Source organism: Pseudarthrobacter sp. 902506025 (assembly GCF_040702325.1).
GTDB lineage: Bacteria > Actinomycetota > Actinomycetes > Actinomycetales > Micrococcaceae > Arthrobacter.
Map to the genome: position 1 here is coordinate 1 of NZ_JBFBKW010000001.1, position 57,671 is coordinate 57,671.

The 57,671-nt window shown below is 67.6% G+C and carries 45 protein-coding genes (1 of these 45 running past the window's edge); 27 read left to right on the forward strand and 18 right to left on the reverse strand.

The window, feature by feature from the left end:
* Positions 1–587: lipoyl synthase (locus AB0280_RS00005; RefSeq protein WP_366365963.1), on the reverse strand; the 587-nt coding region annotated here is incomplete at its 3' end.
* Positions 584–1,261: a lipoyl(octanoyl) transferase LipB gene (lipB, locus tag AB0280_RS00010; RefSeq protein WP_366366231.1), complete on the reverse strand. Its 678-nt coding sequence runs from the start codon at positions 1,259–1,261 to the stop codon at positions 584–586. The genes lipB and AB0280_RS00005, both read right to left, overlap by 4 nt.
* Before the next feature lie 127 nt (positions 1,262–1,388).
* Between lipB and AB0280_RS00015 the strand changes: the two genes are divergently transcribed.
* On the forward strand, positions 1,389–3,026 hold the full coding sequence (locus tag AB0280_RS00015) for a serine/threonine-protein kinase (RefSeq protein WP_366365964.1): 1,638 nt from the start codon (positions 1,389–1,391) through the stop codon (positions 3,024–3,026).
* A gap of 32 nt (positions 3,027–3,058) precedes the next feature.
* On the opposite strand, the gene AB0280_RS00020 is transcribed toward AB0280_RS00015, so the two are convergent.
* Positions 3,059–3,961 (reverse strand): TIGR01777 family oxidoreductase, encoded by a 903-nt coding sequence (locus AB0280_RS00020; RefSeq protein WP_366365965.1) that lies wholly within the window; start codon positions 3,959–3,961, stop codon positions 3,059–3,061.
* Between the two features lie 73 nt (positions 3,962–4,034).
* On the opposite strand from AB0280_RS00020, the gene AB0280_RS00025 reads away from it, so the two are divergent.
* On the forward strand, positions 4,035–7,556 hold the full coding sequence (locus AB0280_RS00025) for a S41 family peptidase (protein ID WP_366365966.1): 3,522 nt from the start codon (positions 4,035–4,037) through the stop codon (positions 7,554–7,556).
* Positions 7,557–7,637: 81 nt separating this feature from the next.
* On the opposite strand, the gene AB0280_RS00030 is transcribed toward AB0280_RS00025, so the two are convergent.
* The 5 genes from AB0280_RS00030 to AB0280_RS00050 all read right to left on the reverse strand — a co-directional run bounded on the left by AB0280_RS00030 (position 7,638) and on the right by AB0280_RS00050 (position 13,748).
* Entirely contained in the window at positions 7,638–8,066 is a 429-nt protein-coding gene (locus AB0280_RS00030; protein ID WP_018761077.1) for an OsmC family protein, read from the reverse strand.
* A 137-nt stretch (positions 8,067–8,203) separates the two neighbouring features.
* On the reverse strand, positions 8,204–8,557 hold the full coding sequence (locus tag AB0280_RS00035) for a hypothetical protein (protein ID WP_224025693.1): 354 nt from the start codon (positions 8,555–8,557) through the stop codon (positions 8,204–8,206).
* 147 nt (positions 8,558–8,704) lie between these two features.
* Positions 8,705–10,474, reverse strand: coding sequence for a 2-oxoglutarate dehydrogenase, E2 component, dihydrolipoamide succinyltransferase (gene sucB / locus AB0280_RS00040; protein WP_366365967.1), 1,770 nt, complete (start codon positions 10,472–10,474; stop codon positions 8,705–8,707).
* 114 nt (positions 10,475–10,588) lie between these two features.
* Positions 10,589–11,971 carry a dihydrolipoyl dehydrogenase gene (gene lpdA / locus AB0280_RS00045; RefSeq protein WP_159632198.1) on the reverse strand — a complete coding sequence of 461 codons (1,383 nt, stop codon included), beginning with the start codon at positions 11,969–11,971 and terminating at the stop codon, positions 10,589–10,591.
* A 253-nt stretch (positions 11,972–12,224) separates the two neighbouring features.
* On the reverse strand, positions 12,225–13,748 hold the full coding sequence (locus tag AB0280_RS00050) for a leucyl aminopeptidase (RefSeq protein ID WP_366365968.1): 1,524 nt from the start codon (positions 13,746–13,748) through the stop codon (positions 12,225–12,227).
* A 256-nt stretch (positions 13,749–14,004) separates the two neighbouring features.
* On the opposite strand from AB0280_RS00050, the gene AB0280_RS00055 reads away from it, so the two are divergent.
* The 4 genes from AB0280_RS00055 (at position 14,005) to AB0280_RS00070 (ending at position 19,425) form a co-directional block, all read left to right on the forward strand.
* A complete protein-coding gene (locus AB0280_RS00055) occupies positions 14,005–14,943 on the forward strand; it encodes a proteasome assembly chaperone family protein (protein ID WP_224025697.1) in 939 nt (312 codons plus the stop codon).
* A gap of 51 nt (positions 14,944–14,994) precedes the next feature.
* The gene (locus tag AB0280_RS00060) at positions 14,995–16,341 is read left to right on the forward strand and encodes an MFS transporter (RefSeq protein ID WP_159632195.1); all 1,347 of its coding nucleotides are present in this window, start codon (positions 14,995–14,997) and stop codon (positions 16,339–16,341) included.
* Positions 16,342–16,444: 103 nt separating this feature from the next.
* Positions 16,445–17,788, forward strand: coding sequence for a DUF4192 domain-containing protein (locus tag AB0280_RS00065; RefSeq protein WP_366365969.1), 1,344 nt, complete (start codon positions 16,445–16,447; stop codon positions 17,786–17,788).
* 326 nt (positions 17,789–18,114) lie between these two features.
* A complete protein-coding gene (locus AB0280_RS00070) occupies positions 18,115–19,425 on the forward strand; it encodes an RNA polymerase sigma factor (protein WP_159632193.1) in 1,311 nt (436 codons plus the stop codon).
* 211 nt (positions 19,426–19,636) lie between these two features.
* Here the strand turns inward: AB0280_RS00070 and AB0280_RS00075 are convergent, their stop codons facing one another.
* Positions 19,637–19,858 carry a DUF7455 domain-containing protein gene (locus AB0280_RS00075; protein ID WP_013600696.1) on the reverse strand — a complete coding sequence of 74 codons (222 nt, stop codon included), beginning with the start codon at positions 19,856–19,858 and terminating at the stop codon, positions 19,637–19,639.
* A 256-nt stretch (positions 19,859–20,114) separates the two neighbouring features.
* On the opposite strand from AB0280_RS00075, the gene AB0280_RS00080 reads away from it, so the two are divergent.
* A complete protein-coding gene (locus AB0280_RS00080; RefSeq protein ID WP_159632192.1) occupies positions 20,115–22,223 on the forward strand; it encodes a DNA gyrase/topoisomerase IV subunit B in 2,109 nt (702 codons plus the stop codon).
* Between the two features lie 47 nt (positions 22,224–22,270).
* On the opposite strand, the gene AB0280_RS00085 is transcribed toward AB0280_RS00080, so the two are convergent.
* Both AB0280_RS00085 and AB0280_RS00090 read right to left on the reverse strand, forming a co-directional pair.
* Entirely contained in the window at positions 22,271–23,263 is a 993-nt protein-coding gene (locus AB0280_RS00085) for a M56 family metallopeptidase (protein WP_366365970.1), read from the reverse strand.
* A 6-nt stretch (positions 23,264–23,269) separates the two neighbouring features.
* Entirely contained in the window at positions 23,270–23,653 is a 384-nt protein-coding gene (locus tag AB0280_RS00090) for a BlaI/MecI/CopY family transcriptional regulator (protein ID WP_018769682.1), read from the reverse strand.
* 261 nt (positions 23,654–23,914) lie between these two features.
* Between AB0280_RS00090 and AB0280_RS00095 the strand changes: the two genes are divergently transcribed.
* Genes AB0280_RS00095 through cydD form a run of 3 tightly spaced genes read left to right on the forward strand, consistent with a single transcriptional unit; the run spans position 23,915 to position 30,072 of the window.
* The gene (locus tag AB0280_RS00095; protein ID WP_366365971.1) at positions 23,915–25,519 is read left to right on the forward strand and encodes a cytochrome ubiquinol oxidase subunit I; all 1,605 of its coding nucleotides are present in this window, start codon (positions 23,915–23,917) and stop codon (positions 25,517–25,519) included.
* A gap of 37 nt (positions 25,520–25,556) precedes the next feature.
* Entirely contained in the window at positions 25,557–26,606 is a 1,050-nt protein-coding gene (gene cydB / locus AB0280_RS00100; RefSeq protein WP_366365972.1) for a cytochrome d ubiquinol oxidase subunit II, read from the forward strand.
* Position 26,607: 1 nt separating this feature from the next.
* Positions 26,608–30,072, forward strand: a complete 3,465-nt coding sequence (cydD, locus tag AB0280_RS00105) for a thiol reductant ABC exporter subunit CydD (RefSeq protein WP_366365973.1) — start codon at positions 26,608–26,610, stop codon at positions 30,070–30,072.
* Positions 30,073–30,127: 55 nt separating this feature from the next.
* On the opposite strand, the gene AB0280_RS00110 is transcribed toward cydD, so the two are convergent.
* Positions 30,128–30,646, reverse strand: coding sequence for a DinB family protein (locus AB0280_RS00110; RefSeq protein ID WP_366365974.1), 519 nt, complete (start codon positions 30,644–30,646; stop codon positions 30,128–30,130).
* 69 nt (positions 30,647–30,715) lie between these two features.
* Here AB0280_RS00110 and AB0280_RS00115 point away from each other — a divergent pair, with 69 nt between their 5' ends.
* The gene (locus AB0280_RS00115) at positions 30,716–30,994 is read left to right on the forward strand and encodes an ATP-binding cassette domain-containing protein (RefSeq protein WP_366365975.1); all 279 of its coding nucleotides are present in this window, start codon (positions 30,716–30,718) and stop codon (positions 30,992–30,994) included.
* Positions 30,995–31,030: 36 nt separating this feature from the next.
* Here the strand turns inward: AB0280_RS00115 and AB0280_RS00120 are convergent, their stop codons facing one another.
* Positions 31,031–33,553 (reverse strand): DNA gyrase/topoisomerase IV subunit A, encoded by a 2,523-nt coding sequence (locus AB0280_RS00120; RefSeq protein ID WP_366365976.1) that lies wholly within the window; start codon positions 33,551–33,553, stop codon positions 31,031–31,033.
* Positions 33,554–33,629: 76 nt separating this feature from the next.
* Between AB0280_RS00120 and AB0280_RS00125 the strand changes: the two genes are divergently transcribed.
* From AB0280_RS00125 to AB0280_RS00145, 5 genes are all read left to right on the forward strand, one after another.
* Positions 33,630–36,314, forward strand: a complete 2,685-nt coding sequence (locus tag AB0280_RS00125; RefSeq protein ID WP_366365977.1) for a GNAT family N-acetyltransferase — start codon at positions 33,630–33,632, stop codon at positions 36,312–36,314.
* A 41-nt stretch (positions 36,315–36,355) separates the two neighbouring features.
* A complete protein-coding gene (locus AB0280_RS00130; RefSeq protein ID WP_366365978.1) occupies positions 36,356–37,099 on the forward strand; it encodes a DUF5998 family protein in 744 nt (247 codons plus the stop codon).
* Positions 37,099–38,325: an alkaline phosphatase family protein gene (locus tag AB0280_RS00135; RefSeq protein ID WP_366365979.1), complete on the forward strand. Its 1,227-nt coding sequence runs from the start codon at positions 37,099–37,101 to the stop codon at positions 38,323–38,325. The genes AB0280_RS00130 and AB0280_RS00135 overlap by 1 nt, the downstream gene beginning before the upstream one ends.
* On the forward strand, positions 38,318–39,058 hold the full coding sequence (locus tag AB0280_RS00140; RefSeq protein ID WP_224025707.1) for a thymidine kinase: 741 nt from the start codon (positions 38,318–38,320) through the stop codon (positions 39,056–39,058). Before AB0280_RS00135 ends, AB0280_RS00140 begins: the two co-directional genes overlap by 8 nt.
* Positions 39,059–39,170: 112 nt before the next feature.
* Positions 39,171–40,691, forward strand: a complete 1,521-nt coding sequence (locus AB0280_RS00145; RefSeq protein WP_366365980.1) for an HNH endonuclease signature motif containing protein — start codon at positions 39,171–39,173, stop codon at positions 40,689–40,691.
* 13 nt (positions 40,692–40,704) lie between these two features.
* Here the strand turns inward: AB0280_RS00145 and AB0280_RS00150 are convergent, their stop codons facing one another.
* The 3 genes from AB0280_RS00150 to AB0280_RS00160 all read right to left on the reverse strand — a co-directional run bounded on the left by AB0280_RS00150 (position 40,705) and on the right by AB0280_RS00160 (position 43,366).
* Positions 40,705–41,292, reverse strand: a complete 588-nt coding sequence (locus AB0280_RS00150; protein WP_201302429.1) for a dihydrofolate reductase family protein — start codon at positions 41,290–41,292, stop codon at positions 40,705–40,707.
* Positions 41,293–41,416: 124 nt separating this feature from the next.
* Entirely contained in the window at positions 41,417–42,748 is a 1,332-nt protein-coding gene (sepH, locus tag AB0280_RS00155) for a septation protein SepH (protein ID WP_366365981.1), read from the reverse strand.
* 129 nt (positions 42,749–42,877) lie between these two features.
* On the reverse strand, positions 42,878–43,366 hold the full coding sequence (locus tag AB0280_RS00160) for a DUF3093 domain-containing protein (RefSeq protein ID WP_159632178.1): 489 nt from the start codon (positions 43,364–43,366) through the stop codon (positions 42,878–42,880).
* 116 nt (positions 43,367–43,482) lie between these two features.
* Between AB0280_RS00160 and dut the strand changes: the two genes are divergently transcribed.
* The 4 genes from dut (at position 43,483) to AB0280_RS00180 (ending at position 45,944) form a co-directional block, all read left to right on the forward strand.
* Positions 43,483–44,001 (forward strand): dUTP diphosphatase, encoded by a 519-nt coding sequence (gene dut / locus AB0280_RS00165; protein ID WP_224025712.1) that lies wholly within the window; start codon positions 43,483–43,485, stop codon positions 43,999–44,001.
* 107 nt (positions 44,002–44,108) lie between these two features.
* Positions 44,109–44,822 carry a DUF3710 domain-containing protein gene (locus tag AB0280_RS00170; RefSeq protein ID WP_224025713.1) on the forward strand — a complete coding sequence of 238 codons (714 nt, stop codon included), beginning with the start codon at positions 44,109–44,111 and terminating at the stop codon, positions 44,820–44,822.
* Between the two features lie 100 nt (positions 44,823–44,922).
* Positions 44,923–45,174 carry a hypothetical protein gene (locus tag AB0280_RS00175; RefSeq protein ID WP_307489592.1) on the forward strand — a complete coding sequence of 84 codons (252 nt, stop codon included), beginning with the start codon at positions 44,923–44,925 and terminating at the stop codon, positions 45,172–45,174.
* Positions 45,171–45,944, forward strand: a complete 774-nt coding sequence (locus tag AB0280_RS00180; RefSeq protein ID WP_366365982.1) for a DUF3159 domain-containing protein — start codon at positions 45,171–45,173, stop codon at positions 45,942–45,944. Before AB0280_RS00175 ends, AB0280_RS00180 begins: the two co-directional genes overlap by 4 nt.
* A gap of 24 nt (positions 45,945–45,968) precedes the next feature.
* Here AB0280_RS00180 and AB0280_RS00185 read toward each other — a convergent pair whose 3' ends face one another.
* Both AB0280_RS00185 and AB0280_RS00190 read right to left on the reverse strand, forming a co-directional pair.
* Positions 45,969–46,727, reverse strand: a complete 759-nt coding sequence (locus tag AB0280_RS00185) for a potassium channel family protein (protein ID WP_224025715.1) — start codon at positions 46,725–46,727, stop codon at positions 45,969–45,971.
* Entirely contained in the window at positions 46,724–47,398 is a 675-nt protein-coding gene (locus AB0280_RS00190) for a potassium channel family protein (RefSeq protein WP_159632173.1), read from the reverse strand. The genes AB0280_RS00185 and AB0280_RS00190 overlap by 4 nt, the downstream gene beginning before the upstream one ends.
* 118 nt (positions 47,399–47,516) lie before the next feature.
* On the opposite strand from AB0280_RS00190, the gene AB0280_RS00195 reads away from it, so the two are divergent.
* The 7 genes from AB0280_RS00195 to AB0280_RS00225 form a co-directional block, all read left to right on the forward strand.
* Entirely contained in the window at positions 47,517–49,493 is a 1,977-nt protein-coding gene (locus tag AB0280_RS00195) for an APC family permease (RefSeq protein WP_159632172.1), read from the forward strand.
* A 41-nt stretch (positions 49,494–49,534) separates the two neighbouring features.
* On the forward strand, positions 49,535–50,896 hold the full coding sequence (locus AB0280_RS00200) for a class I SAM-dependent RNA methyltransferase (RefSeq protein WP_366366233.1): 1,362 nt from the start codon (positions 49,535–49,537) through the stop codon (positions 50,894–50,896).
* Positions 50,897–51,062: 166 nt separating this feature from the next.
* Complete coding sequence (locus AB0280_RS00205) at positions 51,063–53,888, forward strand: aconitate hydratase (RefSeq protein ID WP_159632171.1); 2,826 nt, start codon at positions 51,063–51,065, stop codon at positions 53,886–53,888.
* 130 nt (positions 53,889–54,018) lie between these two features.
* Complete coding sequence (gene dxs, locus AB0280_RS00210) at positions 54,019–55,992, forward strand: 1-deoxy-D-xylulose-5-phosphate synthase (RefSeq protein WP_159632170.1); 1,974 nt, start codon at positions 54,019–54,021, stop codon at positions 55,990–55,992.
* Entirely contained in the window at positions 55,989–56,609 is a 621-nt protein-coding gene (locus AB0280_RS00215) for a DUF402 domain-containing protein (RefSeq protein ID WP_275181061.1), read from the forward strand. The genes dxs and AB0280_RS00215 overlap by 4 nt, the downstream gene beginning before the upstream one ends.
* Positions 56,606–57,166 carry a hypothetical protein gene (locus AB0280_RS00220; protein WP_275181063.1) on the forward strand — a complete coding sequence of 187 codons (561 nt, stop codon included), beginning with the start codon at positions 56,606–56,608 and terminating at the stop codon, positions 57,164–57,166. The genes AB0280_RS00215 and AB0280_RS00220 overlap by 4 nt, the downstream gene beginning before the upstream one ends.
* Before the next feature lie 9 nt (positions 57,167–57,175).
* Positions 57,176–57,671, forward strand: partial view of an aldo/keto reductase gene (locus AB0280_RS00225; protein WP_307489581.1) — the 5' portion only. The gene runs 482 nt beyond the window's last position; only the first 496 of its 978 coding nucleotides appear in the window; its start codon is at positions 57,176–57,178; its stop codon lies off the right edge, out of view.

A 57,671-nucleotide genomic window follows, 5' to 3' on the forward strand; every position in this document is an offset into this window, starting at 1 on the left:
CGGAACGCGGGGCGGATCCTTTTGAAGATCCGGGGCACGGTTTCGACGTTGTGCGCGAAGACTTCGGGGGCGGAGTCGCAGATCGCCTTGATGTGGTCGGGGTTGCCGGAGAAGTCGGGGATGAGCAGTTCCACGCCGGTGCCGGGGTTCAGTTCGTGGATTTTGCGGACGGTTTCGGCGTAGAGCCAGACGCCTTCGTCTTCGAGGTCGTCGCGGGCCACGCCGGTGACGGTGGCGTAGCGCAGCTGCATGGACTGTACGGAGCGGGCCACCTTGGTGGGTTCGAACATGTCCACGGGGGAGGGTTTGCCGGTGTCGATCTGGCAGAAGTCGCAGCGGCGGGTGCATTCGGAGCCGCCGATCAGGAAGGTGGCTTCCTTGTCTTCCCAGCATTCGAAGATGTTGGGGCAGCCGGCTTCTTCGCAGACGGTGTGCAGGCCTTCTTTTTTGACCAGGTTCTTCAGCCCGACGAACTCCGGGCCCATCTGGACCTTGGCCTTGATCCACTCCGGCTTGCGCTCCACCGGGACCGCAGCGTTGCGCTGCTCGATCCGCAGCATCTTCCGGCCTTCAGGTGCCAATGTCACAGTAGAGCTCCTTCAGGGCTCGAAACCAATGCTTCTTCGTGCTTGCGGAATTCCTCCACGAACCGCTCCGCGATGTCCGCGGGATGGATCTCCCTGCCCGTTTCAAGGGACATGGTGGTGACTCCGGCGTCAGTGATGCCGCAGGCGATGATCTGGCCGTAGGGCGCCAGGTCATTGCTGCAGTTGATGGCGACGCCGTGCATGGCGACGCCGTTCAGGACGCGGATGCCGATAGCCGCGATCTTGCGGTCGGGGCCCTTGGAATCGGCCTTGATCCATACGCCGGCGCGGCCTTTGATGCGTTCAGCCCTGATGCCGTAGTCCGCCATGACGGTGATCATGATTTCTTCCAGCCGCTCCACATAGTCCCTGATCCCTGAGCGGTTCTTCAGCTTCAGGATGGGGTAGGCAACCAGCTGGCCGGGGCCGTGCCAGGTCAGTTTGCCGCCGCGGTCCACTGCGACGACCGGCGTACCGTCAAAGGGCCGCTCGTGGTCCTCGGTAAGCTTGCCGGCCGTATATACAGCGGCGTGCTCCAAAAGAAGGACTGTGCTGGGCGCACTTCCGGCGACAACTTTGTCATGGAGTTCGCGCTGGGCATCCCAGCCTTCCATGTAATCAACGAAGTCGGGGGCAAGACCCAGCTGTGAAAACTCAAGAGTCATGGCATCCAGCTTAGACCCCGCAGCCGCGCCGGCCCGGTTTAGTGTCCAAGCTCACCGGCCCTGCTCTTTGTGACTGCAACCGCGAGGGCTGTGGATAACTTCTGCAGGCCGGACGGAACTCGGCTAGACATGGACCATGGACGATGCACAGGCACCCGACGTACCCGGCTACGACGTCGGCAGGCTGCTGGGCCGCGGCGGCAGCGCGGACGTGTGGCTGGCCAGGGAACAACGGACGGGACAGGAATACGCCCTCAAGTGCTTCCGGGCCGCCGGGAGCGGGACGCGCAGCAGCCCGGGCATCACCGAGGAGGAGGTGCGGCGGGAGATCCGCATCCTGTCAGTCCTGGACCACCAGCACCTGATCCGGGCCCACGACGCGGTCCAGGGGACGGAACCGGGCAGTGGTACGTCACTGACCATGGATTATGCTGCCGGCGGTTCCCTGGCCCAGTTGGTGTCCGCCCGCGGCAGGCTCAGCGTGGGGGAGACTGTCACGGTATTGACGCCGATCGCCCAGGCCTTGGCGTACCTGCACGGCAAAGGCTTCACGCATTCCGACGTCTCGCCCGGAAACGTGCTCTTCACCGGGCAGGGAAAACCGATGCTGTCCGATCTCGGCGTCGCCCGGAGGCTCGGGGACCCGGGCGGCGCCGGCACCGCGGGAACGGGCGGATTCCTTGATCCCGCCCCGGTGGACGCGGTCCGTGCCGGCCTGCAGCCCGAACGCGATGTGTACTCGGTGGCTGCCCTTGGGTGGTACTGCCTCACAGGTGAAGCGCCGGGACGCACGGCCGACCGTCCGCCGTTGTCCCTGGTGGTTCCCGGGGTTCCCAAAGACCTCGCGGCCGCCCTGGAAGCAGGCCTGAACGATGAGCGGCGCCTGCGCCCGGACGCGCTGGCGCTGGCCACGGCCGTCTACCGCAGCGCCGAACCGCAGCCCGTGGATCTTTCCGACGCGGTCCACCCCACTGTCCTGCCTGAGCTGTTGACGCGACGGCACGTTCCCGCCGGGTCAAAGCGCAGCGCACTGCGAACGAAAGCCCAGGGCCTGCGACGCCGGGCGGCCACATCCCGCTGGTCCGCACGGCCGGGAGCGGCAACAACGACAACCGCGCCGGCCAGGGGAAAGCACGTGGACGGGCCCGTTGGTGGGCAGAGGCGGCGGGTGCTGCTGCGCTCCGCCATGCCGCTGATTGCCGCAGTGGCGGCAGTGGCGTGGTGGCTGTCGGCGACCGCAGGGGATGGCACGTGGCTTCAAGGTGCCGCCCAGGGGCTGCCGTCAACATCTGCGCCGTCAGCAAGTGCAGGTGCGGGTGCGGAGGCCGATTCAGGCGGCGGTAATGGGCTTCCCGTGCCCGTGGACGCCGCACGGCGGCGGGCCGCAGCAGCTGATCCGGTGGAAGCCGTGCAGGGGCTGGCGGCGCTTCGCGACTATGCCTTCAGCAGCGGGGGCGTGGAACTGCTGGCCGAGGTGAATGCCCCCGGGTCGGCCGCCGCCGCGGCTGACCAGCGCGTCGCCGGCCAGTTTGCCGGATCCGGCCAGCGCCTCACCGGGTTCACCACCACGCTTTCCGAGATCGCCGCCGAAGATGGGGGCACCGAAGCCCATGCCGTGGTGCGGGCTGTATCCGCTGCCTCCGGGTACCGGATGGTGGACGCCGGAGACGCAGTAGTCGCCACTGGGGCACCCACCAGGCCGCAGCTGCTTCGGCTGGTGCTGATCTCCGTGGAAGGCCGGTGGCTGGTAGCCGACATCCTTCCGGGCCCATGAACCGGCACTCCGGGCCGGAGTCCCCGGCAGGGCTAGCCGGCGCTGGTCCCTCCAGCCACCCAGCGGGCAGCATCTGCCAGGTGCCCGTGCTGCCACGTGAACCCAGCGGCGGTCAGGACCGCCGGCTCCATCCGCTGGCTGTACAGCAGCAGTTCTTCGCCCAGGCCGGGCATCACGGTGCGCAGCACGGGGGCAGGTACCCGCAGGACGGCGGGGCGGTGCAGCGCGTGGGCCAGCGCTGCCACGATGGTATTGACGTCCGCCTGTTCAGGGGCGGCCAGGTTGACCGGGCCGGAGACCGGGGAGCCCAGGAGGAACAGGAAAGCGGCCGAGACATCGGGCAGTGTCACCCAGGGCCAGAACTGCCGGCCGTTTCCAAACGGTCCGCCCACGCCCAGGCGCAGCAGCGGAAGCAGCTTGCCCAATGCGCCGCCTGAGCGGCTGAACACCACCCCGGTCCGGGGCGTCACCACCCGCACTCCCGGCGGCGCCATCAGGGCGGCCTGCTCCCACTCAATGCAGATTTGCGGGAGTGTCCCCTCACCTGCCGCCGCATCTTCCCGCAGCACCGTATTGCCCGCATCGCCGTAATAGCCCGAACCGGACTGGCTGATGAAGGTGGCCGGTGGCGTATCAGCCCGTGCCATGGCCTGCACCAGGGTCCTGGTTGGTCCCAGGCGGGAACTGAAAAGTTCCTCCACCCGCCTGCGCGTCCATGGCCTGTCGCCGATTCCCGCTCCAGAGAGGTTGACGACGGCGTCAGCACCCGAGAGTGCGCCCGGATCCAGGACGCCGGCCGCAGGGTCCCAGCGGACTTCGGCGGCGCTGGCAGGGGGCCGGCGGACCAGCGTCACCACCGAATGGCCGGCATTGCGGAATGCCGCGGACATGGAAGTGCCGATTAGCCCCGAGGCGCCGGCCATGACGATGTGCATGGTCCATCTCACCACGGCGGCGCGGGTTGTGTATCTCCCGCGGGGCGGGTGGGGGGTTGACTATGATCGAACGATGACCTCTTCGAGCTACTTCCGTTTCCCGCATTTGCACGGCGATCTGGTCACTTTCGTGGCCGAGGATGACGTGTGGATCGCGCCCCTGGACGGCGGCCGTGCCTGGCGTGTTTCCTCGCTCCAGCTTCCGGCCCGCAACCCGCGTTTCACCCCGGACGGCAAGCGCCTGGTGTGGACCGTGGTCCAGGGAACGGCGCCGGAGGTTGTGTCCGCACAGGTGGACGGCGGCGGGTACCGGCAGCTCACCTACTTTGGCCACAGCACCACCAAGGTCAAGGGATTCACCACCGGTGGTTCCGTGGTGGTCACCAGTGCCTTCCGCCAGGCTGAAAGCCGGCACACCCACGCCTACAGCGTTCCGCTCGAGGGCGGCTGGGCCCAGGAGCTCCCGTACGGGCCTGTGGAGTCGGTTGCCTTCGGTCCCGAGGTAGGCGACGAACGCCCTGTGGTGCTGGCCAGCGTGCTCTCCCGTGAGCCGGCGTGGTGGAAGCGCTACCGCGGCGGAACGGCCGGAAAGTTGTGGATCGACCGCGACGGCAACGGCGAGTTCGAACGCCTGCTGCCGGACCTCGACGGCAACCTCACTGATCCGTTGTGGGTGGAGGGCCGGATCGCCTTCCTGTCAGACCACGAGGGCTACGGCAACCTGTATTCGGTGCTTCCCAGCGGCAAGGACCTGCGCCGGCACACCGACCACCAGGACTTCTATGTCCGGCATGCAGCCACGGACGGCAAGCGGGTGATCTTCGAATCCGCAGGCGAACTCTGGGTCCTCCACGACCTTGCCGCAGACGCGGTCAAGCTCGACATCACCCTCGGCTCCGCCTCACAGACCCGCCGCCCCGCATTGCTCGACGCCGTCAAGCACCTGGGCGCGGTGGCACCGGACATTGCGGGTGCCGCCAGTGCGGTGGAGTCCCACGGCACCATCCACTGGCTGCGGCACAAGGACGGTCCGTCCCGCATCATCGAGGCCACCCCGGGCGTCCGGGGCCGGCTGCCCAGGCCGCTGGGGGACGGCCGCATTGCCTACATCGCCGACCACGACGGTGTGGAAGCACTGCAGATCAAGGACATCGCCGCACCCGTCCCGCACACTGCCGGGAAGGGGGACGCGCAGAACAACACCCCGACTGCTGCGGCCAACGCTTCCCCGGAGGCGGCAGCAACCGGCGGGGAGGACGCGGAAGCGGTCAGCCTTCCCCAGCCTGTTCCGGCGTCCGGCGCCAAGGCGCCGACGGCCGCCACGGTCCACGTTCCCTCCGACGACGAGCAGCAGGCGGACGTGGCTCCACAGGCCGCAGCACCCGTGGCTGACGCCCAGGCAACCACGGCGGAGCCAGGCATCACCGTCCCGACGCCGTCCCGGGCCAGTTCCCTGGAGGCAAGCCCCAACGGCCACTGGGTTGCCCTCGGGACCTCCTTTGGTGACGTGTTCGTCGTGGACACCCGCAGCGGAGACCTCACACAGGTCGCCAGCATCGGGGAAGGCAGTATCTCGGAACTGGCCTGGTCCGCCGATTCCCGCTGGCTGGCATGGTCGGAGCCTGTCACCTCTTTCGGTTCGCGCAGCCGGCTGCGACTGGCCACCGTGGACCGGCTCGACGCCGAACCCGTGGATGTCACCGACGGCCGCTTCCGCGACGCCTCCCCGGCCTTCACGCCGGACGGCAAATTCCTTGCCTTCCTGTCCAACCGCAGCTTCGACCCCGTGTACGACGGGCATTCGTTCGACCTTTCCTTCCCCAGCCCCATCAAGCCGTACCTGGTGGCACTGACGGCTGAGACGCCGTCGCCCTTTGGCCCTTCGGTTGATCCCGCGGGCGGGGAACCGGACGCCGGCGCGGACGCAAAATCCACGGACGCAGACGAGGCCGGGGACAATGCCGTGCCTGCCGTCGTGGTGGACGCGGAGGGCCTGGCCCACCGCGTGATCGGCGTTCCCGTGCCGCAGGGCAACTACAGCTCGCTGAAGGCCGTTGACGGTGCACTCCTCTGGCTCGACTCCGTCCTGGCGGGCGTCACCGGCGACGGAAAGGCCAGCCAGGAGGACAAGGACGCCCGTCCCAGCCTTGTCCGGTACGACATCGCCCGGCGCAAGCAGGCAACCCTGGTGGACTCCGTGGACAGCTACCGCCTCTCCGGCGACCGCAGCAAAGTGGTGATCGTTGCCGACAAGCAGGTGACCGTGGTTCCGTCGGATGCCAAGGCGGATGAGGAATCCGGCAAGGTGGTCAAGGTGGACCTGGGCCGGATCCGTGTCCTGATGGATCCGCTGAGCGTCTGGGGACAGGCGTTCGACGAGGCCTGGCGCCTGCAGCGCGACTTCTTCTGGACCGAGGACATGGCCGGCCAGGACTGGGAGTCCATCCACACCCGGTACCGGCCCCTGGTGGAACGGCTGGGGTCCCACGACGACCTGGTGGACCTGCTGTGGGAACTGCACGGCGAACTGGGAACCTCCCACGCCTACGTGCGCCCCGCCGCCGTCACCGAACGCGGCAGCCGCGGACAAGGCAGGCTCGGCGCCGACCTCACGCACACCGCCCGCGGCTGGGAGATCACCCGCATCCTGGCGGGCGAGTCCTCTGACCCGCTGGCCACCTCCCCGCTTACCAGGCCGGGCGTCGGCGCCAAGGCGGGGGACATCCTGCTGGCCGTCGACGGCGTCCCGCTGTCCGAAAACGTCACACCCGCCATGCAGCTGGTCGGGGCTGCCGGCCGCGCCGTGGAGCTTACCCTCCTCAACGGGCCCGGGCATGGCGGTGCTGAAGGCACCCAGCGCCGGGTCGCCGTCGTGCCTGTCAAGGATGAGGAGCGCCTGCGGTACCAGGAATGGGTGGCGGGCAACCGGCGGACCGTCCGGGAGGCGTCGAACGGAACCTTCGGCTACCTGCACATTCCGGACATGATGGCCAACGGCTGGGCCCAGCTGCACCGGGACCTGGACACGGAAACCGCGTTCGATGGCCTGATCGTCGACGTGCGCCGCAACCGTGGGGGACACACCTCGCAGCTTGTCGCTGAACTCATCGGCCGCAAGGTGACGGGATGGAGCATGCCGCGCGGGGAGAAGCCACGCACCTACCCGCACCACGCGCCGAGGGGGCCTGTGATCATCCTTGCGGACGAATTTGCCGGGTCCGACGGCGACATCATCACCCAGGTCTCGAAACTGCGCGGCATCGGCCCGGTGATCGGAACGCGCACCTGGGGCGGTGTTGTTGGAATCGACAACCGCTTCACGCTGGCGGACGGCACTGGCGTCACCCAGCCCCGCTACGCAAACTGGTTCAGCGGCGGCGTGGGCTGGAGTGTGGAAAACTACGGCGTTGATCCGGACATCGAGGTGACCTACCCGCCGCACGCCTACGCTGCCGGACGGGATCCCCAGCTGGAGTACGGCATCGGCGCGCTGAAGGAAATGATCCAGGAACTGCCCACTGACCGGCCTCCGGCCCGCTCGGGCTACCGGAAACTGTTGCCTGCTCCGCTGCCGGCCCGCCGGCACGACGGCTGACCTCACCGGCAACAACAAAGGCCCTGCCCTTCCGGAATCCCGGAAGGGCAGGGCCTTTGGCGTTGTGCGGGGCCGTGCGGCCTAGGCCTGCAGCGTGGCGTCGAGGGTGATTTCGATGCCGGCCAGGGCCTGGGACACCGGGCAGCCCTTCTTGGCGGCCTCGGCAATGCGCTGGAAGTCTTCTTCCGAGATGCCGGGGATACGGGCGTTGAGGGTCAGGTGGCTGCCGGTGATGCCGGTTCCGGGCTGGAAGCCAACTTCCGACTTGGTGTTGACCTCTTCCGGCGTGAAGCCCGCCTGGCTGAGTTCGTGGCTGAAGGCCATGGAGAAGCAAGCCGAGTGGGCGGCTGCGATCAGCTCTTCCGGGCTGGTCTTTCCGCCGGCAGCCTCCGTGCGCGCCTTCCAGGTGACATCGAAGGTCCCCAGGCCGGAGCTGTCCAGGGTGGTGTTCCCCGAGCCCTCGGTCAGGCTTCCGGTCCATACGGTGTGGGCGTTGCGTGTTGTAGCCATGTCTCTCCTCAACGTCGATTCGGTCCGGGTCCGGCAGCATGGCCGGGCCCACCGTTTCCCATCCTAGGGATCCGGCACGTGCCATGCACGGATAATCCGCTCTCAGAGGATTATGACCGGCGGTCCGGACGGGGCGGTTACTGCCAGATCGTGGCGATGGCGATGTTGACCAGGGCCAGGCCGCCGACGCCGTGCGCGAGTCCGGTGGAGACCGGCTCACCCTTCTTGACCTTGCGGGATCCAATCACAGCCAGGACGGCAACCACAATGGCGATAACGAACTTGATGCCCAGCTTGGCGTAGTTGGGGTCCTTGTCCGGCAGGAACGGAAGGATGCCCATCATGGCGATGCCGGTGAGCAGCTGCAGGAAAGCGCCATCACGCTGGCGCGGGTGCACGGTGGGGGTCCGCATCGTGGCGATCCAGTAGCCCACGATCATGGCCGCGCCCACCACATGGAGGAAAACCAGGATGTTAAAGAGGATAGTCATGGCTCCAGCTTAGCCAGTCAGTTCTACAGCCCGTAGCAAAGCCACGCTGTCCACCCGTGCCGGGTGCCGGTTAAACAACGACGGCGGCGCGCACCGCCGGTGGTTATTCCACCGATGGCACCCGCCGCCGTCGTTCGTGGCTGGCTGTTACAGCCCCAGGTCCGCTTCGAAGGCGCCTTCTTCGAGGCGTGCCTTCAGGGTCTGGAGGAACCGGCCCGCGTCCGCGCCGTCCACCAGGCGGTGGTCGTACGTCAGCGACAGGTACATCATGGAGCGGATGGCGATCGAGTCATCACCGTTTTCGTCGGCAACCACAACGGGGCGCTTGACGATCGCGCCGGTGCCCAGGATGCCAACCTGCGGCTGGTTGATGATCGGGGTGTCGAACAGTGCGCCCACCGAACCGATGTTGGTGATGCTGAACGTGCCGCCGGACAGTTCGTCCGGACCGATCTTGCCGTCGCGGGTGCGCGAAGCAACATCGGCAATCTTGCCTGCCAGTCCGGCGAGGTTCAGGTTGCCGGCGTCGGAGATGACCGGGACCAGCAGGCCCTTATCGGTGTCGACGGCGATCGCCAGGTGCTCGGCGTTGTGGTAGGTGATTTCCTGCTTGTCCTCGTCGTATGCAGCGTTGAGCTTGGGGTGCTGCTTGAGGGCCTCGGCCACTGCCTTGGCGATGAACGGCAGGAAGGTCAGCTTGGTGCCGTTCTGTGCCTGGAACGAGTTCTTCGCACGGGCGCGCAGCTTGGCGACCTTGGTCATATCCACTTCGTGCACCTGCGTGAGCTGCGTGGAGACCTCGAGGGACTCGCGCATGCGGCGGGCGATGACCTGGCGGATACGCGGAGCCTTCTGGGTGGTTCCGCGCAGCGACGAGGCTGCTGCACCCGACGCGGCCGGGGCAGAAGCGGCAGGGGCTGCTGCCGGAGCCGCGGCCGGGGCAGCCTTGGCTTCGGCGGCGGCAATGACATCCTGCTTGCGGATGCGGCCGCCAACGCCGGTGCCGGACAGTGAGGAGATGTCCACGCCGTGCTGGTTTGCCAGCTTGCGGACCAGGGGAGTGACGTAGCCGGATTCAGAACCTGCAGCCGGCGCGGCTTCCTGGGCTGCCGGGGCAGCCTGCGGGGCGGGCGCCGGAGCTGCGGCGGGGGCCGGTGCCGCCGCCGGAGCGGGGGCTTCCTGCTTGGGAGCTTCCTGCTTGGGAGCCTCCTGCTTGGGAGCTTCCTGCTTGGGGGCTTCCTGCTGGGGAGCGGCGGGCGCAGCCTGCGGAGCCGCGGCAGCGGCAGCGGGGGCGCCGGAGCCGATAACGGCAAGTACGGAACCAACCTCGGCGGTCTCGTCCTCGTTGACCCGGATTTCCTGCAGCGTGCCGGCAACGGGGGAGGGGATCTCGGTGTCAACCTTGTCGGTGGAAACCTCGAGCAGGGGCTCGTCGACCTCGACGGAGTCGCCTACGGCCTTGAGCCAGCGGGTGACGGTGCCTTCGGTGACGCTCTCACCCAGTGCGGGGAGGGTTACTTCGTGGCTTTCGCCGCCGGCAGCCGGAGCTTCCTGGGCGGGCGCTTCCTGGGCAGGTGCTTCCTGTGCGGGCGCTGCTTCAGCGGGGGCTTCCTGTGCGGGAGCCTCCTGTGCCGGAGCGGCCGCGGGAGCTTCTTCGGCCGGGGCGGAACCGCCGCCGGAGCCGTCACCGATGCGGACCAGCGGTGCGCCTACCTCGGCGGTCTCATCTTCAGCGACCAGGATTTCTTCAATCACGCCAGCTACAGGAGAGGGGATTTCAGTGTCTACTTTGTCGGTGGAGACTTCGAGCAGCGGCTCGTCCACCTCTACCCGGTCACCTACCTGCTTAAGCCAGCGGGTGACGGTTCCTTCGGTGACACTCTCACCGAGGGCGGGCAAGTTAACGGATTCAGACATGTCGTCCCCGTTCTCCTTATTGATCTTTAGTGCGAATGATTGCTGCCTTGTTGGAAGCCTAGTGCACCCGGTCTGCGCGACCGGGTGCACCAGGCCTGGTAATGCTGGTGGGAACTAGCCGTGCAGCGGCTTGCCGGCCAGCGCCAGGTGCGCTTCGCCGAGGGCTTCGTTCTGGGTGGGGTGGGCGTGCAGCAACTGCGCCACATCCTCGGGGTATGCTTCCCAGTTCACGATCAGCTGGGCCTCGCCCACCTGCTCGCCCATGCGGGCGCCGATCATGTGGACGCCCACCACGGGGCCGTCCTTCTGGCGGACCAGCTTGACCAGGCCGGAGGTGCCCAGGATGGAGCTCTTGCCGTTGCCGGCCAGGTTGTATTCCTGGGTCTGGACCTGGTCGTCGCCGAACTTTTCCTTGGCAGCCTTCTCGGTGTAGCCAACGGTGGCGATTTCGGGCTCGGAGTAGGTGACCTTGGGGATGTTGATGTCCTCGACCACAACAGGCTTCAGGCCGGCGATTTCCTCGGCCACGAAGATGCCCTGCTGGTAGCCGCGGTGGGCCAGCTGCACGCCGGGGACGATGTCGCCGACGGCGTAGATGTTGCCGACGCCGGTGTGGAGGCGCTCGTTGGTAATGACGAAGCCGCGGTCGATGGTGACGCCGGCTTCCTCGTAGCCCAGGTTGGCCGTGACGGGGCCGCGGCCGACGGCGACGAGCAGCAGGTCTGCTTCGAACGTCTTGCCGTCCACCAGGGTGACCTTGACGCCGTCGTCGTTCTGCTCCACGCCCTGGAAGAAGACGCCGGTGGAGAACTTGATGCCGCGCTTCTTGAAGGCACGCTCGAAGTTCTTGATGATGGTGGCGTCCTCGTTGGGAACGAGGGAGGGCAGGCCTTCAACGATGGTGACGTCCACGCCGAACGACTTCCAGACCGAGGCGAATTCGACGCCGATGACGCCGCCGCCCAGGATGATGGCGCTCTTGGGGATGTAGTCCATGGTCAGCGCCTGGTCGGAGGTGATGACCTTGCCGCCGATTTCGAGGCCCGGAAGGGTGCGCGAGTAGGAGCCGGTGGCCAGGACGATGTTCTTGCCCTTGTAGGCGGTGCCGTTCACCACGACGGTGTCGGTGCCCTGGAGCTTGCCTTCACCCTCGATGACGGTGATGCCCTTGGACTTGATGAGACCCTGCAGGCCCTTGTACTTGCCGGCGATGATGCCGTCCTTGTACGCGTTGACGGCGTTGATGTCGATGCCGTCGAGGGTGACGTTCACGCCGTACTTGGCGGAATCACGGGCGTGGTCGGCCAGCTCTGCGGAGTGCAGCAGGGCCTTGGTGGGGATGCAGCCGTTGTGGAGGCAGGTGCCGCCCAGCTTGCCCTTCTCCACGAGGCCGACGGTGAGGCCGAGCTGTACCGCACGCAGCGCTGCAGCGTATCCGCCGCTGCCGCCACCGAGTACCAGGATGTCGAATTCTTGCGCAGTTGCCTGATCGGCCACTAAAACGCTCCCTCGCGTGAACGATGACGCGATCAGCGCGCATCATCTGGTCTTGGAACTTGCACTGCCGTGATTATGTCAGCAGGGCAACTCTCTTGCATTTGTGACTACCGTGGTTCACCTTAGCGAACCACCTATCCATGCTCCACCTTGGCGCTGCGTTTGTGGAGCGCTTGTGTCCAGTGTCACGCGGCTCTGTGGCACAGGAATCACCTGGCCGCAGAGCCGCGTGGCACCGGGGCTGCAGCCGTTCTCAGGCGGCGGCCAGGATGTCCTCCACGTAGGCCACCAGGGTACGGACGGTGCATCCGGTGCCCTGCTTGTGCGTGTAGCCGTACGGGCTGCCGTTGTTAAAGGACGGTCCTGCAATGTCGATGTGCGCCCAGGGGATCTGTTCGCCTGCCTTGTCCTTACCCACGAATTCGCGCAGGAACACGGCTGCGGTCATCATGCCGCCATGCCGTTCGCCGATGTTGGCCAGGTCTGCCACCTGGGAATCGAGGGTGGGGCGCAGTTCCTCCGGCAGGGGCATGGGCCACACCAGTTCACCGGCACGGTCAGCCGCTGCCTTGAGCGCCCCCGTGACGCTGTCCGAGCCCATGACTCCCGCGGTGCGGTTCCCCAGCGCGATCAGCTGCGCGCCGGTGAGGGTGGCGACGTCGATGATCGCGTCAGGGTATTCGCGGCTGGCAGCGACGATGCCGTCCGCCATGACCAGCCGGCCTTCCGCATCGGTGTTGAGCACCTCCACCGTCTTGCCGCCGAACATGGTCAGTACGTCCGCGGGGCGTGAGGCGCCGCCGCCGGGCATGTTCTCGGCGATGCACAGCCAGGCGGTCGCCTTGACCGGCAGGCCCAGGCCGGCGAGGGCCAGGACAGTGTTAAGGACGACGGCGGCGCCCGCCATGTCGCTCTTCATGTCACCCATGTTCAGGGCAGGCTTGAGCGAGATTCCGCCGGTGTCGAACGTGATGCCCTTGCCGACGAGGGCGATCTTGGCGGTGGCCTTGGCGGGGGCGTACTCGACCTTGACCAGGCGGGGCTGGCGCGTGGAGCCCTTGCCCACGCCCATGATTCCGCCGAAGCCTTCCTTCTCAAGGCGCTTCTCATCCCAGACCGTCACCTTGACGGGCAGGCCCTTGGCCAGTTCCTTGGCGGCCTCCGCGAAAGATTCCGGGTAGAGGTGGCTGGGCGGCGTGTTGACGAGGGAGCGGGTGTGGTTCACGGCCTTGGCAACGTGCCCGGCACGCTTGAGGGCCGCGTCCAGGTCCGCGCTGGCCGCCAGTTCGGTGAAAATCACGGCGTTGCGGACAGGATCCTTCAGCCCGTCAGTCGAGGAACGGAACTCGGTGAAGGAATAGGCGCCCAGTGCGGCACCTTCCGCGACCGCCGCGACGTCCTGCACCCCGGCGGTGGGGAATGCCAGGGTAACCGTGGCCAGGCCGGCCAGCTGCCGGACGGCGGACCCCGCTGCCCGGCGGAGCGACTCGCCCGTGAGCGTTCCGGCGGCGGGAACCTTGCCGACGCCGGCGAGGACCAGGATGCCTGCCCCGGTTTCGGGCAGGCCCGGCAGGCGGACCAGCTGGTCGGCAGCACCGGTCACCCCAAGTGCCTTGAGCGAGTCCGCGAGTGCCTCCGCGGACTTCGCCGTCAACGGGTTGTCCAGAAGGACCGGGCCATCGGCTCCCTGCCCCACCCCGATGACCACTGCGTCGCTGGGGCTCTTCTTAAGGTCCCGCGAGACGGTACTAAGGTTGACTTCAGTATTCTTGACCACAGGGATGAGTCCTCAATTCTCGAAATGTTCGGGCAGGGATGCATGTTGGGCGCTCTGCCATGGTGGCCCGGATCCGGCCGTTCCGGACGGTCCCGGGGTGGATGCAAGCCCGCCTGGCAGGCCAGTTCCGATCGTAGCCCTTACGCGGTGCCGCCGGAGAATTTCCTGAGAGGTGCGCCACACCTGCCGGCGGAATGCCCGGTGCGCCTGCCGCGTTATGAATGATGTCCACCCGCACCCCTGAAAGGAACATGCCGTGCTTGAACGGATTTCCGGCTCCCTGCTGGACCCCGACGCGCTCTATGCCAGCAACATTGAGCTGTTCCACAGCCCTGAACTCCAGGGGCTGAACATGGTCATGGGTTTCACCGGGTTTGCCGACGCCGGCCACGTGGTGAAGCAGATCAACGCCGAACTGCTGGACTCCCTCGACGCGCAGCCCGTTGCGGTCTTCGACGCGGACCAGCTGATCGACTACCGGTCCCGGCGGCCGCACCTGAGCTTTGTCGAAGACCACATCCAGGACTACCAGGAGCCCCGGCTGGCCCTCTACCGGCTGGTGGATGGCCTGGGGAAGCCCTTCCTCCTCCTGGCCGGCTTCGAACCCGACCTGCAGTGGGAACGGTTCGCCCGCGCCGTCGTGAACATCGTGGAGAAGCTCGACGTCAACCTGGTCACCTGGATCCACTCCATTCCCATGCCCGTGCCGCACACCCGCCCGGTAGGCGTGACCGTGCACGGAAACCGGCCCGAGCTGATCGAAGGCATCTCCGTCTGGAAGCCCACCGTTGAAGTTCCTGCCGCTGTGGGCCACATCCTGGAACTCCGCCTTGTTGAGGCGGGACGCAATGTTGCCGGATACGTCATCCATGTCCCGCACTACCTGGCCGAAGCCGAGTACCCCACCGCCGCCGTCGCCGGTTTGGAATACCTGGGCGCTGCGACGTCCCTCATGCTGCCCACTGACCGGCTCCGCGAATCGGGCCGCGAGGTCAGCCGCCAGATCGCCGAACAGATCGAGGCGTCCGAGGAAGTCCAGCAGGTGGTTTCCCGCCTCGAAACCCGGTACGACGAGAAGGCGGACGGCATGGTGCGCAGGTCGCTGCTGGCCAACGAGAACGACGAGCTTCCCGACGCCGACGACCTCGGTGCCGCCGTGGAGGCCTACCTGGCCAGGGAGAACCCCGGGCAGTAGCGCGGCGTCACAGCATCCGGGGTGCGCGCACGCGCCGGGCATAATGAAGTGGTGACTGCACCCCGCGCCTGGCTTATCTGGACCATTGGAATTTTCGGGTACCTGGTGGCCGTGGCGCAGCGGACCTCATTCGGCGTGGTGGGACTCGAGGCCACGGAGCGGTTCCACGCCAGCGCGTCCGCCATCTCCTTCTTTACCGTCCTGCAGCTGCTGGTCTACGCCGGTCTCCAGATCCCCGTGGGCCTGCTGGTGGACAGATTCGGATCGCGGGCCATGATCGCCGGCGGCGCGGTCCTGATGGGACTCGGGCAGCTGCAGTTGGCCTTTGCCGACAGCATTCCGGGGGGCGTCCTGGGCCGCGTCCTGGTGGGAGCCGGAGATGCCATGACCTTCATCTCCGTGATCCGGCTCATTCCGCTGTGGTTCGCTCCCGCCCGCGTTCCCCTGGTCACCCAGCTGACCGGCATGTCCGGCCAGTTGGGGCAGCTGTTCAGTGTCCTGCCCTTCGCGCTGGTCCTGCATCTCTCCGGCTGGACCCCTGCGTTCCTGATGCTGGCGGGGATGTCCGCCCTCGCCGTCGTACTGGTCGTCCTGCTGCTGCAGGACGCTCCGCCGGGCACCGAAAGGCCGCACGCGCGGCAGGGCCTCCGGGCCACCGGAGCGTCGCTGGCCCGTGCGTGGCGCCAGCCCGGCACCCGCCTGGGCATGTGGAGCCACTTCACCATCCAGTTTTCCGGCACCGTGTTTGCCATGACCTGGGGCTATCCGTTCCTGATCTCCGGCCAGGGCCTGGACGCCGGAACCGTCGCCGCCCTCATGGCGCTCTACGTCGCTGCCGCCATGGCGGTGGGCCCCTTCATTGGGCGCTTCGTTTCGCGGCACCCGCTGCGGCGTTCCACTATGGTCCTGCTGATCGCCGGCGGCACCGCCGCAGCCTGGGCCGCCGTGCTGCTGTTGCCCGGCCGCGCTCCGCTGTGGCTGCTGGCCGGCCTGGTGGTGGTGCTGGCAATCGGCGGCCCGGGATCGATGATCGGCTTCGACTTCGCCCGGACCTTCAACCCGGCGCACCGGATCGGCACCGCCACCGGGATCGTCAACGTCGGCGGCTTCATCGCGGCACTGGTGTCCATATTCCTGATCGGCCTGGTGCTCGACGTCCTCTACGCCTCCGGCTTCTCGCAGGGGGTGCTGTACGGACTGGATCCCTTCCGGTTGGCATTGAGCGTCCAGTTCCTGCTCCTGGCTTTTGGTGCCGCCGCCATCCTGGCCTGCCGGCGGAAGGTACGGCGGCAGATGGCCGACCAGGGGATCGTGGTGCCGCCACTGCGCAGCGCCCTGGCCCGGCAGCGCCGGGAAAGCCTGGCGCGCCGCCGCCAGACAACGCCTACGGACGACTGACTGCTCCTGCACAGGCCGGGTTTTGACCGCCCGGGGGCAGACTTGTCCACTTACGCGGGGAATCGCCTTACGGAAGGCCGGAGTCCGGGCGAAAGCTGGAGCCATGACAGCTTCAGAACGATTAACAGTCCGCGGTCCGGAAGACATCCTTGGCTTCATCCCACACTCACTGGGATATTGGCCCGTCTCCAGCCTGGTAGCCATGACGCTGCACGGCACCAGGCTCGGCGCCACGCTGCGGCTCGACCTTCCCGGACGGGACATCCAGGCAGCCCCGGCCGGGTTCGCCCGCGCCGTCCGCGGCTACCTTGAGGCAGACCGGGACGCTGACGGCTCGTTGCTGGCCGTTTTCACCAGCGACGCCCGGATGGTTCGGCCGTCCGCCTACGACCACCTGATCTCCGCGGTGCAGTCGGCCCTTGCCGACGGTGGAATGCCCGTGCGCGATGCCTGGTTTGTGGGAGACCGCTACTGGCGCGACGCGTCATGCACCGATCCTTCGTGCTGCCCGGTTCCTGGGCGCCCCGTACAGCAGATCAGGGACAGCCTGCTGAACGCTGAGATGGTGTACCGGGGCAGCAGCGTTGGCCCGGCTCCCCGGACAGGCCGCGGCCCGGCGACGGCGGTCCCCGCCATGCATCTGGCCGCCGTCCTTGAGGCACAGGCCACCTGGGAGGAGGAGCTTGGCGGCAGGTCCGGATGCAGGGCACAGTTCAGTGCCGTGCTCGACTTCTGGGAACTGCTGCTGGACCGGTCCCAGGCAGGGCCGTGGGTGCCCGACGTTGAGCGCGACGCATTCCTGCGTGCCACGCTGCTCTGTCCCACCTGGCGCGATGCTGTGCTGGTCATGGCAGCGGCCGGCCGCAGCGCTGCGGAAGCCGGAGCCGAACAGTTTGGAGTCCTTCAGGATGCGGGTGCGGACGGCGGCGCAGCCGCAGTGGTGCCGCTGCCTCTGTTGCCTCCGGTGAACTTCCCGGGCCGCCGGGCACCCGGGAACGGCATGCGGGACGAACCTGCCGGCACGCCTGACCCGGCTGCCGTACCCCGGCGGTTGCACCTGGTGCAGGGCGCCCGGGGCACTTCCGGCCCCACGCCAGCCGGATACGGCGAGGTCCTGATGGGCCTGGCGCCGGACGTTCCCGACTGGGAGTGCCTGGACGCGCTGGACCGGGTCCTTGGGCAATTGGCTGTGCTGGGCGGCCGTCCGGCCGTTGCCGCGCTGACCCTTCAGGGCTGGGTTTCATGGTGCCGGGGCCGCGGATCCTATTCGGCCGGCTATCTGGGCCAGGCCCTTGAACTTGAACCGGACTACCGGCTTGCTGAGCTGTTGCTGGACCTCGTGGGCAGGGGAACACTGTGCGGCTGGGCTGCGCGGAAGGATGCTGCATGGCAGAAGTTCCGGGAGGAAAGCCCGGAGGAAGGTGCGGGGGAGCAGGCTGGCGGGTAGGAGGCCCTGGACGCGGAGGGCAGGCGCAGGCGGAGGTCTGGACACAAGCCAGGCTTTGGCGGCCCATGGCGTGTCAGCGGGAACGGATAACGGCCGGGGAGGCCCGATCCGGGCAAATCATGAGACAATGGATGCCGAGACCCGGTTGGGTCCGTGTATCGAGTGCTTGTAACCGTCCCCGCGAGGGAACATTACAGCCGCTTCGGGAGTTGTCTTAAGTGACTCTGCCGGCCGTGGTGGCGCTTGGTTTTCATCACGGACTTGACAGGGTCATAGTGGTGTTGCCCGTATGGTGATTCCACAGACCACCGCTAGAAAGGTTTTCTGTGACCCCGTCTTCCACGAAGAAGGATTCCGCCGCCCAGGACGTCTTGTCCCCTGAGGAGAAGCAGGCCGCGACCAACGCCAAGCGGGCAGCCACGCGGGCTGCCAACAAGGCTTCGGCCGGCGAGGCTGGAGCGGACGGCAAGCGCGAGCCCAAGAAGCGTGGGCCCAAGCCCGGCGCCAAGGCTGCAGCAGCGGCCGCTGGAAAGTCCGGTGACGTTGACACGGACGAGGTCGAAGAAGTTGAGGAAGACCTCGACGACATCGTCCTCGAAGGTGCGGACGCAGTTGAGGATGCCGACGCTGAACCCGTCAAGGGTGCCGCCGGCAGCGGCAAGGGCTTCGTCTACTCCGACGCCGACGACGATGACGCCCCGGTGCAGCAGGTCATGTCCGCCGGTGCCACCGCTGACCCCGTCAAGGACTACCTGAAGCAGATCGGCAAGGTGGCACTGCTCAACGCGGAGCAGGAAGTGGACCTGGCGCTGCGGATCGAAGCCGGGCTGTTTGCCGAGGAGAAGATCGCCGCTGACGACGGATCCATGGATCCCAAGTACAAGCGGGAGCTCGAGTTCATCATCCACGACGGCAAGCGCGCCAAGAACCACCTGCTGGAGGCCAACCTGCGCCTGGTGGTCTCGCTGGCCAAGCGCTACACCGGCCGCGGCATGCTCTTCCTGGACCTGATCCAGGAAGGCAACCTTGGCCTGATCCGCGCCGTGGAGAAGTTCGACTACACCAAGGGCTTCAAGTTCTCCACCTACGCCACGTGGTGGATCCGCCAGGCCATTACCCGCGCCATGGCCGACCAGGCCCGCACCATCCGTATCCCGGTGCACATGGTTGAGGTCATTAACAAGCTGGCACGTGTCCAGCGCCAGATGCTGCAGGACCTGGGCCGCGAACCCACGCCCGAGGAGCTGGCACTGGAACTGGACATGACCCCGGAAAAGGTTGTCGAAGTCCAGAAGTACGGCCGCGAACCGATTTCGCTCCACACCCCCCTCGGTGAGGACGGCGATTCCGAGTTCGGTGACCTGATCGAGGACTCTGAGGCCGTTGTCCCGGCCGATGCCGTGAGCTTCACGCTCCTGCAGGAGCAGCTGCACTCGGTGCTGGATACCCTTTCCGAGCGCGAGGCCGGCGTCGTCGCCATGCGGTTCGGCCTGACGGATGGACAGCCGAAGACTTTAGACGAAATCGGAAAGGTCTACGGCGTCACCCGCGAGCGGATCCGCCAGATCGAATCGAAGACCATGTCCAAGCTCCGCCACCCGTCCAGGTCGCAGGTGCTGCGGGACTACCTGGACTAAACCCTTCGCAGGGCCGAACAGGGGCCGTCCCGGATCCACTGAAAAGTGGGTCCGGGACGGCCCCTGTTAGTTTTAGGTTCTGTCGTCTCCGGGCTGGCACGCGGTCCTGTTGCGCTATGGGCCGGCCCAGTCCAGCTCTGCGTCCTTAAACGCCTGCGGGACCCTTCCGTGTGGAAGAGTCCCGCAGGGTTCGTTGTTACCGATGCCTCATCTAGTCGATTTCAACGGCAGCTTTCTCGTGAAGCTTTCCCGTCTCGTCGTGCCAGTCGGAGCTCAACGGCTTGAGCGTCGCCTCGACTGCACGGGCGTGGTGGCCGCAGAACAACAGCTCACCGCCGGAGGACTCGAGTACAACCCGGACATATGCCTGAGCTCCGCAACGGTCGCACCGGTCCAGTGCATTCAGCGTGCGGTCTGCCACTGCTGTTGTCATATCGGCCTCCTTAGTAGATCAGTACATCTATATAACCAGCATTCGTATCCAAACCATCGCAAGGATGGGGCAAGTTCGCTGTGCGCGTATCCGCAAGGTTCCGTCAAGAACTGCCCAGTTCCGCCCGTCACCAAGGCCCGTGGCGTGCCGCACACCCGCCCGCGGGTGTGGCAGACGGCTGTGGCCGCTGCCGCCGACTATTCTGGAAGGTGCGGTCCCAGCGCCGCGTCGACGTCCCTGAAGGAGTTCATCACCAGTGGCACCCAGCTCTGAGTACACCGCCCGGCACCTCTCCGTCCTGGAAGGCCTTGAAGCCGTCCGCAAGCGCCCGGGCATGTACATCGGTTCGACCGACTCGCGCGGCCTCATGCACTGCCTCTGGGAAATCATCGACAACTCCGTGGACGAGGCCCTGGCCGGATTCGGCCACGACATCCGCATCATCCTCCACGCGGACAACTCCGTGGAAATCCACGACGACGGCCGCGGCATCCCCATCGACAAGGAGCCCAAGACGGGCCTCACCGGCGTCGAAGTGGTGTTCACCAAGCTCCACGCCGGCGGCAAGTTCGGCGGCGGCTCCTACACCGCGTCCGGCGGCCTGCACGGCGTGGGCGCCTCAGTGGTCAACGCCCTGTCCTCGCGGCTGGACGTCGAGGTGGACCGGGGTGGCAAGACGTACCGCATGTCCTTTCGCCGCGGCGAACCCGGCCGCTTCAAGGACACCGGTTCCCGCCTCGACCCGGCAGCACCGTTCACGCCGTTCGTCAACGACTCCGTCCTGGACGTGGTGGGGAAGGCCAAGCGCGGCGTCACCGGGACCAGGATCCGCTACTGGGCGGACCGGCAGATCTTCACCCCAGACGCCAAGTTCTCCTACGAGGACCTCGTTGCCCGTGCCCGCCAGACCTCCTTCCTGGTGCCCGGCCTCAAGCTCACCGTGCGGGACGAGCGCAAGGTCCCCGGAACCCCGGGCGAGGCCGGCCCCCACGAAGAGGTCTTCCACCACGACGGCGGCATTTCCGAATTCGTCGAGTTCCTCGCCGCGGACCCGGCCGTCACCGACGTCTGGCGGCTGCACGGCGCAGGAAAGTTCAAGGAAACGGTCCCGGTCCTTGACGAACGCGGCCACAGCCAGCTGGCCGAGGTGGAGCGCGACTGCGAGGTGGACGTGGCGCTCCGCTGGGGGATCGGCTACGACAGCACCGTGCGGAGCTTCGTTAACATCATCGCCACCCCGAAGGGCGGAACGCACCAGTCAGGGTTCGAACAGGCCCTGATCAAGACCTTCCGCAAAGCCGTGGAGGCCAATGCCCGCAAGCTCAAGGCCGGCAACGACAAGATCGAAAAAGACGACATCTTCGCCGGCCTGACCGCCGTGCTGACCGTCCGGCTCGCCGAACCCCAGTTCGAGGGCCAGACCAAGGAGATCCTGGGCACCAGCGCCGTACGCGCCATCGTGGCCAAGGTGGTGGAGCGCGAAATCTCCGCCAAACTGTCCTCCAGCAACCGGAACGACAAAGCCCAGTCGGCACTGCTGCTGGAAAAGATCGTCAACGAGATGAAGTCCCGCATCTCGGCCCGCGTGCACAAGGAGACCCAACGGCGCAAGAACGCGCTGGAAACCTCCTCGATGCCCACCAAGCTCGCTGACTGCCGGACGGACGACGTCGAACGTTCCGAACTCTTCATCGTGGAAGGCGACTCCGCGCTGGGCACGGCCAAGCTGGCGCGCTCTTCCGACTTCCAGGCCCTGCTGCCCATCCGCGGCAAGATCCTCAACGTCCAAAAGGCCTCGGTGGGGGACATGCTCTCCAACGCCGAGTGCGCGGCCCTGATCCAGGTGGTCGGGGCAGGCTCCGGCCGCAGCTTCGACATCAGCGCAGCGCGCTACGGCAAGGTCATCCTCATGACCGACGCCGACGTGGACGGTGCCCACATCCGGACGCTGCTGCTGACCCTCTTCTTCCGGTACATGCGGCCCATGATCCTCGAAGGCAGGGTGTTCGCCGCGGTCCCTCCGCTGCACCGGGTGGAAGTCATCAACGCCGGGCAGAAGGCCAACGAGATGATCTACACCTACTCCGAGGCCGAGCTCCACGTGCTCCTGGCCCGCCTGGCCAAGGAAGGCAAGCGGTACAAGGAACCGATCCAGCGCTACAAGGGCCTGGGGGAGATGGACGCCGAGCAGCTGGCCGAGACCACCATGGATCCGCGGCACCGCACCCTGCGCAAGGTGGGAATCGAAAACGCCCAGCAGGCCGAAGAGATCTTCGACCTGCTGATGGGCTCGGACGTTTCCCCGCGCAAGGACTTCATCATTGCCGGCGCATCCAGCCTGGACCGGGAGCGCATCGACGCCTGACCGCCGGCGGCGTCAGTCTGTGGCCGGGCAGGTGTGTGCGGCCGGCTTCAGCCGAGCAGCCCGGGGACCACAAGCAGTGCGGTGGGCAGCGCCAGGAGCAGCGCGCAGCCGGCCATGACCGCACTGCGGACGGCCGCCGGAAGCTGGGGCTGCGGCGTCAGGAGGCGGCTGACCCTGGAGGCTGCGGTCCGGACGGCGTCCGAGCCCGGGCCGCCCGATGCTGCCTCAAGCCCGGACAGGGCCAGCGTGGGGGAGGACGGCCGGATGTCCGTGGTGCCCGCATTGCCTGCAGAGCCGCTGGCCACAATGGCGATGGCCTTGATCAGGGTCGCTTTGCTCTCGGTCCGGAGCGCGACGTCGTCGGCCAGCATTTCGATCAGCGAATTCACCGACTCCTGCGCCAGCCGGGTGGTGGGCAGCCACGGAAGCGCCTGCCGCCAGGCCGCGAAGGCCCAGAGCAGCAGGTGGTGCCGCTGGCTCAGGTGGGCGTTTTCGTGGATCAGGACGGCACGCAGTTCGGCCGGTTCAAGTGCCGCCATCAGGCCGTCCGACAGGACGGTCACCGAGCGTGCGCCGCCCGGAAGGCAGTAGGCCACAGGGGAATCGTGGTTGATGACGAGCGTTCCCGCGCCCTGGGCCGAGGGCGAGGCCAGGAGGGCGAGCAGTTCCCGGTGCCGGCGCCGCTGCCGCTGGATTTTGTAATACGTCAGCAGCAGCGTGAAGACCAGGTGGGCCGTGAGCAGTGCGGCAGCGGACAGGGCAAAGATGTGCCAGAACCCCAGTGCCGTGGTGGGGGCATTGAAAAGCACCATGCCGGCAAGGGCGCGCAGCCCCGCGATGAGGTTGTCACCAACAGGTTCCAGGCCGTAGACCAGCATGGCGCCGATCATGGAAAGCCCACCTGCGAGCGCGATTGCCTGCCACAGCAGCATGGCCGTGAAGGGCGACCTGGCCGGCCACTGGGCCCGTGACAGGAAAATTGGCACCGGCCAGGCCAGGATTATCGCAAGGACCGCCAGCAGGTATGAGGCCCAGAACATGGTGTGTTAGAGGTGACCCAGCAGTTTGCGCAGCGTCTCGGCTTCACCTTCGGAGACAGACCCGATGAAGCGGGCCAGGACGGCCTCGCGGTCCGGGGCTGACCCAAGGACCTCATGCATTAGCTCGGCGGTGTGGTCAGCACGGCTGGACACTGCCTGGTACCGGTGCGGGCGGGTTCCGCGTTCGCGCTCAACCAGCCCTTTCTTCTCCAGGCGGGAAAGTACGGTAAGCACCGTCGTGACGGCCAGTTCCTTGCCTTCGTGGCCCGGACCGCCCTGTGCAGCCGACGTGCGCGCCAGCTGGTCCCTCAGGGTATTGGCCGTAGCCGCTTCCTGGCCCGCCCAGAGCAGGTCCATCACTGCCCGTTCCAGTTCACCAAGACTAGCCATTTCACTTTTCCTTTATTTCCCCGCACCGTGCGCCGTGAGGCGCCCGGTGACGACACGCGGTTGTTCAACTACACAACTAAATTTACCCCGAAACCGCCGAACCTTCTACATCGGGTAGAACATCTGGCGCGCCGCGTCCCGGTGGGCGATCCTTAGGGAGGGTGATCGGTTTTCGCCCGCCGTCGACCTTGTTCTACACTTTGTAGAAGTTACAGTTCTACGAAGCGTAGAAAACAGCATTGGCTAACAGTAGGGACTGCCATGGACGCCTTGGAAATCGCACGCTGGCAATTCGGTATCACCACGGTCTACCACTTCATGATGGTGCCGCTGACCATTGGCCTGGGCCTGGTGGTCGCCGTGATCCAGACGGCCTGGTACCGCACCGGCAAGCCCGAGTACCTGCGCATGACCAAGTTCTGGGGAAAGCTGTTCCTCATCAACTTCATCATGGGCGTTGCCACGGGCATCGTGCAGGAGTTCCAGTTCGGCATGGCCTGGAGCGAGTACAGCCGCTTCGTCGGTGACGTCTTCGGCGCACCGCTGGCCCTCGAGGCCCTCCTCGCCTTCTTTGTCGAGTCCACCTTCCTGGGCCTCTGGATCTTCGGCTGGAAGCAGCTCAAGCCCGCCATCCACCTGGCCTGCCTCTGGGTGGCCGTCATAGGATCAGCACTTTCCGCCTACTTCATCATCGTGGCCAACAGCTGGATGCAGCACCCGGTGGGCGTGGAAATGATCAACGGCCGGCCCGTCATGACCGACGCCTGGGCAGTATTCACCAACAACACCGCCCTCGTCGCCGTCCCGCACACCCTGTTCGGTGCTCTCGCCGTGGCAGGCGGATTCCTCCTGGGCATTGCCTGGTACCACCTGTGGCGCAGGCGGCACGACGGCATTGACACCGTGGCCGCCGACGGCCGCGTCATCCCCGGTGAAGACGCCCGCATCCCCGGCCGCGACCGCACCGACCACAGCGTGTGGATCCGGTCCCTGCGCATCGGCGCCGTGGTGGCCATGATCTCCTTCGCCGGCACCGCGGTCACCGGTGACCTGCAGGGCAAGCTCATGTTCCAGCAGCAGCCCATGAAGATGGCCGCCGCGGAGGCCGCCTGCCACGACGGCACCGGGTTCTCCGTCCTGAGCATCGGCAACGTGGGATCCAAGAACTGCGACGACGTGGTGGCCGTGATCGAAGTCCCCGGCATCCTGTCCTTCCTGGCCAAGGGCGACTTCACCACCGAGGTCCAGGGCGTCAACAGCCTGCTGCCCGAGTACAAGGCCAACTACGGAACCCACCTGCCGGACAATCCCATCTACGGCGAACGCGCCGGCCAGGAAATCCAGTACGTCCCCGTCATGGAAGTCACTTACTGGGGCTTCCGGATGATGATCGGCTTCGGCGGACTCGCCGCCCTGGCGGCACTGGTGGCACTCTGGCTCACCCGCAAGGGGACGGTGCCCGAAGCACGGTGGCTCATGCGGCTGGCCGTGTTCGGCATCCTGGCACCCTTCGGCGCCAACGCCGCCGGCTGGATCTTCACCGAGATGGGCCGCCAGCCGTTCGTGGTTGCGCCCAACCCGGATCCCAGCGGCATTGACCAGGTGTTCATGTTCACCGCAGCCGCCGTGTCACCGGGTGTCTCCGCAGGGGAACTGATCGCCTCCCTGGTGGCCCTGACCGCCGTGTACGCCGTCCTGCTGGTGGTGGAAGTGAAACTGCTGGTCAAGTACATCCGCGGCGGCGTGGTCTCCGCGATGCCGGAACTCGCCCATGCACCCGCGGACGAAAACGAGGACCAGACGCCCGGCCCAGGCGGCAACGGGGACACCAAGCCCGCCGACGACGTCCTGGCCTTCGCCTACTAACCGCATCCGGCTCCAAAGACCGAGCAGAGGAAACACAATGGAACTGCTGCCCACCATCTGGTTCATCGCCATCGCGGTGCTGTGGACCGGCTACCTCTTCCTCGAAGGCTTCGACCTGGGCGTCGGGATGCTGATGAAGCTCTTCGCCCGCAACAACACCGAACGCCGCGTGCTCCTGAACACCATCGGGCCCGTCTGGGACGGCAACGAGGTGTGGCTGCTGACTGCAGGCGGTGCCACCTTCGCCGCCTTCCCGCTCTGGTACGCGTCCTTGTTCTCCGCGCTCTACCTGCCGCTGCTGGTGGTCCTGCTGGCCCTGATCTTCCGTGCCGTGGCGTTTGAATACCGCGGCAAGGTGGACACCGACAGCTGGCGGAACCGGTGGGACTGGGCCATCGCGCTGGGTTCCTTCTTCGCAGCCTTCGGCGTGGGGGCTGCCCTGGCCCTCACCACCACCGGCCTGCCGCTGAACGCCAACGGCGACCGCGAGGGCGGCCCCCTGGCCTGGTTCAGCGGCTACGCCCTCCTTGGCGGCGTGGCGGTGGTGGGGTTCTCGCTCCTGCACGCCCTGGCCTTCCTGGCCCTCAAGACCGACGGGGACGTCCGGCACCGGGCCCGCCAGTGGTTCGTGCGGCTCCTGCCGGTCCTGCTCCTGCCCATCGCGGCATGGGCACTCGCCATCCAGTTCATGGACGGGAAGCCCTGGACCTGGGCCGCCGTCATCCTGGCCGTTGCCGCCGCCGTCACTGCCTGGCTGCTGGCACGGAGGGGTTCTGAAGGCAGGGCCTTCCTGGCACTGGGAGCCTTCCTGGTGCTGGGCACTACCGCCATCTTCGGTGCCGTGTTCCCCGTGGTGCTGCCCTCCACGCTGGACAGCGCCTTCGACCTCACCATCTCCAACGCATCCTCCTCGGACTACACCCTGGGCCTGATGAGCATTGTGGCGGCATTCGGCCTTCCCCTGGTGATTGCGTACCAGGCATGGACCTACTGGGTGTTCCGCCGCCGGGTGAGCGCCGCGCACATCCCGGAAGCCCACAGCTTCCTCCCGGCGGTCGCCGCCAGGGCCTTCACCACCAAGGGCTGACGTGCGCCCAACTTTCCCCGCCGGTCCGTCCACCCGCTCAGCGATCTACTGGCTGGGACTCCTGGCCGCGCTCAAGGCCCTGTCCCTGGTCCTGATCGGGCAGGCAGTGGCCTCCGTCCTGGCGGGACTGGTTGCCGGGAACCCGGCGTGGGGGAGCCAGCTGACCGCCGGACTTGCCGGCGTCGTCCTCCGCTCCCTGACTGTGTGGGGCCAGGCCGTCGCTGCACGCCGCGCGGCACTGGGCGTGAAGGAGGAGCTTCGCGCTGAGCTGCTGGAGCGCGCCCTGCGCACCGGTGTGCGCGGATCCGGCCCCGGCGACGGCGGCCTGGCGGTCCTCGCCACCCGCGGCCTGGACGCCCTGGACAGCTACTACACCCAGTTCCTTCCCGCACTGGTCAACTGCGCGGCCGTTCCGCTGCTGCTGGGGGCCCGGATCCTCTTCGCGGACTGGGTGAGTGCGCTGGTCATCGTGCTGACGGTGCCGCTGATCCCGGTGTTCATGGTGCTGATCGGCCGCTACACCGAGGACAGCGTCCGGCAGGCCCAGGCGTCGCTGGCACGGCTCTCCGCGCACATGCTGGAGCTCGCCAAGGGCCTGCCGGTCCTGGTGGGGCTGGGACGTGCCACCGCCCAACGCAAGGCCCTTGAAGAGATTTCGGAGGAATACCGCTCGCGCACCATGGGCACTTTGCGCACCGCGTTCCTGTCCGCGCTGGCCCTGGAACTTATCGCCACCATTTCGGTGGCAGTGGTGGCCGTCTTCATTGGCGTCCGGCTGGTCCATGGTGACATGCCGCTGGAGGCCGGCCTGCTGGCGCTCATCCTGGCGCCGGACTGCTACCTTCCGCTGCGCGAACTTGGCACTGCCCACCACGCCAGCGACGACGGCAGGGTGGCGCTCGCGGCAACAGCATCCGTGACCGGGGCTCCCGAGGCTGCACCCCTGCCCGCTGCGAAAGCCGGCAGGCCCGGCGCTCCCTTGGAGGTCACCGGACTCACCGTGACGTATGCAGGCCGGTCCGGAGCCGCCGTCGGGCCCCTCACGTTCACCGCACCGCAGGACAGGATTACCGCCCTGGACGGCCCCAGCGGCGCCGGCAAGAGCACCGTCCTGGGCGTTCTCGCCGGAACGGTCGGCGACGGCGGCGGGACCAGTATTACCGGGTCCATCAGCGGACTGGACCGCCGCGCGGTGGCCTGGGTGCCGCAGCACCCCGTCATGGTGGCCGGAACCGTCCTGGACGAGGTGCTGCTCTACCTCTCACCGGACCCCGGGCACGGCCCGGACAGGTTCACCGCCGAGGAGGCTGCGCGGCGCTGCCTGGAACGCGCCGGCGCCGGGCACCTGGCAGCAAAGCACCAGGCGGAACTGAGCCCGGGCGAGCTGCGCCGGGTCGCACTGGCCCGCGGCCTGGCCCGGATCGAGGCCGGCGCCACCCTCCTGCTGCTCGACGAACCCACCGCACACCTCGATGACGCGTCCGCCGTGATCGTCGAGGACGCCATCCGCCGGCTCCGTGGCCAGGTCACCGTGATCCTGGTGGCCCACAACCAGCGCACCCGGCAGCTGGCGGACCTGCTGGTGCCGGTGGCGCCGGCGCCGGGGGCCGACGCCGTAGCCCACCAGGAGGGTGCTGCTGCCGCGTTGCTGCCCGCCACCATGCCGGCCACCCTTCCTGCCGGCCCGGCAGGAGGCCGCGCGGCAGACGAGGGGGCACCGGACGTCGCTTCCACGGACCTCCCCGCCACACGAAACCCGGCCGCGGGCGCCCCCGCACAGGCTGCCCCCGGCGCCGCCCGCCTCCTGGCCGCCCTCCTGGCACCGGTCCGGGGCAAGTTCGCGGCCGCGGCCTTCGTCGGCACCCTCGCAGCCGTCTTCGCCGTCGCGCTTTCCGGCCTGTCCGGCTGGCTCATCATCCGGGCCAGCGAACAACCACCCATCCTGTACCTCCTGACCGCCATCGTCGGCGTCCGGTTCTTCGGCATTGGCCGGGCTGTGTTCCGCTACTGGGAACGGCTGCTGCTGCACGATGCCGTGTTCGCCGCACTCACGCGCCTCCGCGGCCGCCTCTGGGAGTCGCTGAGCCGCAGGGCCCTGTCGCTGCGCCGGCTCCTTCAGGGCGGCAACGTGCTGGGAACGGTGATCGACGACGTCGACACCGTCCGGGACCTCCTGCCGCGCGTGGTCCTGCCGCCCGTCACGGCGCTCGCGGTGTCCATCCTGGCCGTGGCAGCCACAGGCATCCTGGTGCCGGACGCCCTTCCCGCCGTGGTGGGAGCTGCAATTGCCGGGCTGCTGCTGGCACCTGCCGCCGCCCTGTGGGGCGACCGCAAATCCGCCGCCGCCGAGCAATCCCTGCGGTCCGGCGTCCTGCGCCGCGTCACCGCCGCCCTCGATGCCCGGGCCGAACTGCACGCCAACGGCGTGGCGCCCCGCGTGCTTGACGCCCTGCTGGCGGAGGACCGCCAGGCCACGCGCGCATCGCAGCGCTCTGCCTGGGCCGACGGGCTGGGACATGGCGTCGCCACCGCGGCCTGCGGCACGGCAGCCCTGGGGGCCGCGTGGCTGGCCGCCCCAGGCGTCATCTCGGCCCAGGTGGCCCCGGCGACGGCGGCCGTGGTGGTCCTGCTGCTGCTCGCGCTGGTGGAACCCTACGCGGCGATGACGACGGCGGTGCGCCAGTACCCCGCGCAGCGTTCCGTCCTGCGCCGGGTGGGGGAGTCCGGGGCCCTTGACGGGGGCGGGATCCCTGACGGCGGGGAAACCCCCGAGGGCCTGCAGTCTGTTCCCCCCAGGGCCGGGAATGCACCAGGCGTTGAACTGGTGGGTCTGGCCGCCGCATGGCCGGGCGGCTCTCCGGTCTTCTCCGGCGTGGATGCCGTGGCAGTCCCGGGACGTTGGCTGGCGGTCACCGGACCGTCCGGTTCCGGCAAATCCACGCTGCTCTCGGTGCTGCTGGGCTTCCTGCCACCGGCATCCGGCCAGGTCATGGTCACCGGCCGGGCTGCCTGGTGCCCCCAGGAGGCCCACCTGTTCGATTCCACCATCCGGGGAAACCTGCTGCTGGGACGGCCCGCCACCAACGGCGCGACCCCGGCAGCGGACCACGACCTGGAGGCCGTCCTGGCCGCCGTCGGGCTGTCCGCGCTGGTGGGCCGGCTGCCGGCGGGGCTGGACACCCGGATCGGACCCGGCGGTGCCTTCCTGAGCGGCGGCGAGCGCCAGCGCCTGGCGGTAGCGCGGACCCTGCTGACAGGCGCGGAAGTGATCCTGCTGGATGAACCCACAGCGCACCTCGATGCCGGATCCGCGGCTGCCATGCTGTCCGACCTGCGCGCCGGACTGCGGGACCGCACCGTGGTGCTGGTAACGCACAACCCGGCTGACATCCACGCCGGCGACGCCCGGCTGGAGCTTGCAGCCTCCGCCGGACAGCCCCGGGGATCCCTGGCGCCCTCGCGCTGAGCGTTGCCGGATGCGCTTCGCCGCGCCGGCTTCGGGTCCTGGCGGACCCCGGACGTCAGCCGTCGACGTCGTGCAGGTGGTGGACCACGTCGTGCAGGAAATACTGGGAAAGCGTCAGGACGGTGAACTCCGAGCCGTTGCTGCGCAGGCCCTTGCGGCCCCAGTCCTCTTCCGGGACGCCAGCGAAGGACTCGGCGGCCTCGTGACCTTCCGCCGCCAGTTCCGGGCCCACCTCGGATGGATCGGCGTTGGCGTAGTCCTTCTCAAGGGCTGTCCGGTCCTGGTCCCAGTCCGCGAAGCGGGCGCCATCCTCGGCGAGCATCAGGTTCAGGCGCTGGTTGAAAAGGGTGAAGACGTCCCGCACGTGGCACGCGTACTCCAGCGCCGACCACGTCTGCCCGTCGGGGCGCTCCGCCGCGTCCGGCCGGCGGAGGACGGCCAGCCACCGGGGAATCATGTTTTCGATGCTTCCGGGAACCGTGGCAGGGGTGGCCGTGGAGGCATGGAAATTGCATTCCGGGCAGGGCCGTGACAGGACCCAGGTCCAGTCCTTTTCATCAGGAACGATAGGCATGGGAGCAGTCTAAGCCGTGCGGGCCAAAAGACTCTGGGCCGGGTGCAGTGGCCCGGCCAGCGTGGCCGCATGAGCCCGGAAGCGCGCCTGGGCGCGCAGAGTATGGTGCAGCTGTCCGGCCTGACGAAGCGGTGCGGCCGGAACACAGCGCTCGACGACGTGACCCTCACCATTGGACCGGGCGAGGTGTTCGGATACCTGGGCCCCAACGGGGCAGGCAAGACCACCACCATCCGGCTCCTGATGGGGATGCTGGGACAGTGTGCTGGTGGCCGCGGGCACCATTGCGGTGCTGGTGGCGCTCGCCGTCGCCGGATTCCGGCGCTGGGACGTAGCCGGGCCGGCTGAGCAGGCGGTGGCCGCAGCCCTGCTCCGCGACGGGCCCTACTCCGCGGCGTCCCCTGCTGCGTCGCCGTCCATCCATGCCATGGCCGGCCCCACCACGTCCACGGCCTGGGAGAGCGGGACGCCCGAGCCGTCACGGCGGCCGTGTTCCTGCGGCAGTGACCGCGCCACTCCGCCGGCGGAGGACGCCTTGGCCGGCCCGTGGCCCGCCCACGCGAGGAGCAGCATGTCCTCGCCCTTGAGGAACCGGTGCGACCGGACCCCTGCAGTGGCACGCCCCTTGGCCGGATATTCGGAGAATGCGGTGACCTTGGCCGTGCCCGGGGCGGTGCCTGGGAGGGCGCCGTTGGTCCCGGCGATGGTGACCACGACGGCGGCCTCGTCCTGGGGCTGTACGGCACCAAAGAAGATCACCTGGTCGCCCGCGGCGAGCTTGATCCCGGCCATGCCGCCGGCGGTTCGGCCTTGGGGACGGACCACGGCTGCGGGGAACTTCAGCAGCTGTGCTTCCCGGGTGAGGAACACCAGTTCGGTGTCATCGGCCCCGGCCGGAGCGACTCCCACCACCACGTCCTTGTCCTTCAGGGTGATGACTTCCCAGTCTTCCCGGTTCAGCGGGTAGTCCGGCTGGACCCGCTTCACCACGCCCTGGGCGGTGCCGATGGCCAGGACTTCATCCAGCCGCACGAACGCCACCAGGGTTTCACCCTTCACCAGGGTGAGGAACTCCTTGGCCGGCACGCCGCCGGCCAGGTTCGGCAGGCCGGCCACGGGCGGCAGGACCGGCATGTCCATGACCTGCAGCCTGAGCATCCGGCCCTGCGAGGTGACCGCCGCGATTTCGCCGCGGGCCGAGGTCTTGACCACCGAGGTGTACACGTCGTGCCTGCTCCGGGGGCCCGCCTCGGCCAGCGGTTCCTGGGTGCTGGTGCGTGCCACCTGCCCGGAGGCGGTGAGGATGGCCCAGCAGGGGTCGTCAGCGATCTCGAGGGACAGCGGCGCAGCCTTGCCCTTCTTCGCCCCGGCGAGCTCGGCAGCGGCGACGGTGGGGGACACGGCCTCGGACTCCAGGAGGACCGTCCGGCGCGGGGTGCCGTGTTCCTCGGCAATCGCGCCCAGTTCGTCGGAGACCACGGTGCGGAGCAGTTCTTCGGAGTCCAGGATGGCCTGCAGTTCCGCGATCTCGCGGCGCAACTCGTCCTGCTCCTTCTCCAGCTCGATCCGGGAGTACTTGGTGAGCTGCCGCAGGCGCAGTTCGAGGATGTAGTTGGCCTGGACCTCGGTGAGGTCGTAGATGGACATCAGCCGCTCACGAGCCGCCGCGGCCTCGTCCGAGGACCGGATGATCTGGATGACCTCGTCGATGTCCACGATGGCGATCAGGAGGCCCTCCACCAGGTGCAGGCGGTCCTTTTTCTTGCCCAGACGGAAGACGGTCCGGCGGCGGACCACGTTGATCCGGTGGTTGACGTAGACGGACAGCAGGTCCACCAGGCCCAGTGTCTGCGGCTGGCCGTCCACCAGCGTCACGTTGTTGATGCCGAAGGAGTCCTCCATCGGCGTGTAGCGGTAGAGCTGCTGCAGGACCGCGTTCGGGTTGAAGCCGTTCTTCAGCTCAATGACCAGCCGCAGCCCGTGCTTCCGGTCCGTCAGGTCCACGATGTCGCTGATGCCGGTCAGCTTCTTGGCGTTGACGGCATCCTTGATCTTCTCGATCACCTTTTCCGGGCCCACCATGTACGGCAGTTCGGTGACCACCAGGCCGGTGCGGCGTGCGGAGAGCTGTTCGACCTCCACCTTGGCGCGGGTCTTGAAGGATCCGCGGCCGGTGGCGTACGCGTCGCGGATGCCGTCCAGGCCCACGATCCGGCCGCCGCTGGGCAGGTCCGGGCCCGGGACAAACCGCATGAGGTCATCCAGGGTGGCGTCGGGGTTGGCGATCAGGTGCCGGGCGGCGGAGATGACCTCCACCAGGTTGTGCGGGGCCATGTTCGTGGCCATGCCGACGGCGATGCCGGTGGCGCCGTTGACCAGCAGGTTGGGGAAGGCGGCGGGCAGGACGTCCGGCTGGGTCAGCTGGTTGTCGTAGTTGGGGACGAAGTCCACCACGTCTTCGTCCAGGTGGTTGGTGAGCGTGAGGGCGGCCGCCGCCAGCCTGGCCTCGGTGTACCGCGGTGCTGCCGGGCCGTCGTCGAGCGAGCCGAAGTTGCCGTGCCCGTCGATCAGCGGCAGGCGCAGCGAAAAGTCCTGCGCCATGCGGACCATGGCGTCGTAGATGGCGGCGTCGCCGTGCGGGTGCAGCTTACCCATGACCTCGCCCACCACGCGGGCGCTCTTGACGTGGCCGCGGTCAGGGCGCAGGCCCATATCGCTCATCATGTACAGGATGCGGCGCTGTACCGGCTTGAGCCCGTCGCGCGCATCCGGCAGGGCCCGGGAGTAGATCACCGAGTACGCGTACTCCAGGAAGGAGCCCTGCATTTCGGACGTCACGTCGATATCGACGATGTTTTCCGTGTAGCTGTCGTCCACGATGGGTTTTGAACTTTGCCGGCGGGCCATGGGGTTTGGTGAATCCTTCTGCGGTTACTGCGCAGCCATAGGGTGTGCTGCGATAGTTTTTGGCTAGGCTAAGCCTATGGTGGATCAGCCCGGGGACGGCGAATATCCGGAACATTGGGAAGCCGATGTCGTCCTGCGGGACGGCGGGACAGCGCATCTGCGGCCCATCCACCCGTCGGACGCGGACGCCGTCCAGGCCTTCCATACCGGGCAGTCGCAGAATTCAATCTACATGCGCTTCTTTGCGTTCAAGGCCAGGCTGTCCGCCAAGGAGCTCAAGCGGTTCACCGAGGTGGACTACAAGGACCGGGTGGCGTTCGTCATCACCATTGGCGGCGAAATCATCGGCATCGGCCGGTATGACCGGCTCACCGATCCCACCGAGGCGGAGGTCGCCTTCAACATCGCCGACGCCCACCAAGGGAGGGGCATCGGGTCCATCCTGCTGGAGCACCTGGCCGCCGCGGCGCACGAAAACGGGATCCGGAAGTTCACCGCCGAGGTCCTGCCGGAGAACCGCAAGATGCTGATGGTCTTCTCCGACGCCGGCTACGACGTCAAGCGCCACTTCGACGACGGCGTCGTCAGCCTGGAATTCAACGTCGACCCCACCGAAAAATCCCGTGCCGTGATGGAATCCCGCGAGCACCGCGCGGAGGCGAGGAGCGTCCGGGAGCTGCTGGCGCCGTCGTCCGTTGCCGTCATCGGGGCCAGCCGCCGGTGGGGGACCGTGGGGTACCAGCTGCTGGAGCACATCATCGAGGGCGGTTTCCACGGCCCGGTGTACGCCATCAACCCGGAGGCGCTGGAACTGGCGGGCATGATGTCCTACGGCAAGCTCTCCGAAGTTCCCCAGCCCGTGCAGCTGGCCATCATCGCCGTGCCCTACGAGGAAGTCGCCGGCGTGGTGGAAGAGTGCGCGGCCGCGGGCGTCAAGGGGGTGGTGATCGCCTCCGCAGGCTTCGCGGACGACGGCGAACGCGGGCTCCAGCGGCAGCGCGCCCTGGTACGCCAGGCCAGGGCGAACGGGATGCGGGTGATCGGGCCGGCGTCGCTGGGCATCGCCAACACCCACCCCGACGTCTCACTGAACGCCTCCATGGCGCCCACCATGCCGCTGCGCGGCAGCCTGGGCCTGTTCAGCCAGTCGGCGGCCATCGGCGTCTCGCTGTATGCCGCCTCCAGCCGGCGCCGGCTGGGGCTGTCCAGCCTGCTCTCGGCGGGCAACCGGGCGGACGTTTCCGGCAACGACATGATGCAGTACTGGGAGGACGACGCCGACACCTCCGCCGTGGGCCTGTACCTCGAATCGATCGGCAACCCGCGCAAGTTCTCCCGCATCGCACGCCGGCTGGCACGCACCAAGCCGGTCATCGTCGCCAAATCCGACACCATGGGGCTGCGCCTGCCACCAGGCCATGCCGTCCGCACCACGCAGGCGCCGGCGGGAGCGCTGGATGCCATGCTGCGCCAGTCCGGCGTGATCAGGGTGGAGACCGTTGAACAACTGGTGGACGTGGCACAGGTGGTGTCGGGAAGGCCGCTCCCGGCCGGGCCCGACGTCGCCATCTTCAGCAACTCCCAGGCGCTGGGCAACGTGGTGGCGGACAGCGCTGCGGCGCACGGGCTGGGAGTGGCGCAGGTGGTTTCCGGGCTCGACCTGGACGCCGGCCAGTCCGTGGCCCTGCCCCTGCTCCGGAAAGCCCTCCTTGACGCCCTTGCCTCGGACGCCGTCCACGCCGCCGTCGCCGCACTCCTGCCTGCCCGCGGGCTGACGGTCGACGCGGTGGCCCAGGTCCTCGCGGAATGCTCCGCAAGCGCAGGGAAACCGGTGGTGGCAGCCTTCACCGGAATCCTGGACCCCGCCATCAACGTAGAGGGCCTGCTGGGAACCGAGGGGTGCACCGTCCCCTGCTTCTCAAACCCCGGCGCCGCGGTGGCCGCCCTCGCCGCGGTGGTCCGGTACGCGGAATGGGCCGCCCGCGACCAGGGGCACTTCGTGGAGCCCGCCGGCTGCGACCCGCGGCAGGCGGCGGCTGAGATCGATGAACTGCTGCGGGATGTCACGGGCGAACAGCTCAAGCAGCTGGACCCGGCGGCAACCGCCTCCCTGCTGGGGCACTACGGTATTTCCGTCCTGCCCTCGGCGCCGTTCACCACTCCGGATGAGGCGGTCGCCGCCGCCGACTCACTGGGCTGGCCGGTGGTGCTGAAGACCACCGAACCTGCCCTCCGCCACCGGCTGGACCTCGGCGGCGTGCGGATTGGCATCGAGGACGCCGAATCGCTGCGCCTGAATGTGCTGCAGATGCGGCGTGCGCTCGCTGCCTACGGAGATCCGGCCCTCGAAGTCCAGGCCATGGCGCCCGTGGGGCAGGCGTGCACGTTCCGGGCCATCGAGGACCCCCTGCTGGGACCGGTCATCTCGTTCGGCCTCGCCGGTGACGCCGTCAACCTCCTGGACGACTGGTCCCACCGGGTTCCGCCGCTTTCGGCGGCGGACGTCCACGACTTCATCCGGGCGCCCAGGGCGTCCCGGAAGCTCTTCGGCTACCAGGGCCTGCCGGCCGTGGACGTGCAGGCGCTGGAGGACCTCGCGGGCAGGCTGGCATGGATGAAGGACAACCATCCGGAGATCGTGCTGGTGGAATTCAACCCTGTCCTGTGCGGCACGTCCGGGGCCACCATCCTCGCCGCGGACGTGCGGATCGGAAACGCCGCGCAGCGCACCGACAGCGCCCGCCGGGCCATGCTCGGCTGAGGCGGTTAGCAAGTGACCGGCCGATCTGTGAAAATGGGGGCATGAGCTTCCAGCCTCCCGCGTCGGCGCCCGAAACGCCCGGAAACGAAAACCAGGCAGTCCGCCAGCACAGCTCACACAACCACGGAGTCCAGGGCCAGGGCCTGGAGGACGCGCTGCAGAAGGCCGGGTTCTACCCGCGCCTGGTGTCCGATGTTGTCGATGACGCACTGGATGGCCGGGACTGCGTGGCGCACCTGGTGCACCTGGAAACGCACTTCGACCGGGCAGAAGTGCGCCGCCACATCACTGTCCTGGTCCTCACCGCGGACATGCTGGTCATCACCCATGTGGACGACCAGCAGCTGGATGAGGCGGGGGAGCAGATCGTCGCCCAGATCTCCACGGAGTCCGTTCCCGTGTCCCAGATCAGGTCGGTGGTCCTCAGCTACATGTACGCGCAGCCGCAGAACTACAAGCCTTCCGACCCTGTTCGGGAACTGACCCTGTCCATCGCGTGGTCCGGCGGCCAGCGGCTGGACATGGGTCCGGCCAGCTGCGGCGATCCGCAGTGCGAAGCGGACCACGGCTACACCGGAACCATCGCGCAGGAGGACATCGTGCTCCGGATCAGCGCCGAAGCTGACGGGCTGCAGGCCGTGCAGGACGCCAAACTGTTTGCCCGGGCCCTGCGCGCCGTCAACACCGGTTCCGCCGCCCCCGTATCCCACGCCCAATCCATGGCGCCGCGGCCGCGCTCCGGAGTGTTCGGCAACCGGCTCAGCCGCGGGCACCAGCAGCGCTGATGCCGGAAGACCGCCACCACGCCGTACAAGCCTCCGGACGCACCCCCGACCTTCCGCCTGCTCCCGCCTACGGGCATCGTTCCATCGCTGAAGTGCTGACCAGTGCAGCCGCAAGCCTTGGGGTGGAAGGTTTTGCCAATACCCTCGGATTCCCTGCTGCCTCACGGGTGTGCGTGGTCCTCGCGGACGGACTGGGCCGGAACCTCCTCAAGCAGAAATCCGCCCACACCCCCTTCCTGCGCTCTGTGCTTCAGGCCGGGCAGGGCGACGTCCCGGTGTGGCTGGACTCCGCCTTCCCTTCCACCACAGCAGCGGCCTTGTCCAGCTTTGGGACCGGGCTTCCTGCCGGCCAGCACGGCATGGTGGGCTACGACGTCCTGGACCCTGACCAGGACAAGGTGGTCAACCTGCTGGGGAACTGGGATCCGGGCGTAGATCCGTCGGCCTGGCAGCCGTTCCCTACCGTGTTCGAACGGATCGCCGGACAGGTGGACGTCAGCACGGTCAGCCTCTCCCAGTTCGACGGCTCGCCCATGACCCGGGCCGCACTCCGGGGCGGCAGGTTCATTCCGGGGACAACCGCCCATGCCCGGACCGCCGCCGCGGCCGAAGCCATGGCAGCACCAGGCCCGTCCCTCATGTATTTCTACGTCAACGACCTGGACAAGGCCGGCCACCGCTACGGATGCCGCTCCGAGCAGTGGGAACACCAGCTGGAAGAGCTCGATGCCACGGTCAAGCGGCTCAACTCCACCCTTCCCGCCGGCACCACCATCCTGCTCACGGCAGACCACGGGATGCTGGACGTGGCCGAACCGCAGCGGATCGATTTCTCCACGGACTCCGCCCTGGTGGAGGGCGTCCGGCACACGGCAGGTGAACCACGGATGGTCCACCTGTACCTTGAAGAAACGCATCTGTCGGACGGCGGCGCGGAGCGGCTGCTGGCGGCCTGGAAGGCGCGGTTCGGCGACCGGATCTGGGCCTTCACACGCGGTGAAGCCGTAGCCGGGGGACTCTTCGGCAAGGATGTCCGGCCCGCTGTTGAAGGCAGGATCGGTGACGTCATGATCGCGGCGCGGGACGCCGTCGCGCTTTACGATGGCCGGCGCATGCGGCCGACTGCCATGGAGGTGGTGGGCCAGCACGGCTCGCTGACCAAGGCTGAGCGGGAGGTCCCGCTGCTCTGCTTCACGGCCGAAGGAAGGAACCGCCGGCGTGGCTGAGCTCATCTTTTTCTCCGGAACCATGGACTGCGGAAAGTCCACCCTGGCCCTGCAGATGGACTACAACCACCGGGCCCGCGGCCGCGGCGGTGTCCGGTTCAGCCGCAACGACCGCGCCGGTGAGTCCCGGATCTCCAGCCGCCTGGGTCTGGAGACGGACGCCGTGGAGGTGCTGGACAGCACCGACTTCTGGGAGGAAGTCATGATCCGCCGCACCCAGGGGCAGCGTGTGGACTACCTGATCTGCGACGAAGCACAGTTCTACACGCCCGAACAGGTGGAGCAGCTGGCCAAAGTGGTGGACGAGATCGACGTCGACGTCTTCGCGTTCGGCATCACCGCTGATTTCCGCACCAGGCTGTTCCCTGGCTCGCAGCGCCTGATCGAGCTCGCCGACCGGGTGCAGGTGCTCCAGGTGGAGGCGCTGTGCTGGTGCGGCCGCCGCGCCACCCACAATGCCAGGACGGTCGACGGCGTCATGGTCACCGAAGGTGCGCAGGTGGTGGTGGGCGACGTGGACATGGTGGTGGAAGCCGCTGCCCCCGAGGCAGGGCATGTTCCGGTGGTGGGGTACGAAACCTTGTGCCGGCGACACTTCATGAGGCGGGTGACTGCTCACGGCGCATCCCTGATGGCACAGCAGGACCAGTTGCTGCCGTTCGACGTCGATGCCTGCCTTTGGCACGGCTCCGGTGGACCCGGCGAGGGCCGGGGGACAGGCCGGCAGGGCTGACGCTTCCGCGCACGCATCCGAACTCCCGCACCGGCACCTCCATTCCGGGAAGCAGAAGCGCTTCCTTGCGGCTCCGACTCATACTGTCGTACCCCTTTGCCATGATGGGTTTATGGGGATGGCGGCGGTGGCGAGGGCGTTTGGGGAGATCAAGGCTGCCCTTGCGGTGCTGAGTGCTGAGGTGGATGGGGCGGGTGCGGTGCCTTTTTCTGTGGCTGACCCGTTGGCTGGTTTGGCGGATGGTTGCCTGGAGATTTTGGCGGGGTCCCGGGAGGTTGAGGCCGGGATCGCTGGGTTGAAGGCCAGGGCGGCGGTGACGTACTCGGACACCGCCCATGTTGTTGCGGGGCCGGATGTTCCGGTGCGGGCGCAGGAGATGGCGGTCGCGGCGGAGATCGGGTGTGTGCTGGCTCTGGGTCCGCGGGCGGCGTCGTCGTTCTTGGTCACCTCGCACGCGGTCACGGCGACGTTGCCGCGGACGTTGGAGGCGTTGCAGGCCGGGGCGATCTCCTGGAGCCACGCGGTGGTGATGGCCGATGAGACAGCGTGTCTGGATGGTGCGGGGGCTGCGGCGTTGGAAGCGCATTTCCTGGACCCGGACGCCCCGGACCGGGCGCGGGGGTGCCCGGTGGGTGGGTTGCCGGCGCACCGGTTCAAGGCCAAGGCCCGTACCTGGCGGGAACGCCACCAGGCCGGGTCCATCGAAAAACGCCACGCCAAAGGCGTGGCTGAGCGGCGGGTGGAGTTCCGGCCGGACCAGGACGGGATGGCCTGGCTGTCCGCGTACCTGCCCGCGGACCAGGCCCTCGCCGGGTGGAACCGGCTCACCGCGGCCGCCCGGGGCATGCAGGGACCGGACGAGCCCCGCAGCATGCCCCAACTCCGGGCCGACACCTTCACCGACGCGATCCTCACCAGCGGCACCACGAACGACGGTGACACCGGCGGCGATGTCAGCTCCAGCGGCAGCTTCACCGAGGGTGAGGGTGCCGCCGGGGATCGCGCGGAACCACGGATCCGGGCGCAGGTGCTGGTCACGGTCCCGGTGTTCTCGCTGATGGGCCTGACCGATGAACCGGCGGTGCTGGACGGGTACGGTCCCATCCCACCGTCAATGGCCCGGGCACTCGTCGCTGGCGGTGCGGGCTCGTTCTACCGGGTGCTGGTGGACCCGCGGGACGGGGCACCGTTGGAAATCGGCCGGACAAGCTACCGGGTCACCAAAGCCATGCGGGCGTGGCTGCGGCTGCGGGACGGCAAATGCCCGTTCCCGGGCTGCAGCAACAACTCCCTGGACAACGACGCCGACCACATCCTCGCCTGGGCCAACGGCGGCCCCACCGGAATCAGCAACCTCGGACAGCCCTGCCCGAAACACCACAAACTCCGCCACACCACCGCCTGGAAACCCACCCCCGCCACCAAGAACGAACCCCCCGGCTGGACCTCACCCACCGGCCGCCACTACCAAAGCGAACACCAGGACTGGGAACCTGCCCAATGGCCTCCGGGATGGCCGTCCGGGTTCTTGCCCGAGGCCCGCAACAAGCCTGAGAACGGAGCCTTCTGGAAGATGCCCTCCTCCAGCACCTTGCCGTGTGATGCGCCCATGTGCGGCGCACGGCCGGGTTGAGCAGCGCTGACTGCTACTGGGCCGTCCGGCGGTAGCGGATGTGCGTGGCCAAGGGAGAGTGGAGTACCTCGACGGGTTCGAAGCCAAATGATTCAATGCCGTCAAAAATCCGTTCACCCGAACCGAGTAAAACCGGAGCGATGTCCAGGGTGAGCTCGTCGATCACGCCGGCGGCCAGCGCCTGGCGGACGGTGGATGCTCCGCCGGCAATATCCACTCCCTTGCCCCCGGCTGCCTCGAGCGCCGCCGCGTACGCCGCATCGAAGCCGTCGGTGACAAAGTGGAAGGTTGTCCCGCCCTCCATCTGGATCGGATCATGCGGGTAATGGGTAAGGACGAACACCGGCGCATGGTAGGGCGGCTCGGGGCCCCACCATCCGCTCCAGTCCTCGTCCCAGTCTCCGCGGACGGGACCAAACATGTTCCGGCCCATCACGTAGGCTCCCCGCGGGCGCATCAGCCAATCAGCCGCGATCCCGTTGGCCTCGTTGGCGCGGGGATCGCCGATGTGCCAGCCGTGGAGTTCAAGCCCCCGCTTGCCCAGCGGGTTCTCGCGGCTTTGGTCAGGCCCGGCGACGAACCCGTCCAGGGACATTGACATGTGGCAGGTGGTGTCCGGCACAGCGAACCTCCAGGGGTAAGTGCAGCTTCTGACCGATGGTGTGCGGGGAGCCTAGCATGCAGCAGTTGGAGGAACTACCCCTGAGGGTGCCGGCAGAGAGCCTTTAGTCGCTCCGTGTGCCGAAGACGATCTCGTCCCAGGACGGGACGCTGGAACGCTTGGGCCGGGCAGGCCGTTCCGGCGCCTCGGTCTCGGGCAACTGCCCGGTAGAGGGGGATGCATCGTTTTGCTTGGGTGCCGGGCGGCGGGGATTGCTGCCCAGCAGCTCATCCAGCCCGGCGCCGCCGGAGTTACCGGACCCGGCAGCAGGCGCGGAACCGGACGGCTTCTGCGGGGACGCCGCAATGGTGATTTCCCGGGTGTCGGTACTGACGCCGTCGTGAAGCCGCAGTGCGTCATCGTTGCCGTCCCGGTGCGGCGGGAGCAGGCTCAGCCGGGACAACATTGACGGCCTTGCATCACGGCGCCGGATGAACGAATCCCCCTGGGCGGCCGGTGCGTCCTGCGGCCCGTCCTGGGATTCGGGGTCCTCCGATTCCGGCTCAGGAGCGGCCTCGGCGGCTACCTCGGAAGGCCGCGGGTGGGCAGCCGGGACGCCATGGGCCAGGAGCAGCGCCAGGGCGTCGTCCGAATCTTCGTCCACACCCAGCCGCTGGCCGCGCCGCGACCGGAGCATGTCCAGGAGGCCGTCGGATTCCTTTGCGCCTTCCTGCGCAGGACCCTGACCCCCAGAGGATGCCTTGGAGGAGTCCGCGTCAGTCTCAAAATCGAAGGGGCGGTCGGAAACCGCCGTGAGGCGGCGCGCGGGAACGGGGCCGTCCAAAGGCTCGAGTTCGCTCAGCTGCTGTGCCCAGCGGTTGGTGTTCTGCAGCGATTTGCGGCCGGGGTTGAAGGTCCACAGCGCGGGCGGCTCTTCCCCGATTCCGGAGGTCCCGCCGGGTTTGGCCTCAAAGCTTGCCGAGACAGTCCAGGTGCCGTCCTGGCGCCGCCACGAGTCCCATTCCACAGTGCCTGGGTCGATGCCGTGGGCCGAAAGCCGGTGGGCCACCATGTCGCCCAGCGTGGCCGGGTTGTCGCCGAACGCGGACCGGTAGACGTCGTGGCCGGGGGAGGGTGCCGCGACTTCAACCTTCCGTGCCTGCTGCGCAACGTACTCGCGCTCCGCCAGCACCGGGCCCTCATAGCGCTCCACCTTGGCCAGCGGCATCCCGGACAACTCCGCGACGTCGGCAGCGGTTGCACCCGCACGGATCCGGGCCTGGATATCCCTGGGGGACATGGGAACGGCAGGCCGCTCCGTCCTCGGTTTCGCCGTGGACCGGCTGGCCGTCCTGAGGGCCTCATCGATCGGCAGCTGGAACATCTCGCCGCCGGCCCCGCTCAACAGGAGATGCGTCCCGTCGTCGTGCACGCCTACAAGCCGTAGATCCTGCATACAAATCCTCCACCCTGGCATTACTATCAACCGAAACTCTGCCACCCGGCGGTGCGGATTTGGCTCAAGAGGCAGGGCGCGCCGTGATTTTCCGCCGGATCAGGGCCCGGGCGGGGCGTAACGGGAGTGTCAGCGGCGGGCCAGGGCTGCCGTCAGTTGGTCCGGGTGGCGGGTCGAGGCCAGCCAGTAGGGGGTCCGGTCGGCCGGGTCAGTGATTTCGATCTTCACCACCGGATCGATCCAGCCGCGGATGCAAAGGTAGGCCAGCCCGTTCAGCCGGGTGCCGCGCTCCGCCGTCGCTTCGCCGGACGTGAACTGCTGCACACCGCCCACAAAGCGGCGTTCGATGGTGGCCCGTCCAACAGTGAGCGCATCCGGCGTCACCGTGATGGAAGGCGTGGAAAGGACCAGGAGGACCGTGATGATGGCCAGGAGCACCAGTGCCGCGGTGTAGCCCGCCGCCATGCTGATGGGGGCGAAGACCAGGATGCCGGCCGCGGAGACACCGGCTGCGATAACCCAGATCCAGGCGTTGGGCCACAGCTTCTCCCGGTAAATAACCGGTCCGCCAGTGGAGGGGGTGCTGGGAACGGACGCGGGCGAGCTTGATTCGGGCATAGCCCAAGCTTTCCACCTTTGGCCCGCTATTTCACCTTGGGGCAAGCCTCCCGGCCGGCGCCGTGGCCGCGGGCTCCTTAGGACTGATTCGGGGGCGCGGGTTAGAGTGAGTGACTGTGACTGATCATCCCGCCACGGTAGACCTTGTCCCGGACGCAGCATCACCCGCCCCCGCTGCCCCCACCCTGCAGGTCCAGTTGAAAATGCTGGATCCGGAGCTGGAAGCGCCGTCCTACGCACATCCGGGCGACGCCGGCGCAGACCTCCGTGCCCGCGAGGACGTGGTCCTGCTGCCGGGGGAGCGCAAACTGGTCCCCACCGGCGTCGCCATCGCACTTCCGGAAGGGTTCGTGGCGCTGATCCACCCCCGCTCCGGCCTGGCCACCAAGCACGGCCTCACGATCGTCAACGCGCCCGGCACCGTCGATGCGGGCTATCGGGGCGAGATCTCGGTGACCCTGCTGAACACCGACTCATCCCAGCCGATTGAGCTGCGCCGCGGCGATAGAATTGCCCAAATGGTCATCCAGCGGGTGGAGTACGCCCAGTTCATTCCTGTCAGCGAGTTGAGCGGTTCCGTGCGCGGCACGGGCGGCTTTGGGTCCACCGGCGGTTTCAACGTCCCCGGAGCCTGACACCAGGACGCACCCGCTGCCACGCCAGCACGCACGACGGTGGGACCTTCGCAGTTCCCACCGGAACCATTCAGAACTGGCACATTTTCAGGATTAAGGAGTCACCCATGGTCTTTGGGCTCGGCAGGAAAGCAAAGAATGAAGAGCCGGCGCAGCCGGCCGACGAGCTGACGATCGCGGAGGCCGGAGAAGGCGAACCGGGCACTGCCGCCCGCCGCCAGGACGGCCCCTTCGACGAGTCCGAAATCAGCAGCCGCGACGGCTTTGTTGACCTCGGCGCCCTGCTCATCACACCGAGCGAGGGCCTTCAGCTCCGCCTCGAGGTGGAAGAGGCAACGCAGCGGGTAGTGGCAGTCACCTTGGACCTTAACGGCTCCAGCCTCCAGCTGCAGGCGTTCGCCGCCCCCAAGACAGAGACGCTCTGGGATGAGATCCGCGAACAGATCGGCCAGTCAGTCGGCGCGCAGGGCGGCCAGGTTGAAGAGGTTGAAGGCGCTTTCGGCACCGAACTGGTGGCCAAGCTGCCCGCCGGACTTCCGGACGGCAGCCAGGGCTACCGGGTGGCCCGTTTCATCGGCGTCGATGGGCCCCGCTGGTTCCTGCGCGGCGTCCTGGGTGGACCCGCCGCGCTGGAACGCCCCGCCGCGGAACCGCTCGAGGCCCTGTTCCGGCAGGTCGTGGTGGTCCGCGGGGACAGCCCCATGCCGCCGCGCGATCTTCTGCAGCTGAGGCTGCCCAAGGACGCTTCAGCCACTCCTCCGCCCGCCGCACCCACCCTGGAGGAGCCCGAACGTGGTCCCGAAATTACCCAGATCGGCTGAGTCCCCGCAGGACGGAGCCACGCAGTCAACGCGTGGCGTCACGCCACTGGGCCAACTGCCCGACCGGGGCCGCGTCACGTGCCAGGGGCACATTGACTCCGTGACGTTTGTACCTGCGGACCGGACTGCCGAATTCAGCGCCATCGTTTCGGAGGACGACGCCGCACGTCCGGCCGCTCCGGGACAGGGCCGGCCACCGCGGCTCCGCGTCGTCTGGCTGGGCCGCCGCCGGGTGCCGGGCATCGAAGCAGGTGCGGAAATCCGGGTCGAGGGGATGCTGGCCCGCGGCAAGGACATGCCCACCATATTCAATCCCCGCTACGAGATACTGTCCCGCCAGGAGAACGAATGACCGCGCACCAGCCTGAACAGCCCACCGGACCTGAGAACCCCGGCAGGAACGGGCAGCAGCAGGGCGGCCCTCAGGCTCCAGGTCCGTCCCCGGTTGCCGGCCTCGCCGCTGAGTACGCTGCAAAGGCCGGACTCCACCGCACCCACGACGGACGCGTGGACGTCCTGCGGAGCGCCGGCGGAGTGCAGGGCATTGCGGAGAGCATCGTTCCCGGCCTTGTCTTCCTGGTGGCCTTCACCATCACCCGCGAGCTCACCCTGTCCCTGGTGGCCGCCCTGGCGTCGGCAGCTGTGTTCACCGTGGTCCGGCTGGTGCAGCGGCGCCCCCTGACCCAGGCGCTGGCGGGAGTGGCCGGCGTCGGCATTTCCGCCTGGCTGGCCAACACCACCGGAAAGGCGGAGGACTTCTACCTTCCCGGCTTCTTCACCAACGGCGCCTACATCCTGGCGATGGTCCTTTCCATTGCCGTCAAGTGGCCCGTGGCGGGCCTCCTCTTCGGTTTCATCCGCAATGAGGGCGTGGAGTGGCGCAAGGAACCGGCCCGGGTCAAGGCATACCGGCTGGGCACGTGGATCATTGTCGCGGTCCTGGCGCTCCGGCTCATCGTGCAGGTGCCCCTCTACCTCATGGGCACCGACGGCATCGCCGCACTCGCCACCACCCGCCTCATCATGGGTGCACCCCTGTACATCCTCGGGATCTGGGTTGCGTGGCTGGTAACCCGGCCTGCTCCGGCCGAAGCTGAAGCCGGCGCCGACCGTACGGCCTGACGCCCAGGCCTCGCGGCGGCCGGCCTAGCCGTCGAAGCCGTCGTCGTCCAAAGCATGGCCGTGGCCGCCCGCGTTGGCCGGCTGGCCGTTGCCCGGGGCCTGTTCCCCGGCGTCGATGCTGCCCGGGGCGGACGAGAGCAGCTCCCGCAGTCCGTCCTCGGCAGCAATGGTGGTGACGAAGAAAAGTTCGTCCCCGCCGTCGATGACGTCGTCCCTGCTGGGCGTGATCGGCGCCTGGTCCCGCAGGATGGCCACCAGGGTGGCGTCCTCCGGCCAGTGGATGTCTCCCACGGTCATGCCGATGACGTGGGAGTCGTGGGGCACGGTGAATTCCACCAGGGACGCCACCCCGGTCTGCAGCGTCAGCAGGCGGACCAGGTCACCGATCTCCACTGCCTCCTCCACGAGGGCGGTCATCAGCTGCGGGGTGTTGACGGCTACATCAACACCCCAGGAGTCATTGAACATCCAGTCATTCTTCGGGTTGTTCACCCGGCCCACGGTGCGGCCAACACCGAACTCGGTCTTCGCCAGCAGGGACACCACCAGGTTCACTTTGTCATCGCCCGTTGCGGAGACTACGACGTCGGCGTCCTCCACCTTGGCGCCCTGCAGCGTGGAGAGCTCGCACGCGTCGCCCACCAGCCAGTGGGCGCCCCGCAGGCCGCTGCGGCCGATCACCTCGGGCTTGAGGTCGATCAGGAGGATCTCGTGCTTATGCGCCAGCAATTCCCTGGCGATGGATGATCCGACGCTGCCGGCGCCGACGATAACGACTTTCACTGGTACTCCTTGGCGGGGGCTTTGGCGAGGATCTGGGCGATCTGGGCGCTGCGGTCCACCTGCAGCATGGCGTGCACGGTGTCACCGTCCTGGTACGCCGTTCCGGCGCCAGGCAGCAGGCCCTCGCCAAAGCGGGTGACATAGGCCACGCGGACATCGGCGGCCTTCTCAATGCTGCTGATCCGGTGCCCGATCCAGCCGGCGTCCAGGTCCAGTTCAGCCAGGACCAGCCGGCCCGAGGGCTCACGGAAATCACCGGCGAGATGTTGTTCGGGAAGGATGCGGCGCAGCACCTGGTCCGCGCTCCAGCGGACGGCGGCCACCGTGGGGATGCCCAGGCGCTGGTAGATTTCGGCGCGACCCGGATCGTAGATCCTGGCGACGACATGCGGAACGTGGAAGGTCTCGCGGGCAACCCGGGTGGCCAGGATGTTTGAGTTGTCACCGCTGGAAACGGCGGCGAAGGCGTAGGCCTCGCCAACTCCTGCCTGCTTGAGGGTCTCGCGGTCAAAGCCCACACCGGTCACCTTCCGGCCGGTGAAGCCCTGGCGGAGCCGGCGGAACGCGCGGTCATCCTGGTCGATGATGGCCACGGAATGACCGGCATCCTCCAGCGTGTGCGCCAGCGTTGCCCCCACCCGGCCACATCCCATGATCACGAAATGCGCCACCGTATCTCCTTTGTATCTAAGTCAGGATCGTGCAGCTAGAACTCTACCGGCATGGCCCTTGTTAGGCCTGGCAGCGGCCCGTCATGACATCGTCCGCGAATCAGACTAGCTTTGTGGGGTGTTGACAATACTGAACGCCGTCAAACGCGTGCTGGTGGGCAGGCCCTTCCGGAATGACCGACTGGCCCACACCCTCCTTCCCAAGAAGATCGCATTGCCGATCTTTGCGTCCGATGCCCTCTCGTCCGTAGCCTACGCACCGGACGAGATCCTGCTCACCCTGGCACTGGCCGGTGTCAGCGCCGTGGCGATCTCTCCGTGGGTCGGCCTGGCGGTGATGGTGGTGCTGCTGACCGTGGTGGCCTCCTACCGGCAGAACGTCCACGCGTACCCGTCAGGCGGCGGCGACTACGAGATCGCCAACGAGAACATGGGCAAGTACGCCGGCCTGACGGTGGCGTCTGCCCTCCTGGTGGACTACGTCCTGACCGTCGCCGTGTCGATGTCCTCCGCCGCGGCGTACCTGACCACGGCTGTGCCCTCGCTGCACGGCGAGCAGGCCGTCATCGCCACCATCGGCGTCGTCATCCTGGCCCTGGTGAACCTGCGCGGCATCAAGGAAGCGGGCAGCGTCTTCGCCGTCCCCACCTACATCTTCATGGCGTCCATCCTCGGCATGACCGCGGTGGGCATGTTCCAGGCCGCCACGGGGCAGTTGGGCGAGGCGCCGTCGGCTGCGTTCACCATTGTTCCCGCCGAAGGCTTCGACCAGGGCCTGGTGGGCCTGGCCGGCGCCTTCCTGCTGCTGCGGGCCTTCTCTTCGGGCGCCGCGGCCCTGACCGGCGTCGAAGCCATCAGCAACGGCGTTCCCAACTTCCGGCACCCCAAGAGCAAGAACGCAGCCACCACCCTGCTGCTCCTGGGCGTGATCGGCGCCGCCATGCTGGCGGGCATCATCTACCTGGCAAATGCCACCAAGGTCCACATTGTGCTGGACCCCGCCAAGGAATTCCTGCTGAACGGCAGCCCGCTGCCTGAGGGCTACATCCAGAACCCGGCCATCAGCCAGATCGCGCAGACCATCTTCGGCGAAGGGTCCATCCCCTTCTACATCGTGGTGGCCGCTACCGGCGTCATCCTGGTGTTCGCCTCCAACACCGCCTTCAACGGCTTCCCGGTCCTGGGTTCCATCCTCGCCCAGGACGGCTACCTGCCCCGCCAGCTCCGGACCCGCGGCGACCGGCTCGCGTTCAGCAACGGCGTGCTGGCCCTCGCGGCAGGCGCCCTGGTGCTCATTATTTCGTTCGACGCGGACGTCACCAAGCTCATCCAGCTCTACATTGTCGGCGTCTTCATTTCCTTCACGCTCAGCCAGCTCGGCATGATCCGGCACTGGGGGCGCGAGCTGAAACTGGCCAAGGACAAGGCCGTCCGGCGGAAGATGATCAAGTCCCGGACCATCAACAGCATCGGTTTCGGCATGACCGGCCTGGTGCTGGTCATCGTCCTCATCACCAAGTTCCAGCAGGGCGCCTGGATTGCCCTGCTGGCCATGTTCATCCTCTTCCTGATCATGTGGAGCATCCGGGCCCACTACGACAACGTCGCCAAGGAACTCGCCGTGGACGAGGACTCCTCACCGCGCGCCCTGCCCACCAGGGTCCACGCCGTCCTGCTGGTCTCCCACGTCCGCAAGCCGGTGCTGCGGGCCCTGGCCTACGCGCGGGCATCCCGCCCCTCCCGGCTGGACGCCATCACCGTGGACATCGACCCGGACGAGACCGCACACACCATCGCGGACTGGGAAAAACTTGAGATCCCGGTGCCGCTGACCGTGCTCGCCAGCCCGTACCGCGAGACCGTCACGCCCATCATGGACTACGTCAAGCAGATGCGCCTGGATTCCCCGCGGGACCTGGTGGTGGTCTACATCCCCGAGTACGTGGTGGGCAAGTGGTGGGAGCAGTTGGTTCACAACCAGACCGCCCTCCGCATCAAGACCCGGCTGCACTTTGAACCGGGAGTCATGGTGGCCAGCGTTCCCTGGCAGCTCAAATCCTCCGAAGAAGCCAAGAACCTCCAGGATGTCCAGTGACCGCCAACCCTTCCGCCGCTTTGCCGGCATCAGATACTTCCCTGCCCGCAGGGGATGAAACCGGCCACACCGGTGAGGAGGCCGTCCTCGACGTCGGTCCGGTGGCCCACGGCGGGCACTGCGTGGCGCGCCATGAGGGCCGCGTGGTCTTTGTCCGGCACGCCATTCCGGGGGAGAAGGTCCGCGTCAGGCTCACCGACGCCGCGGACGGCGCCAAGTTCTGGCGGGCCGATGTCATCGAGGTGCTGGAAGCATCGCCGGACCGGGTGGAACACTTCTGGCACGTGGCCGATTCCCTGCGCGGCTGGGGCCACGGCCACCCGCCGGTGGGCGGGGCCGAGTTCGGGCACATGACCCTGGCCCGGCAGCGCAGCCTGAAAGCGGACGTCGTGGCAGAACAGCTCACCCGGCTGGCCGGCTTCGACCAGGTGCCGTCCGTATGGACCGGCGGGGTCGAACGCGTAGGGGAAGCGGACGACGGCGGCACCGGCCTGGGGTGGCGCACGCGGGCGAGTTTTTCGGTCACCCCGGGCGGCAGGCTCGGGATGCACGCCCACCGCTCCAACCACATCGTTGCGGTGCGGGAGATGCCCCTGGCAAGCGAAGCCATCAACACCCTGCGCCTGTGGGACCTGGACCTGCAGGGCATCGAACGGGTTGAGGTGGCCGCGCCGGCCAACGGTTCCCGGCCCCTGGTGCTCCTGGCCCCCGCGCCGGGCACCAAGGACAAGCGGCTGCGGGCGATCGCCGCGGCCCTGCCGGCGGACGCATCGGTGGCAGCCTTCGATCCGCTGGCCGGAACCGTCACGCAGCTCCGGGGACGCACCTGGGTGCAGGAAACCGCCGCCGGACATGAATACCGGGTGACCGGCGAGGGTTTCTGGCAGATACACCGCGACGCGCCCGGGACCCTTGTGGGTGCTGTCACAGAATTCCTCCGGAAAGGTGACTTCCTGAACCCCGGAGCCGTGGTGGCCGACCTCTACGCGGGCGCCGGGCTCTTCACTGCCGTGCTGGCTGATGCCGTAGGGGAGACGGGGTCCGTCCTCTCGGTCGAAGGGGCGCCGGGGGCAAGCCGGGATGCCCGGAAGAACCTGCACTCCGCACCGCAGGTGGAGGTGGTCCAAGGGCGCGTGGAGCAGGTCCTGCGCCAGAAACCGCGGAACTTCGACGCCCTGGTCCTCGACCCTCCCCGCGCCGGAGCCGGGAAAGCCGTCGTCGGCCAACTCGTCGCGTCGCAGCCCCGGGCCATTGCCTATGTGTCCTGCGATCCGGCGTCGTTCGCGCGTGACCTCGGTTACTTCCGACGCTCCGGGTGGGAGCTCGCCGGGCTGCGGGCCTTCGACCTGTACCCCCACACCCACCACCTCGAGACAGTGGCACTGCTGACTCCGGCTCCATGATGCCGCCACGGTTTTCGACTACGATGGCCGTAGTAGTCCCACGTCGCGCCCGAATTCTCGGCCGGCCGTGTGCAAATTTTCGGGCCCTGGAACTACTTAGGGCTTCCTAACTAGCAGGCGGTCAACCGCGCGACAAAGATGAAACTGTTGCGAGAGGAGTCCTGCGATGAGCACTGTGGACAGCTTCGGTTCAAAAGGCAAACTTAATGTAGCCGGAACCGAGTACGAAATTTTCCGGTTGAACTCCGTTGAAGGTGCAGAAAACCTTCCGTTCAGCCTCAAGGTATTGCTTGAAAACCTGCTGAGGACCGAGGACGGCGCGAACATCACTGCCGATCACGTTCGCGCTTTGGCAGGCTGGGATCCGAATGCGGAACCCGATACAGAAATCCAGTTCACGCCGGCGCGCGTGATCATGCAGGACTTCACCGGTGTTCCCTGCGTGGTCGACCTGGCCACCATGCGTGAAGCCGTCAAGGACCTGGGTGGCGATCCCAAGCGGGTCAACCCGCTGGCACCGGCCGAAATGGTCATCGACCACTCCGTCCAGATCGACGCCTTCGGCAACTCCGGCGCACTGGAGCGCAACATGGAGATCGAATACCAGCGCAACGGTGAGCGCTACCAGTTCCTGCGCTGGGGCCAGACCGCATTTGACGACTTCAAGGTGGTCCCCCCGGGAACCGGCATCGTGCACCAGGTCAACATTGAATACCTGGCCCGCACCGTCATGACCCGCGAAGTGGACGGTGCACTGCGCGCCTACCCCGACACCTGCGTTGGCACCGACTCGCACACCACCATGGTCAACGGCCTGGGCGTGCTGGGCTGGGGCGTGGGCGGCATCGAAGCCGAGGCAGCAATGCTCGGCCAGCCCGTCTCCATGCTCATCCCGCGCGTCGTGGGCTTCAAGCTCAGCGGCAGCATCCCCGCCGGCGCCACCGCAACCGACGTGGTGCTGACCATCACCGAAATGCTGCGCAAGCACGGCGTGGTGGGCAAGTTCGTGGAGTTCTACGGTGAGGGCGTCGCGGCCGTGCCGCTGGCCAACCGCGCCACCATCGGCAACATGAGCCCCGAGTTCGGCTCCACCGCCGCCATGTTCCCCATCGACGACGTGACCCTGGACTACCTGCGCCTCACCGGCCGGTCCGAGCAGAACGTTGCCCTCGTGGAGTCCTACGCCAAGGAACAGGGCCTGTGGCACGATCCTTCCCGCGACATCAAGTTCTCCGAGTACCTGGAACTGGACCTGTCCACGGTTGTTCCGTCGATCGCCGGCCCCAAGCGCCCGCAGGACCGCATCGAGCTGACCGAGGCCAAGGACGAGTTCCGCCACGACCTGCTCAACTACGTCTCGCACGACGCGAACGCGGGCACCCTGGACGAGTCCCTCGAGGAGAGCTTCCCGGCTTCGGACGCGCCGTCCTTCACGGGCGGAGCGACCCATATCTCGGACACCGACCGCGAACCGCCGAAGTACTCCGCAGCGCATGGCGGCGCCGGGCGGATCTCCAACCCGGTGCCCGTAAAGATGGCTGACGGCCGCGAGTTTGAGCTGGACCACGGCGCGGTAACCATTGCGTCCATCACGTCCTGCACCAACACGTCCAACCCCTCGGTCATGCTCGCCGCCGCCGTGCTGGCGCGCAACGCCGTCGAAAAGGGCCTCACCGCCAAGCCGTGGGTCAAGACCTCCGTCGCCCCCGGCTCCAAGGTAGTCACCGACTACTACGAGAAGTCCGGCCTGACCCCGTACCTGGAGAAGCTCGGCTTCTACATCGTGGGCTACGGCTGCGCCACCTGCATCGGCAACTCGGGCCCGCTGGAAGCAGAGATCTCCGAGGCCATCCAGGCCAACGACCTCGCCGTCAGCGCCGTCCTGTCCGGCAACCGCAACTTCGAAGGCCGCATCAACCCGGACGTGAAGATGAACTACCTGGCGTCCCCGCCGCTGGTCATCGCCTACGCCCTGGCCGGTTCCATGGACTTCGACTTCGAGGCCGACCCGCTCGGTAAGGACGAGGCCGGCAACGACGTCTTCCTGAAGGACATCTGGCCCAACCCGGTTGAGGTCCAGCAGGTCATCGACTCCTCGATCGACAAGGACATGTTCGCCAAGGGCTACGAGGGCGTCTTCGAGGGCGACGACCGCTGGAAGGCACTGGACACCCCCGCCGGCGACACCTTCGCCTGGGACCAGAACTCCACCTACGTCCGGAAGCCCCCGTACTTCGAGGGCATGAAGGCCCAGCCGGAGCCCGTCAAGGACATCTCGGGCGCCCGCGTGCTCCTGAAGCTCGGCGACTCCGTCACCACCGACCACATCTCCCCGGCCGGTTCCTTCAAGTCCGACACCCCGGCCGGCCAGTACCTGCTGGCCAACGGCGTGGAGCGCAAGGACTTCAACTCCTACGGTTCGCGCCGTGGCAACCACGAAGTGATGATCCGCGGCACGTTCGCGAACATCCGTATCAAGAACCAGCTCCTGGACGGCGTTGAGGGTGGCTTCACCCGCGACTTCACCCAGGCTGACGGCCCGCAGGCATACGTCTACGACGCCGCGCAGAACTACCAGGCAGCCGGCACCCCGCTGGTGGTCCTGGCAGGCAAGGAATACGGTTCCGGGTCATCGCGCGACTGGGCTGCCAAGGGCACCGCACTGCTGGGCGTCAAGGCCGTCATCGCCGAGAGCTACGAGCGCATCCACCGCTCCAACCTCATCGGCATGGGCGTCCTGCCGCTGCAGTACCCGGCCGGCGAGAACGCTGCCAGCCTGGGCCTGACCGGCACGGAAACCTTCTCGGTGGAGGGCGTCACCGCCCTCAACGAGGGCAGCACGCCCAAGACCCTGAAGGTCACCGCCACCGCAGAGGACGGCTCCTCGAAGTCCTTCGACGCGGTGCTCCGCATCGACACCCCGGGCGAAGCGGACTACTACCGCAACGGCGGCATCCTGCAGTACGTGCTGCGCCAGATTTCCGCCAACTAGCGGGAACTGCCGCCCAGGCACCAACCTCCCCGAAGCCCCGGCCGGTCACCGACCAGCCGGGGCTTCGGCTTTGCATTCACACCAAGGCGTTAGAGTTAAACGGCACGTCTACCACCCGAAGGAGGGGTCATTGGGAATCTTGGACACCATCCGGAATCCGCAGGACCTGAACGAGTTGACCGAGGAACAGCTGGAACAGCTGGCTTCGGAGATCAGGGATTTCCTGATCACGAACGTCTCCCAGACGGGCGGCCACCTCGGGCCCAACCTCGGCGTCGTGGAACTGACGCTGGCCGTGCACCGCATCTTCGAATCCCCCCGCGACAGCATCGTCTTTGACACAGGGCACCAGTCCTACGTCCACAAGCTGCTCACCGGACGCCAGGACTTCAGCACGCTCCGCCAGGAAGGCGGGCTCTCCGGCTACCCGGACAGGGCCGAATCGGAACACGACATTGTGGAAAGCTCCCACGCGTCGTCGTCCCTGTCTTGGGCCGACGGCATTTCCCGGGCCCGCCAGCTCACCGGCGAAGGTGACCGGCATGTGGTGGCCATCATCGGCGATGGTGCCCTCACCGGCGGCATGGCCTGGGAAGCCATCAACAATATCGCGGCTGACAAGAAACGCCGCGTGGTCATCGTGGTCAACGACAACGGCCGGTCCTACGCCCCCACGGTGGGCGGCTTCGCGGACTACCTTGCCTCCCTGCGCCCCACCATCGACTCCTTCCGCGCCGCTCCCGCATACGAGGGCGCGCTTGACTGGTGGAAGAAGAAGCTCCAGGACGGCGGCCCCGTGGGGCAGTTCACCTACAAGAGCCTGCACGCCATGAAGAAGGGCATCAAGGACTGGTGGGCGCCGCAGGGCATGTTCGAGGACCTCGGCATGAAGTACATCGGCCCGGTGGACGGCCATAACCTCCAGGCCATGGAGCACGCGCTCTCCACTGCCCGGAACTACGGCGGCCCCGTGATCGTCCACGCCATGACGGAAAAGGGCCACGGCTACGCTCCGGCCCGGGCCCATGAAGCGGACCAGTTCCACGCTGTCGGCATCATCGACCCCGAAACGGGCGAGCCCACCGGCGCCGGCGGCGCCCAGTCCTGGACCTCCGTGTTCGCGGACGAGATCGCCGCCATCGCCGACGAACGCGATGACATCGTGGGCATCACAGGGGCCATGCTGATCCCGGTGGGCCTGCACAAATTCGCGGCCAAGCATCCCAAGCGCGTCATCGACGTCGGCATCGCGGAACAGCATGCGCTCACCGCAGCCGCGGGCATGGCTTTCGGCGGACTGCACCCGGTGGTGGCGGTGTACGCCACCTTCCTGAACCGGGCATTCGACCAGCTCCTCATGGACGTCGCCCTCCACAAGGCCGGCGTCACGATCGTCCTTGACCGGGCCGGCGTTACCGGCCCGGACGGCGCCAGCCACCACGGCATGTGGGACATGGCCATGGTCCAGATCGTCCCCGGATTGCACCTTGCCGCGCCCCGCGACGCCACTCGGCTCCGCGAGGAGCTGCGCGAAGCCGTTGCCATCAGCGATGCCCCCAGCGTCGTCCGCTTCTCCAAGGGATCCGTTGGCCCCGCCGTCGAGGCCCTGGAACGGCTCAGCGACGGCGTGGACATCCTGGCCCGCAGGCCGTCAGGCTCCACGGAAAACGACGTGCTGATCGTCAGCGTGGGCGCCATGGCCGAACTGGCCCTGGACGTTTCCAACCGGCTTGGCGCGCAGGGCATCAGCACCACCGTGGTGGATCCCCGCTGGGTCCTTCCCGTCCGCCGTTCCATCATTGCGCTGGCCTCACACCACCGCCTGGTGATCTGCATCGAAGACGGCGTCCGCGCAGGCGGCGTCGGCTCGCGTATCCGGCAGGAGATGCGTGCCGCGGGCGTCGACACCGCCCTGAACGAGGTGGGCCTGCCGGTGGAGTTCCTCGACCACGGCACCCGCAACCAGGTGCTGGAGCGCGTTGGGCTGACCGCCCAGCAGATCACGCACGACGTCGTCGCACAGGTCCTGGGAACGAAGGTTCCCTTTGCGCGGCCCCTCCCCGGGCAGCAGCACCCCACCACCGGCAGCCTTCCGATCCTGTGAGGGACGAGGACGAACTGAAGTACCCCGGGCCGGCGGGGGAGTCCGGACCGGTCCTGCACACCACCACCACACGCGTTCCCAACGGGCTGGAGCCGGGCCAGCTGGTGGTGTCCAGGAACCGCAAATGGAACGGCAAAGCCCACTGGGTAGTGCCGGGGCGGTACGTGGGCGAGGACCAGCACGGGTGGTGGATCTTCCAGGGCACCAACGAGTTCTGTTCCCGGCCCGGCGCCGCGTTCTACACCCGTTCGGACGCTGTCCTGCTGGTGCCGCGCCAGGGTGACTGGGTGGCCACGTTCTACGACTCCGCCCACCCCGGCGGAGTGCGGGTCTACATCGACCTCGCCGTGGGCCACGAGTGGACACACATCCGGCCGGCGGTAACCGAGTTCCATGTCATCGACATGGACCTGGACGTCATCCGCACCGCCGACCGCGGCGTCTTCATCGACGACCAGGACGAGTTCGCGGAGCACAGCGTCTCCATGCGCTACCCCCACCGTCTGATCAAGGACATCCAGGCCGCGGCGGACGGGCTCTACCACGCCGTCAAGGCACAGCACGCGCCTTTCGACGGCACCGACGTTGAATGGTTTACCAAAGGACGCACCACATGAGCGGCATTGTCAGGGTCTACAAACGCGACGACGAGGGCGCCCTCCAGTTCCGGGAAGCCTGGTTCGACGAGGAGTACTCCCAGTTCGTGATGAACTTCGGTGCCGTGGGGCACCAGAGCAAGACCGAGGAAACCGACGTCCCCGATGCCGGTGCTGCAGACGGCCTCCTGGACGCCTTTGCCGCACAGTGCGCCGAGGACGGCTACGCGGAGATCCCCAATGAGGAGCAGTTTTGGGTGGTGGCACAGTTCGCCCTCAAGACCAGGGAAGGCACCGACCGGGACCGCCGCCTTGAGCAAAAGGCCAAGGACGCCCTCATCGGCCACCTGGCCTGGCGCGGCCTGGGAACGGTTGAGCGGTCCGAATTCACCGACTACAAGCTGAATATCTTCTGCCTGTGCCCGGACGTCAACAAGGCAGTCAACGCCATCAAGGTGTGCGCCCGCGGCGAGGACCTCGACTTCACCAAGCTCAGCATCGCGGCCGCCCCGTTCAACGACCCCGACCAGTACAAGCTCAAGCACTCCGCCAAGACCGCCAGCAGCTTCAGCCTCTAGGAGACCTCCGTGACCAGTTACCGCCGCGTTGGAAAATCAGGCCTCACCGTCTCCACCGTTGGCCTGGGCTGCAACAACCTGGGCCGCGCCAACACCGCCACGGAGTCGCAGGACGCCACGGACGCGGTGGTCAACGCCGCCATCGACTCCGGCATCACGCTGTTCGATGTGGCAGACAACTACGGCAGGGAACCGGGACTCAGCGAAACCATGCTGGGCAACGCCCTCGGCAGCCGGCGCGGTGACGTGGTGGTTGCCACCAAATTCGGGATGGATGCCAAGGGGGCCAATGGTCCGGACTTCGGCGCCCGTGGTTCCCGGCGGTACATCATCCAGTCGGTGGAGGCCTCGCTGCGGCGGCTCGGTACCGACTGGATAGACCTTTACCAGTTCCACACCCCCGATCCGCTCACGCCCATCGACGAAACCCTGTCCGCGCTGGACACCCTGGTCCGCAGCGGCAAAGTCCGCTACATCGGCCACTCCAACCGCTCCGGCTGGCAGA

What these genes read in the sequence shown, in the direction of transcription:
- AB0280_RS00015 (WP_366365964.1), top strand. Translation starts at nt 1,389, where the DNA reads ATGGACGATGCACAGGCACCCGACGTACCCGGCTACGACGTCGGCAGG.
- AB0280_RS00020 (WP_366365965.1), bottom strand. Translation starts at nt 3,961, where the DNA reads ATGCACATCGTCATGGCCGGCGCCTCGGGGCTAATCGGCACTTCCATG.
- AB0280_RS00025 (WP_366365966.1), top strand. Translation starts at nt 4,035, where the DNA reads ATGACCTCTTCGAGCTACTTCCGTTTCCCGCATTTGCACGGCGATCTG.
- AB0280_RS00030 (WP_018761077.1), bottom strand. Translation starts at nt 8,066, where the DNA reads ATGGCTACAACACGCAACGCCCACACCGTATGGACCGGAAGCCTGACC.
- AB0280_RS00035 (WP_224025693.1), bottom strand. Translation starts at nt 8,557, where the DNA reads ATGACTATCCTCTTTAACATCCTGGTTTTCCTCCATGTGGTGGGCGCG.
- sucB (WP_366365967.1), bottom strand. Translation starts at nt 10,474, where the DNA reads ATGTCTGAATCCGTTAACTTGCCCGCCCTCGGTGAGAGTGTCACCGAA.
- AB0280_RS00065 (WP_366365969.1), top strand. Translation starts at nt 16,445, where the DNA reads ATGACAGCTTCAGAACGATTAACAGTCCGCGGTCCGGAAGACATCCTT.
- AB0280_RS00075 (WP_013600696.1), bottom strand. Translation starts at nt 19,858, where the DNA reads ATGACAACAGCAGTGGCAGACCGCACGCTGAATGCACTGGACCGGTGC.
- AB0280_RS00085 (WP_366365970.1), bottom strand. Translation starts at nt 23,263, where the DNA reads ATGTTCTGGGCCTCATACCTGCTGGCGGTCCTTGCGATAATCCTGGCC.
- AB0280_RS00090 (WP_018769682.1), bottom strand. Translation starts at nt 23,653, where the DNA reads ATGGCTAGTCTTGGTGAACTGGAACGGGCAGTGATGGACCTGCTCTGG.
- AB0280_RS00095 (WP_366365971.1), top strand. Translation starts at nt 23,915, where the DNA reads ATGGACGCCTTGGAAATCGCACGCTGGCAATTCGGTATCACCACGGTC.
- cydB (WP_366365972.1), top strand. Translation starts at nt 25,557, where the DNA reads ATGGAACTGCTGCCCACCATCTGGTTCATCGCCATCGCGGTGCTGTGG.
- AB0280_RS00110 (WP_366365974.1), bottom strand. Translation starts at nt 30,646, where the DNA reads ATGCCTATCGTTCCTGATGAAAAGGACTGGACCTGGGTCCTGTCACGG.
- AB0280_RS00115 (WP_366365975.1), top strand. Translation starts at nt 30,716, where the DNA reads ATGAGCCCGGAAGCGCGCCTGGGCGCGCAGAGTATGGTGCAGCTGTCC.
- AB0280_RS00120 (WP_366365976.1), bottom strand. Translation starts at nt 33,553, where the DNA reads ATGGCCCGCCGGCAAAGTTCAAAACCCATCGTGGACGACAGCTACACG.
- AB0280_RS00125 (WP_366365977.1), top strand. Translation starts at nt 33,630, where the DNA reads ATGGTGGATCAGCCCGGGGACGGCGAATATCCGGAACATTGGGAAGCC.
- AB0280_RS00130 (WP_366365978.1), top strand. Translation starts at nt 36,356, where the DNA reads ATGAGCTTCCAGCCTCCCGCGTCGGCGCCCGAAACGCCCGGAAACGAA.
- AB0280_RS00135 (WP_366365979.1), top strand. Translation starts at nt 37,099, where the DNA reads ATGCCGGAAGACCGCCACCACGCCGTACAAGCCTCCGGACGCACCCCC.
- AB0280_RS00145 (WP_366365980.1), top strand. Translation starts at nt 39,171, where the DNA reads ATGGGGATGGCGGCGGTGGCGAGGGCGTTTGGGGAGATCAAGGCTGCC.
- AB0280_RS00150 (WP_201302429.1), bottom strand. Translation starts at nt 41,292, where the DNA reads ATGTCAATGTCCCTGGACGGGTTCGTCGCCGGGCCTGACCAAAGCCGC.
- sepH (WP_366365981.1), bottom strand. Translation starts at nt 42,748, where the DNA reads ATGCAGGATCTACGGCTTGTAGGCGTGCACGACGACGGGACGCATCTC.
- AB0280_RS00160 (WP_159632178.1), bottom strand. Translation starts at nt 43,366, where the DNA reads ATGCCCGAATCAAGCTCGCCCGCGTCCGTTCCCAGCACCCCCTCCACT.
- AB0280_RS00170 (WP_224025713.1), top strand. Translation starts at nt 44,109, where the DNA reads ATGGTCTTTGGGCTCGGCAGGAAAGCAAAGAATGAAGAGCCGGCGCAG.
- AB0280_RS00180 (WP_366365982.1), top strand. Translation starts at nt 45,171, where the DNA reads ATGACCGCGCACCAGCCTGAACAGCCCACCGGACCTGAGAACCCCGGC.
- AB0280_RS00205 (WP_159632171.1), top strand. Translation starts at nt 51,063, where the DNA reads ATGAGCACTGTGGACAGCTTCGGTTCAAAAGGCAAACTTAATGTAGCC.
- AB0280_RS00220 (WP_275181063.1), top strand. Translation starts at nt 56,606, where the DNA reads ATGAGCGGCATTGTCAGGGTCTACAAACGCGACGACGAGGGCGCCCTC.